Consider the following 56,824-nt stretch of genomic DNA (forward strand, 5'->3'; position numbering starts at 1 on the left):
GGGTAGTGGTTGAACTCGGTGGTGTTGGCCATCTGAGTACGCCAGAAGTTGGGATACGTGTAAATGATGGGCTGCCGCCCGGTAAGTGCCTGGACTGTATTCAAGTAGCGATGAGTCCAGTCGATGACCTGCCCGGCGGGCAGTCCCTTCGCGTCCTCGAGATCCAGAACGGGCGGGAGGTCACCAGGTCCGTTGATACCCAGGACGATCGCCGAATAGAAGGCGGCCTGGGCTTCGGGGGACTGGCGAACGTCTGCGTAGTGGTAGGCCCCGCGCGAGACGCCGGCAGCACGCATGACCAGGCAATCCTGGATGAAGTACGGATTGACGTAGTTGAGCGACTCGGTGGCCTTGACCATCGCGAACTCGTGCCCTGACGCCTTGACCTGGAACCAGTCGATTCCGGTTCCGTCCACGTGCTGCCACGAAGAGACGTCCGGGCCGCGGGGAGCGTCGGCAGCGGCGAGGCCAGGTGCCGTGATCGCGATGGCAGCTGCCATCGCGATCGGGGTGAGCTTGCCCAGTGTCCTGACGATCCGTCGCTCGACCATTTCCCGAGACTAAGGTCGACTAGTCCGTTTTGTCCCCTAATTCAGGGAATGTTCACTCAACCGAGCCAATCGAGAACAGCCGCAGCGGTCCACGACTGTTGCATACTGCCCAGCGGCTCACCGGTGAAAGGCTCGTAGTATTCGGCAAAACTGCCATCGCTGGCCTGCCGCAACCCCTCCGAACGTAAGACGTGCGATCTCTCGGCCCACCCCCGACGCGCGAACACCCACGAGAACAACCACGTGATCACCGGCCACACCGGGCCACGCCAATACTCCCGAGGACGGAAATCGCCGGAAACCGGAGACGTCGACGGTGGGACAGCAAACCGCATGTCCGGGTGACCACAGAATTTGGGCCCCTCGAAAGTGCGCAACAGAGCGCGCTCGGCATCGCGGCTCAGGCCGCCGCACAGCAACGGCGCAAACATCGCGATGGTCTCGGTATGAACCCATCGCCCGGTGCGAAGATCGAAATCCTTTGCTGCACCTGATCGTTCATCGGTGGTGGCAATCACGCCCTGCCGGAATCGATCTGCCCAACCGCGCAGATCACGGACGTCGGAGTTCGGCCGCGAATGCTCCTCACCGATAGTTGCCAAGACGTCGCATGCCATCGAGAAAACCGCACTGACAAACACGTCCTCGACGGCAAAACTCATGGCAGTGGCGAGTTGAGAATCCTCGTACCGCACGGCCTTCATCTCTTCGAGAAGCCAAAGGTAGCGGTCGTATTCGTTATCCGTGGGCCGCTGAGACAGGTCCGTCACCACAGCGAGATCAGCACGCTGATACGCAGGAACTTGTCCCGCAACAACATTCGCGTACGCCAGATCCCACCGCGGAGAGTTGTCCATCCCAGATTCCCACCCGTGATAGAGCGCGATACGGCCGTTGCCGTCGAGATCGCGGGCCTCCGCCAACCACCGGTGCCACCGAACCAGATCGCTCCAGCGCCGGTCGAGGAACTCTTCCGCGACCGCACGCGTCGTACGTCCGTGCCGACGCGAATGATCGAGAATCCGCTGCACCGCGATCGCGTGAACGGGGGGTTGGGTGATTCCCGATGTAGCGGTACCCAAAGGAGCATGCGCTGCCAACGCATTGACATCCCACCGCGTCGGGCCGGGGAAGTAGCCGTCGACACCGTTCGCGAACACGATGTGCGGAATCATTCCGTTCTTCCACTGAGCCGAGAGCAAGGTATCGAGCTCTACTACCGCCCGTTCGACGCTGAGCGGCGCCAGACCTACCGCCACGAACGCGGCGTCCCAGCTCCACATGTGGGGATACAGCTTCGGGGCAGCGCTGGTCATCGTGCCCAGGTCGTTTCCGCGCAGCAAGTAGGCAGCTCGGGCGGCGAGCTGAGTCGGGGTAAATCCGCGGTCGGCCATAGATGTCTATTTTGCGACGCGTCGAGCCTTTGCGCTCACCGAGCACGAATCCGGCGCTGCAGCCGCAATAATGAAGGAAGTCCGTCAGGTGATCTCGGAGTGGAGGCCTAGTGCGCGAGAAGATCAAAGCACTGCTGTTCGACGTCCAGGGCACAGCGACCGATTTTCACAGCACACTGTGCCGAGAGGCCCGTCGAATCACCGACGCCGACGTGGACTGGCCAAGATTCGTCAATCTCTGGCGCGCTGAGTACTTCGCGAACACCTCCGAGGCCGACGACTCCACAGGCGAATGGGTGACAGTACATTCGGTGTACCGCGAGGCTCTGCGCAAGCTGTTGGCCCGCGAGAGCATCGAACTTTCCTATGCCGAACAGGAAGAACTCACCACCGCCTGGAAATTCCTGGACCCGTGGCCCGACACTGTCGCCGGCCTGACAACCCTGCGCCAGCAGTACACAATCGCTGCCTTGTCCAACGCCGACGTGAATGCCGAGGTCAGCATCTCCCGGCACGGAAATCTGCCATGGCATGCCGTCTTCACTGCCGAAATGGCCGGCGTCTTCAAACCGGATCCGAAGATCTACCACCTGGCTGCTCGATATCTCGGGTACGACCCGGCCGAGATCATGATGGTTGCCAGTCACAAATATGACATCCGGGCGGCCAAAGCTCTCGGATTCCGCACAGCCTTCATAGCTCGACCACTCGAATTCGGAGCCAGGGGCAATCCCGATGTGTCCTTCTCCGACGAGTTCGACATCAACGCCGAGGACTTTCTCGATCTGGCAGCGCAATTGGTCCACTGATCCCGTGCCTGCGCGTCGTTGCTGGTATTCCTACGTGAAGGAATATCGAAACGGACAGGCGGTTTGGAATTCATGGGCACCAAGGAAGACAGCGCTACCCACGAACGCATGGCCCTGCGGTACTCGCTCGTGGTCGCAACGGCGTTGGCTGTGCTCGCCGCATTCTGGGGCTGGATCTCGCAGTCCCAGGTGATCCTGCTCGACGGTGTGTACGCCCTCATCGGAATGGTGTTGACGGCGATCTCACTGCGGGTCTCGCGGATAGCCGACTCGGGCCCCACCGCACGCTTCCCGTTCGGAAAGGAGGCATTGATCCCGGTCGTCATCGCTGTCCAGGGCATGGCACTACTGGCGACGCTCGCCTACGCCGCAGTCGAGGCAGTTCGTGTCATCCTCGCGGGCGGAGCCGACGTCACCGCGGGGTCTCTGGTGGCATACGGCGCTGTCAGCGCAGTGGTGTCGATCATCATCTGGCGCTACGTCGGACAAGTCGACCGCACATCTGATCTGCTCGTCGCCGAAGCCAGGCAATGGGGAGCGTCGACTGCCTTCAGCGCGCTGGTCGCAGTCGGTGCTGTCGTCGCAATGATCCTGGGCCGCACCGATTTCTCCGACGCCGACCGATATGTCGACTCCGTCTTGGTCCTCCTCGGCTGCGCGATGCTGGTCCCGCAACCGTACGCACTTCTGCGAACCGCACTGATCGAACTCCTCGAAGGTGCTCCCGGCGAAAACGTTCAGGCCCGCGTGCACGATGCCATCGCCGTCGTCCGCGACGAATTCGGCTTGGACGAACCGACTCTCACCATGAGCAAGGTGGGTCGCAAGCTGTATGTCGAAGCGACGTTCATGGTCGCGCCACACAGCTGGGACATCGACGGTGAAGACGCAGTACGACGCTCGTTCGCCACCAGCCTCGCCGATCTCCCCTACGAACCGTGGCTGAACATCGAACTGACTACAGATCCGGCGCTGATGCTCTAGCGACGGAATCTGCTCTCGAACAACAGAATCACGACGGCCGGGCCCACCTCACCTTCCCGAAAACGCCCTTGACTCGAAAGTATGTTCGAGTATGATGGAAGGTAGAACGGGGGGTTCTCATGACGATCAACATCACCGAAGATGCCGTCACCGACGTGGTCAACAACTCCGCCGTGGGTGTGCGCGGACGATTGTGGCGGCTTCACCCCAGCGACGTCCGCGAGATCGCCATCACCGCGTCAGCGGAAATCCTTCGACTGGAAGCCATTCGAGTGGCCGCCGTCGACACCCTGACGTTGAACCCGGACGAACAAGTACTCTGCTACCGCGGCACCGGACAATGGCTCGCGAACCACACCATGCTGCAGATCTCCACCGGCAGAAGAATCGCAGCCCTGGGCAAAGCGCTACGGTCGTTTCCCGAGATCGAAGACCAATTCGATGCCGGTGACCTCACTTTCGAGCACGCAGCACTGATCGTGGCGTTCTGCGAATCCCCACCCAAGGCAATGCCCGACGCCGCACTACCGTACTGCCGCGACACACTCCTCGCCGCAGCATCCGGAACCGAAGCAACCACCGTCAAACTGCGCTACGCCATCAGCGTCCTCGAGCACATGTTCGAATCCGACGACCCACCACCAAGCGAAGACACCGACCGCAACGAACTGCGCATCTCCCCCACCCTCAACGGAAGAGTCGCCGTCCGAGGCGATTTCGACGGAGTGACCGGCGAAATGCTTCTCTCCGCCCTCTCCAACCTCTCCATGCCCACCCCCGCCGAAGACGGCACACCCGACAAACGACCCGCCGCCACACGCAACGCAGACGCCATGGCAGAACTCATCCGGCGCTACCTCGACAACGCTGCCACCGGCATCGACGGCGGCCAACGCCCACACCTGAACGTGCACATCAACGCCAAAGACCTGGCCTACCACCGTGAATGCGCCACAACGAGTGATGGCTCAACACCTGCCCCGTCCGAGGACGACGATCCCGGTATGCTCGATCTCGACTTTCACGATCTCGACTTTCACGATCTCGACTTTCACGATCTCGACTTTCACGATCTCGATGTCGGCCACATGCCCTGGATGGGACCACTGAGCGTCGGCCGCACCCGCATGATCGCCTGCGACTGCATGCTCTCCAGCGTCCTCCTCGACGGAAACGGCGCCCCACTCGACGTCACCCCACTCAAAAGGCTTGTCACCGCAGCACAACGCACCGCCCTGATCGCCCGCGACAAAGGCTGCGCCTTCCCCGGCTGCGACTGCGTCCCCGCCTGGACCGACGCACACCACATCAAACACTGGGCCAAAGGAGGACCAACCGTCATGGACAACCTGGTCCTGCTCTGCCGAACCCACCACACCCTGATGCACCGAAAACCCGAATTCACCGGACAATGGGAAATCCGAATGGGCACCGATCACCTGCCCTGGTTCATCCCACCGCCAGGCATCGACCCCGACCAGAAACCCCGCCGCTCCACCACACGACTCTGAACCCGGAGGTCACCGAGCAAACGCCTCGGTGACCCATTCCGGCGTGCTTCGATAGCCGGAAAGGGCGGCACGGCGACATCCATCCAACTCCACGCTCACAGGAGTACCACCCGAACCGTCAACCCGTAGGAGGGTTGATGATGCTGTCGCTGTCGCGATCTGATCACAAGGCGGAGCTATAGGAGCATCGGCTATGGCGGCAACCACGTCTCGACTCTCCGCTTCGGACAGGCGAATAACGTCCACGTCTGTCTGAGATTCATGCCGGCACACGGATAGTCCTGCAGCATCAGCGACAGGCGTAGCCAGCTCATTGTCGAGCGGGTCATAGACTTCGCCTCTCTCGAACTGCTCGCGCGCCTTGTCGACTTCTCTGGCATCTGTCCGGTCGAATTGAAGGGCAGACGAGCGATCGCAATTCGCCATCGTCGGAGAAAGACTCAACGAAGTTCGGACACGTTCGACTTCATGCAGAGATCGAAGCGAATCGAGAGGCCCGACTTGAAAGCCGCACGGACTCGACGGCCAGGCCGGAAACATCACTTGTCCGGCACTATTGACCATCCACAGTTTGACGGGAATCAGTTCGCTTGTGACACAACTCGCAACGACATTGTCGGGAAAGCGTTTGGAGTCGACACGATATGCATCCTTGACGGCGGCTACGTCACCTTCGAGTCGAACCATGTCGACGGTTAGCGCTCCGGAGGCGTCTTCGCCGACTTCGCAACGAAATACTGCCACTGGATCGAAATCAGATGGAGGATACCCTATTTCGTGTTTCGGACGCGAATACAGATCGACACCGAACAGGCCCCATGCGACTTCAATTCCGAGACAGTCGGCAGTCTCGAACACCCGAGCCTCAGGAGGTGTGAAGTACACCGAATCTCGCCAGAAGGGAGCCGAACAAGCGGTGGCCAGGCAAAGCGACGCCACCAACAGCAGCGCGCGTGCCGAGACCGTCAATTGCCCGCCCACTCCAGAAGATCTTCGGCGGTCCACGTATTGATCACCCGATCCGCTTCGACGCCGCACTTTTCGGCCCGGTCACAGCCGTAGCCCTGCCAAGCCAACTGACCGGGGGCATGGGCGTCAGTGTCGATGGAGAAAAGACAATCGAGATCGCGGGCCAACTCGATCAAACGCGAAGGCGGGTCACGACGCTCCGGTCGGGAATTGATCTCAACGGCTGTGCCTGATTCGCGGCAGGCCTCGAACACTTTCTCCGCGTCGAACTGCGACTCGGGCCGGGTTCCGCGAGCACCCTCGACAAGACGCCCGGTGCAGTGTCCGAGAATATCGACACGCGGATTTTGCACTGCAGCAAGCATTCTGCGGGTCATCGCCTCACGCTCGGACCGCAGCTTGGAGTGGACGCTCGCCACCACGATGTCGAGTTCGTCGAGCAGATCGGGATCCTGGTCGAGTGAACCGTCCTCGAGGATGTCCACCTCGATTCCCGTGAGGATGCGGAAGGGAGCCAGTTCGGCATTCAACCCGGCTATCACGTCGAGTTGAGACCGTAGGCGCTCCGCGGACAGCCCGTTGGCAACTGTGAGGCGAGGCGAATGGTCGGTGAGGGCGCAGTAGTCATGGCCGAGTGCTGCTGCGCGTCGCATCATCTCTTCGATGGGGCTTCCACCATCGGACCAGTCGGAGTGGGTGTGGAGGTCGCCGCGGAGGGCTTGTCGCAATGGGCTGTCGCCGATGGGCTCAGCCTGCCCCCGCAGTTCCTCGAGATACTCGGGGATGCCGTCGTACGACTGAGCGATAATCGTGGCAGTCTTCGGCCCGATGCCGGTGAGGGCCTTCCAACTGTCGGCTTTCCGGCGAGACTCCTTCTGCTCGTCGGACAATCCTGAAAAGACCTCCGCAGCTCGGCGATAGGCCTTGACGCGGTGCGTTTCAGCGCGTGATCGTTCGAGCCAGTAGGCGATCTCCCGAAGCGCTTCATCCGGTTCCATGAGACCACTGTTCCGTCAGCAGCGGCTCGCGGCAACCCTTGATCCCCTTACGCTGTGAATATGGACGACCCGAGAGCACGATTTGAAGCCGCGCGGGTGGCTCACCTGGCAACGGCAGATGCGGCCGGCGTTCCGCACATCGTGCCGCTGGTATTCGTCTTGGTCGGCGCCACCGTCTATTCCTGTGTCGACCACAAACCGAAAACCACGACCGCTCTTCGCAGGCTCCGGGACATCACCGAGACGGGGCGCGCAAGCCTGCTGGTCGATCATTACGACGACGACTGGTCCGCGCTCTGGTGGGTCCGCGTCGACGGACATGCGGAGGTTCTCGACCCCGGCACCAAGGAGTCCGAGAGCGCGATCGATGCTTTGGCCGCAAAGTATCCGCAGTACGTAGATCACCGACCGCACGGACAGGTCATAGCTGTCCGCGATGTGGAGTGGTCGTCATGGTCCGCAGCAGCCTAAGGTTCTGTCCTAGTGTTCAAGGAGCGAAAGTGATTGCAACACTCTCAATTCGGACAAATTGGCGGGGGATCGATGAAACGACGGCAGTTACTTCAGCGCGCAGCCACAGGTCTGGCGCTGGTAGCGGGACCTCAGGTGATCGACATGGGTAGCAGTTCCGGAAGCAGTCAAGACGCAACAAGCCCGTTGAACGAACAGTTGTCGGTTGTTTCGCTCTCACACGTGAACGACCCGGCGACGACACCGGTTTTTCCAGGCGACCCCGAGTTCACTCTCGACACAGCGGCCACCATCGCAGACGACGGCTACTACCTCCAGTACGTCAAGGAAGGTGAGCACACGGGCACGCATTGGGGCGCACCCGCACACTTCCAGGAAGGCGGCCTCACAGCCGACCAACTCGATCCGGCGGACCTCTTCCTCCCCGCAGTGAAGATCGACATCCGGGACAAGGCTGCCGCCGATTCGGACTATGCGCTCACGGTCGCGGACCTGCAGGAATGGGAAACGCGCAACGGCAAGATCCCCGATGGAGCGGCCGTAGTTCTCTGGACCGGATGGGAATCGCGCTGGGGTAGCGAAGAATATGCCAACTCCGATGCCGAGGGCGTCACCCACCAGCCCGGCTTCTCGGTGGACGCGGCGCGGTGGCTGATAGACACCGGCCGTTTGGGCACCCGCGGAGCATTGGGAACCGACACGTTCGGTCCCGACCTCGGAAACGACGAAACCTACCCCGTCTCGACAATCCTGTACGACAAGCATCGAATCAGCCTGGAGAACTTGAACAATCTTGCCGCCCTGCCAACCACCGGGGCTAGCATCCTTGTCGGTGGTGCGATCAACAAAGCCGGATCGGGTTCACCGGCAACGATTTTTGCACTACTACGGCGATAACCATTTGCGGCGGTCGCCGTAGACAACGACAGCGCCCTTCCCACTTCACTTCGCCTCGTACATCGCCGCATCGGCCTGGCGAAGAAGAGTGTGCGCGCTGAGCGGTTCGTCCCCGAACTCGAACTGCGCGGACTCGAAATGCGCGACACCAACGCTCGCACCCACCGACACCGATGTGTCTGCCGTCTGATCGGACCTGAGCGCGTCGACGATCCGGCGAGCCACGACGACGGCGTCGTCGATCGTGCCCTGCAGGAGCACTGTGAACTCGTCGCCACCGAATCGGGCGACAAACGCACCCTCGGGAACCGCTTCGCGCAGACGTGCTGTGAGAGCAACCAGTAACCGGTCGCCGGCCGGGTGCCCGTATCGATCGTTGATCTGTTTGAAGTCGTCCAGATCGACAAGCATCAGCACCCAATCGGAGTTCGTCTGGCGATAGTCATCGATGGCGCTCGAAAAGTGTTCGTCGAACGCGGCCCGGTTTGCAAGCTCGGTGAGTGGGTCGTGATGTGCTCGGTACCTCAGCTCGTCCTGGGCAGCGGAGATCTGTTGGAGGAGCGCGTCGTTCTCGAGGAGCGTGAGTATTTGGCGCACCAGCGCGAGAACCAACACGCCGACGCCGAGTATCACGACCACGGCATCGAGGTTGCCGACAATCAGCGCCTGAACAGTCACGATCGTCGCGATCACCGCGATCAACAGATACGGCAGCAGCAACTGAGTCCGATCGCTTTGCCACTGCTGTGGCGCGTTGCGGTTCCGAGGCTCGGTTCGCTTCGTCAGCGCCGCCAAGGCGATCAACGGCGGCCCCGCGATGAACCCGGCATCGGCGATGGTCGGCATACTCTCGGCGCCGATCGCCACCAAGTACGCGTACAGGCTGTCCGAAAGGGAGAGCATCACCAACCCGCACCCGAGGAACGTCAGCGGTTCACGGATCTCGGCAACGGCCTTCGGTCCGATGACCATCAGCAAGACCATGGCGATCAGAACGAAGTCGGTGATCGGATACATCACCGCGACAAGAAACCCGAGAGATCCCGTCGGACCGGTATGAACGACGGCGCCCAAGGCGGTCGTCCACGTGAGGATGAACAATCCACCGACAACGACAAGACCGTCGAGCGTCAGCACGAGCCAGAGATGGATCGGACCGATCGCCTCACGCCGGGGCGACTGACGCACCAACGACAGAAGCGCCGGCACGACGAACACCGGGAACATGAAGAAACCGATATCCGCGATCGACGGCGACGGAAGTGGAACGTGGAGAACCGAGCGGTAGAACGCCCAGAAGAACATCCCGAGAGTCCAGCCGGCCATACCCAGAGCCATCAGAGTTCGCCAACGACGCTCGACGCCGTGATAGCGCCGCGATGTCCACCAACAGACCGCAGTTGCGGTGGCTCCGCCGACGAGCTGGGCGATATCGTCCACCAGAACCGAAGTTCGTGGGCTGAGCAGCCCGGATCCGGCGAGAGCGATGACCGCGACAACGACGCCGAGAACCAGCCACGTGCGTCGCGCTCGGAACTGCGTCATCGAAGAACCCATCGGTGTTCAAGGCGTCACCACCGATCGTCTTGCAGCCGGCATCGTTGCGGCCGGAATGTTCGTGGTGACGAATGCCCGTACGAACCTACCCGATTTGGTAGCGGATTGTTAACTGGACGAACGATCAGGAAGGCTCGTACGCCGCGGCGCTGTATTCCGCTCGGGTCCTACGCCGCTGCGAGGTCCATTTCGCGATCACCCCTTGCGACGGGCTGAACAGGTACACCAGGGCGAATACGATGCCCTGCGTCATCACAACCATGCCCCCGGAAGCCGTGTCGAGGTAGTAGCTGACGTAGATACCCGTAATCGCGCAGATCGCGGAAACGACGGGAGCTATCACCAGCATCCGCGAAAACTTGTCGGTGAGGAGGTAGGCCGTCGCGCCGGGGATGATCAGCATCGCCACCACCAGCACGACGCCGACGGCTTGCAACGCCACAACGGACGTGAGTGCGAGGACGCCGAGTAGCAGCGCACCCAGGCGCTTGGGCGAAAGACCTATCGCGTTCGCATGGATCGGGTCGAAGGCGAACAACGTCAGATCACGACGCTTGATCAACAGAATGCTCAACGCCAACGCGCCGAGTATCGCGACCTGCAGAAGATCGGACGAGCTCACCCCCAGCAGGTTGCCGAAAATGATGTGGTTGAGATCGGTCTGGCTGGGGGTCACCGAGATGAGAACCAAACCGAACGCAAAGAGAGTCGTGAAGACGATACCGATCGCGGCGTCTTCCTTGACGCGACTGGTGTTACGGATCAGTCCGATCAGCGCTACGGCGATCAACCCGAAGATCAAGGCCCCGATGGCAAATGGTGCGCCGACGACGTAAGCGAGGACAACACCCGGCAGCACGGCGTGCGAGACGGCGTCGCCCATCAACGACCACCCGATGAGCACCAACCAACAACTGAGCACCGCGCAGACAACCGCTGCCACAACCGCAACGGCCAACGCTCGCACCATGAATCCGTACTGGAGAGGATCAAGTAGCAGTTCTACGAGGTTCATCGATCAGGTCCTGTCCATCACGTCGAGACCGAAAGCCAGGGCGAGGTTTTCCGGTTGCAGCACGGTGTCCGGGTCGGAATGCACCAGGACCTTGCGCATGAGCAGTACCGCCTCGTCGCAGAGTTTCGGCACAGCGTGGAGATCGTGGGTCGAGACCAAGATCGACCGGCCGTCGGAAGCCAACTCTCGTAGCAGCGTAGAAATCGTTGCCTCGGAACGCTTGTCGACGCCCGCAAACGGCTCGTCCAGCAACAGTATCGACGCGTCCTGCGCGATGCCGCGTGCGACGAACGCGCGCTTCTTCTGACCACCCGAGAGCTGACCGATCTGACGATCCGCAAATTCGGTGAGTTCCACCCGCTCGAGGGCCTCTGCCACCGCCTCGCGATCTGCACGCCGCGGACGTCGCAAGAATCCGAGGTGGCCGTACCTGCCCATCATCACGACGTCACGGACGCTGATCGGGAAGGTCCAGTCGACGTCTTCACTCTGCGGCACGTATCCGACGCGGCCGCTCTTGCGCGCAGTGGCTGCGTCGAGACCGGCGATTCTGACAGAACCGTTGTCCGGCTTGATCATCCCCATGATCACTTTGAACAGAGTCGACTTTCCTGAACCGTTCATACCGATCAGTCCGCAGACGCTACCCGAGTTCAACGTCAGATCGACGTGGTCCAGTGCGTGGACCTCGCCGTAGTGAACACTGACGTCTTCGACGCGAATGGCTTCGTTCATGATTTACCGCCGGTCAGACCGCCGAGGATGACGTCGGTGTCGTGGCGAATCATGTCCAGGTAGGTGGGCACGGGACCGTCGGCTTCGGACAGCGAATCGACGTACAGCGTTCCGCCGAACTTCGCACCGGTCGCCCCGACAACCTGCTGCATGGGGGCATCCGAGACCGTCGACTCACAGAAGACGGCGGGAACGGAATTGGCTCGGACGAAGTCGATCGCGGCGATAATCTGCTGCGGCGTCGCCTGCTGCTCGGCATTGACCGGCCAGATATACGCCTCGCTGAGTCCCGCGTCCCTGGCCAGATAGGAGAACGCACCCTCGCAACTGACAAGTGCGCGCTGACCTGCGGGCAATGCCGCCAGGCCGCTGACCAGGCCATCCTGCACTGCTTGCAGTTCCGCTTTGTACTTCGCGCCGTTCTCCGCAAATGCCGAGGCGTTGTCCGGGTCGAGGTCGCTGAAAGCAGTCACCATGTTGTCGACGTAGATCTGTGTATTCAGCGGAGACATCCATGCATGCGGATTGGGCTTGCCCGCATACGCGTCGCCGGCGATCGGAATGCCTTCGACGCCGTCGCTGACCACGACGTGTGGCACGTCCAGTCCGTTGACGAATTTCGCGAACCACGCCTCGAGGTTCATGCCGTTGTCGAGGATCAGATCGGCTTCGCTCGCCCGCCGAATGTCTCCGGGCGTCGGCTCGTAGCCGTGAATTTCGGCCCCCGCCTTGGTGATCGACTCGACGCGAAGATGATCGCCGGCAACGTTCTGGGCGATGTCCGACAGCACGGTGAACGTGGTGAGCACCACCGGGCGGTCGTCGTCGGAGCCAGAACTCACCGCAGAACAGCTGGACAGAAGCAGGGCGGCGAGGGCGGCAATTCCCAGGCGGCGGAAGTTCTTCGCGTCGCGTGTCGTCATGGTCGAACTCTAATATGTGGGTAAACAAATACACAAGTTCGTATGGCCGAACAATCCTCACTCGATAGGCTCGCACCATGCGTCCTACTGCTTTGATCACCGGTTCCAGTCGCGGCCTCGGAGCTGCCATCGCACGCGAACTGGCGCCGACACACGACCTGCTGCTCGGTGCACGATCCGCACAGGCCCTCGAGCCGATCTGCGCCGAACTGCCCGGATCGACGCCCCTACCCCTCGACCTCACGGACTACGACGCCGTCGCCGCCGCCGCCTCGTCCATCACGACGCTCGACGTGCTGGTACACAACGCCGGCGTGGCCGACATCGGAACCATCGAGGAATCCTCGGTCGATCAGTGGCGACGCACCCTCGAGGCAAACGTCATCGCCGTCGCCGAACTCACGCGGGTTCTCCTGCCCGCGCTTCGTGCGGCTGGAGGTCACGTCGTGCTGATCAATTCGGGTGCCGGACTGCGCGCCAACGCCGGTTGGGGCTCGTATGCGGCCAGCAAGTTCGCCCTGCGCGCTTTCGGAGATGCGTTGCGCCTGGAAGAGCCGGCACTTCGGGTCACCTCCATTCACCCCGGACGGATCGACACCGACATGCAGCGCGACATCGTCGCGGGTGAGGGCGACGAGTACGACCCGGAGCGCTTCCTGAAAGCCTCCACTGTGGCGCGTGCCGTACTCACTGCCGTCGAAACACCGTCCGACGCACACCCCACGGAGATCGTGCTTCGACCTACCGGCCGGTAAATCCCCAGTTCGGCGGTAACGGAATGGTGACGATGGCAATCCGGATATCGCTTTTCCGGGCACTGGCCCGATACTGACATCAGTTGTCGGACAAAGAGACTGGACTTGTCTCAGGAGTTCATCGAGAGGTGGTGTGCGATGCATGATCATACGGATACATGGGGGATCCCCAGCCAGACTTTCCTTCAGTGGTACCTGGTGGCGGCTGCCGTCGCGATCGGACTCTCGCTGTACAGCCGAATGACTGCGCGCCGGTCACCGGTGGTCGTCGACGCTGTCCGTCGGCCGCTCACTCCTCCCGAGATCGGTGCCTTGACCAGTGACTACCAAGCGGTGCTGGCGTCGATGGCTATTCTGCGCAGCGCCGAGCTGATCAGCACCGAAGGCAAGACCAAGCTGGCACTCACTGCGGAGGACAAGAATCGTCTCGACTGGTTCACCCGTACGGTGCACAAGCGGCTCGGCAACGGAAAGGTCCCGCTGCGGCAGGTGCGTCTGATGGGACGGCTGAACGTCGCACTCGCACAACTACGTACGACGTTGATCGACGAGGGATATTTGCAACGCCAGCAGGACGGTCTGACCGCTGCCCTTCGGACCGTTCCGATCGTGGCGGTCATTGCTCTCGGCGTAGTCCGTCTCGTCGCCGGAATCGCCGGCGGTAAGCCGGTCGGGTTCCTGCTCCTCGCCATCATCGTTCTCGCTCTGATGATTCCACTTCTTCGCATCAAGCGTCGTCGGACAGCTTTGGGAGACAGCGAGCTTCGACGCCTCAAGCACGAAAACTCGTACCTCTCACCGAAACTGCGGCCCGCGTACACGAGCTACGGTCCCTCGCTCGCCGGGCTGTCGGCGGCGCTCTTCGGTGCGGGCGCTCTGGTTCTGATCGATCCGGCGCTGGCGGGAGCGGTAGCTGCGGGCGCCGCGTACAGCCCGGGTGGCGGAAGTTCGAGCTACTACAGTTGTGGCTCCTCATCCGGCTCGGACGGCGGTGGCGGCAGTGGGAGCAGTTGCGGCGGCGGGGGGTGTGGGGGATGAGCACGCATGCAGCCGACACGTGGGGGATCCCCAGCGAGGATTTCCTCTACGGCTACATAGCCGTTTCGGCCACGCTCATGGTTCTCACTCTGGGGTGGCGTCTGATGATCCGGGCACGCCGGCACGGGTACTCAACCGAGCACGGGTATTCCGCCGAGCAACTGACGCCTCCGGAAGTCGGAATGCTCACCGGCGAGTCACGCGCCATCGCAGCATCATTGGCAATCCTGCGTCGCGCTGACCTGATCACCACCGACGGCGCTGTCCTGCGCCCGTTGGGCCCTGGCGACGAGACCCTGGACTGGTACACCCTCACCGTGTACCAGCGCCTGGCCCAGCAGGCTCTACCCCATCGTCGGCGCCAACTCGCCGAGCGTATGACGGTGGAAACAGCTCGCCTACGAAACTCTTTGGCGGACCGGGGATACCTGACCTCCGACAGCACCAGGCGTTCAATCTTTCTCTCCACAGTTCCGCTGAAGATCCTGGTGGCCGTGGGTATCGTCCGCATTGCTTTCGGACTGCACAACGACAAGCCCGTCGAGTTTCTGATTCTCGCCGTACTCGTCACCGGGTTCAGCATCCCGCTGCTCGGGCTCAACTTCGATCGAACCACCTCTGGCAAGGCGGCACGTTCGGAATTGACCACGGCACACGCCTACCTGTCCCCGCGCAACAAGCCTGCCTTCTCCGCCTACGGACCGCGTTTGGCGGGAATGTCCGCTGCTCTCTTCGCCGGTTCGGCGATGCTGATGATCAATCCCGCCTTGGCCTCCGCCGCCGGAATCGGTGCCGACGGCAGCGGAAGTAGCGGGGGTTCGGACGGTGGCGGTTCAGACGGGGGAGGCGGCAGCTGCAGCGGGGGTGGCGGATGTGGCGGCGGCGGTGGATGCGGGGGATAGCCGCGCCCGGGCGAGCATAAGCGCTGCGGCCTCGGTAGTGATGCCACGTTCCTCGCTCAACGAGTACACCTCGTCCAAGGTTCGACCGATCCCGCGGGTTCGTTCGACGACGTCGTCTTCGTTCCACCCCAAGACTTCTCGCCCCACGAGGTGAAAGGCTCCGCCTGCGTTCGCGACGAAATCAGGGGCACAGAGAACCCCGCGGTCTCGCAGAACCTCACCGGCAGCGGCATCGGTCAAGATGTTGTTTGCTGCGCCCGCCACGGCCATAGTCGGAATCGACGCAGCCGCTGCGGAATCAATGATGCCTCCCATCGCGCAGGGGGCAAAGAGGTCACACGGTGTTCGGAGGACCTCGCCGGCAGGAACGACCGTGTGCCCCGCGAGAGAAGCCGCCTCGAGGCGCTGCGGGTCCGTATCGGCAACCAGCAGACGTGCGCCAACCTGCGCTGCGAGACGGACGACGTCGCCGCCGACGGCGCCGAGCCCCTGTACCAGTACCGTTCGGCCGTCGAGTGTTCCGAGTCCTCGGCGACGCGCCGTGGCCTTCATCGCTTCGAACACACCCAGAGCGGTGGCGTGCGCGCTGGAACCGGCGCCACCGTTGCCGACCGAACGCCCGAAGACGTATTTGGTGGTGCGGCTGAGCTGATCCATGTCGGAAGAGTTGGTGTTGACGTCAGGACCAGTCCAGTAGTTTCCTTCGAGCTTGTCGATGTTCTCGGCGTGGATGTCGAGGATACGGGTCCAGGTTGCGGCGTCGATCTGATTGCGCGGTGCAGGTAGCGCTATTACCGACTTCCCGCCACCCATCGGCAGATCGGAGACCGCCATCTTCAAAGTCATTGCGCCGGCCAGCTTCCCGGCGTCCGCCAATGCGTGACCGATGGAGGGATAGTGAGCGGCCCGCGTGCCACCCGACGCCGGTCCCAGACGGGTGGAGTCGATTCGAATCACGAAAGTCGTGCCGGTCTCCCGATCATGGCGTGTGACGGTCAGTTCACCGTCCCAGCGCAGTTCGTCGTCGATACTCATTGAATCTCCTTTTCTGTCTCCGGGTCAGTTGTGGGCGTGCAGTGGTGTTCCCGCGAGTGCGAGCATGGCCTCGCCCAACGCTTCGTTCTGACTGGGGTGCGCGTGGATGAAACGCCCCACTTCATCGGGAAGTGCTTCCCAGGCAACGGCCAACTGCGCCTCACCGATCAGTTCGCCGACGCGGTCTCCCACCAGGTGAACTCCGACAACAGGGCCTTTCGTTCCGCTTCGAATCACTTTGATTCCGCCGGTAGTTCGCAGGATCTGACTCTTGCCGTTACCTGCCAGGTCGTAGATGACGGTGGAGACGTCGGCGTACTGCGTGCGCGCCGCCTCTTCGTCGAGTCCGATCGATGCAACTTCGGGATGTGAGTACGTCACGCGAGGAATCAGGTGTTCGGCGACCGGTATCGGATCCTTGCCGGCAATCTGTTCGGCCACAAAGATTCCTTGTTGGAAACCTCGGTGCGCCAACGCAAGACCGGGCACGATGTCGCCGACCGCGTACACACCGTCCACGGACGTACGGAGGCGTTCGTCGGTGACGACAAATCCCTTGTCGAGGCTGATTCCGTTTTCTTCGAAACCGTCACCGTCCGTGCGAGGTCCGCGGCCGACGGCGACCAACAGTAGGTCGGTGTCGAGTTTCGTTCCGTCGCTTAGTTCGATGCGGACGGAATCGGCTGCTTCTTTCGCGAAATCGACCTTTGTGTCTGTCTTACAGACGATTCCACGTTTCCGGTATGCCCGCTCCAGCTGCTTCGACGACCACGGATCCTCGGCGGCGATCAGTCGGGGGAGTGCCTCGACGATCGTTACTTCGGCGCCGAACGAGCGCCAGAGGCTTGCGAACTCGACGCCGATGACACCGCCACCGAGTACCGTTGCGCTGGTGGGCACCCGGTCGAGTTCGAGTGCCTGGTCGCTGGTGACGATCCGTCGGCCGAGTTCGATGCCGGGGAGTTCCCGCGGATACGAGCCGGTGGCCAGAACGAGTGATGTTCCGGTGTAGCGGGTTCCGTCGACGTCGATGCTTCGCCCACCGACATACGTCCCGTATCCGTTGACGATGGTGATCTTGTGTTGCGCCAACAAGCCTTGCAGACCGCTGTACAGCCGCTCGACTGTCCCGTTCTTGTAGTCGTGCACCTGCGCGACGTCGATGCCGGCAAAAGATGCCCGGACACCGAATTGCTCACTGGTGCGTGCCGAATCGGCCACCTCGGCGGAATGCAGCAGTGCCTTGGTCGGGATGCATCCGCGGTGCAGGCACGTTCCGCCGACCTTGTCCGCTTCGATCAGCGTGACCGACAATCCGAGTTGAGCGGCGCGGATGGCGCAGGCATAGCCGCCCGATCCTCCACCGAGGATCACGACGTCGCTGTGGGGTTCTGCAGTTGTCATCAGAGCCTTCCCAGGACGCGGATCGGGTTCTCGATGTAGTCACCGAACAGCCTGAGGAATCCGCCGGCCTCGCCCCCGTCACAGACGCGGTGGTCGAAGCTCAACGAGATCTGAGTGACCTTACGAACGGTCAACTCGCCGTTCACGACCCACGGCTTGTCGATGATGCGTCCGATCCCCAGAATTGCCGCCTCGGGGTGATTGATGATCGGAGTCGATCCGTCGACCCCGAATACCCCGTAGTTGTTGAGCGTGAACGTGCCGCCGGTCAGGCGGGCGGGTTCGAGCTTGCCGTCGCGGGCAAGGTCGGTGGTCACCCGAAGTGCCTGTGCGAGTTCGGCAGTGCTCAGCGAATCGGCATTACGAATGACCGGTACCATCAATCCCTTCGGTGTCTGCGCGGCGATCCCCAGGTGGGTGCGGGCGTGTCGAACGATCTCGCCTCGAGCAGTATCGACCGACGAGTTCAGTTCGGGGTACTGCGCCAACGCCGCGATGGTCAGCCGAGCCAGGAGCGCCATCAGGCTGATCTTGTCGGAATCGGGCAGTGACTTGTTGATCACGGCACGCGCCGCCAACAGTTCGGTGGCGTCGACGTCAACCCAGGTTGTTGCGTCCGGGATCTCACGGCGGCTGGTGGACAGCTTGTCGGCCACCACCTTGCGTAGTCCCTTGATCGGGATGCGTTGGTCGCTCACGTGCGACGTTTCCGTCTCCGGGCCGGTGTTCGACCCGGCCTCGACGTCAGCACGCGTTATCACCCCGCCGGCACCCGACCCGGAGAGCAAGGACAGGTCGATATCGTTGTCAAAGGCCAGTTTACGAACGATTGGTGAGATCACGCGTACCGACGGAGCCGCTCTGCGGCGGCGCAGAGGTGCATCCTCGCTGGTGCCGTAGCCGATCAGGACGTTGCCCGAACCGGCGCGTTCCTCTTCGCGGTAGCGCTCGTGGTTGGCCGAAACGACCGCGTCGACACTCTCGCCACCACTCACAGTGATCAGCGGTGTGCCCACCTTCAGGGTGTCTCCGTCTTTGCCGTGTAGTTCGATCACGGTCCCGGCGAACGGGATGGGCACATCCACAGCAGCTTTCGCAGTTTCCACCTCGACGACGATCTGATCGATGGTGACCACGTCGCCTACCTTGACGTGCCACTCCGCGATGTCGGCCTCCGCCAGTCCTTCGCCGAGGTCGGGGAGCATGAAAACCTGATTGCTCATGCCGTCACCGCCCAACGGGTGTCCGGGGCGTCGTTCCACTGCAGACGGTCGACGGCGTCCAGGACCCGGTCGATGCTGGGCAGGTGGTGACGCTCGAGCTTGGGAGCGGGGTAGGGGATGTCGAAGCCGTTGACCCGGAGCACCGGGGCATGGAGATGGTGGAAACACCGTTCCTGCACGCGGGCAGCAATTTCTGCACCCACACCGGCAAAACCCTGCGCTTCCTGGATAACGATGCAGCGTCCGGTCTTTCGCACCGATGCGGTGACCGTCTCGTCGTCGAACGGCACTATCGAGCGGATGTCGATCACCTCGATGTCCCGGCCCTCGGCTGCAGCGGCCTCGGCGGACCTCAGTGCAACATCCACGGACGGACCGTAGGCGATGAGCGTCGCGTCACGACCGGGGCGACGGACGACGGCGCGACCGATCGGCTCACGTGCGGTCAGTTCGACATCTGCTCGCGCGAAGTACAGCTTCTTGGGCTCGAGGAAGATCACGGGGTCGGGGTCCTCGATTGCCGAACGTAGCAGCGAGTACGCATCTTCCACCGTGGACGGCGCCACAACCTTCAGTCCGGGTGTGTGCGCGTAGTAGCCCTCACTGGAATCACAATGATGCTCCACCCCGCCAATACCGCCGGCAAAAGGAACACGAATGACTATCGGAATCGACAGCGCACCCTTGGTGCGGTTGCGGATCTTCGCCACATGGGAGGCGATCTGCTCGAACGCCGGATAGGCAAACGCGTCGAACTGCATTTCCACGACCGGACGAAAACCGGCCATGGCCATGCCGATTGCGAATCCGATGATGCCGGACTCGGCGAGGGGAGTGTCGAAGCATCGGTCGTCGCCGAAGTCGCGGGTGAGGCCGTCGGTGACGCGGAAAACGCCGCCCAGGGTGCCGACGTCCTCACCGAAGACGACAACGTTGTCGTCCGCAGCCAGAGAGTCGCGTAGCGCGGTGTTGAGGGCCTGAGCCATCGTGAGCATGGGCATGGTCAGTGTCCCCCTGTGTCAGCGGCTTCGGCGGCAAGTTCGGTTTCGAGTTGGGCTTGTTGCTCACGCAATTGCGGTGTCTGCTCGGCGAAGACGTACCGGAACAGATCGAGCGGATCGTGCGGGCGGTCGACGTTCATGCCGGCGCGTAGTGTGGCGGCCTCTGCTTCTGCCTCTGCGGTCAGTGATTCCACGAACGCGTCGTCGATCAGATCGTTTGCGCGCAGATACTTTTCGAGACGCGGCAACGGATCTCGCCCGAGCCAGGCTTCCACCTCGGCGCTGTCGCGGTAGCGGGTGGCGTCGTCGGCATTGGTATGTGCGTCGATGCGATAAGTGTGTGCCTCGACGATCACCGGTCCGTTTCCGCTGCGGACGAAGCGTGCCGCCTCGTCCATGACGGCCAGCATCGCAACGGGATCGTTGCCGTCGACCTGCTCGCTGCCGATCCCGTAGCCGACGCCCTTATGCGCCAACGTCGGTGCTGCACTTTGACGTGACAACGGCACGCTGATCGCAAATCCGTTGTTCTGCACCAGAAAGATCACCGGCGCTTTGAAGACGGCGGCGAAGTTCAGCGCTTCGTGGAAATCACCCTCACTGGTGGCCCCGTCACCACAGAGCGCCAAGGCGACGGTGTTCAAGCCCCGTCGAGACTCCCCGTAGGCCACCCCCGCTGCATGCAGCAATTGCGTTGCCAGCGGGGTGCACTGCGGCGCACTGCGCAGTGCGACCGGGTCGTATCCGCAGTGCCAGTCGCCGGCGAGCATGCTCAGAATCTGCACCGGATCGACACCCCGGGCGGCCAACGCCATCGAATCCCGGTAGGTGGGGAAGAGCCAGTCACTCGGCTCCAGACTCATCGCTGCCGCGATCTGACATGCCTCCTGCCCTCGCGAGGACGGATACACGGCCAGGCGCCCCTGTTTGGTCAGCGCCGTCGCCTGCTGGTCGAAACGCCTGCCCAGGAACATCTTTCGATACATCGCGATCAGGCGATCGTCGCTCGGTTTTGCGTAGCGGGCCTCGCTGCGCGTCAGTTCTCCGGCAGGGTCGAGGTACTGCACCGCAGAATCGGCCGGCAGGAACTTCTGATACCGCAGTTCCCCCAAGGGTTCGACAAGTGTCACTTCTACCTCCAGAAGACGTTGTGTCCATCAGTATTCGCACTTCGGCGACGTAATGGCAGCAAGCGTCGAGGATTCAAGACAAACGGCCTATCATGAGGATTCGGGCAGCAATATGTCCATCAACCGACTCGACTACCGAACCAGGAATGGACAGATGGCCACCGAACCGCACGCTCTCGATGCGATCGACCGTCGCATCATCGCCGAGCTGGTCGCAGACAGTCGCATCTCCATGCGTGCACTGGCCGAGAAGGCGCACATATCCCGCGCTCACGCCTACGTCCGCATCGAAAGGCTCGAGGACGCCGGAATCATCACCGGATTCACGACGCGGATCGCCCACGAGAAGGCCGGACTCGGCTCCTCGGCATACGTTGCACTCTCGATCAGGCAGCACTCGTGGCGAGGTCTGGCGGCGTCCTTGAAGGCCCTGCCGTTTGTCGAGCACTTCTCCCTCCTCGGCGGCGACTTCGACGTTCTGGTGCTGGTCCGTGCCCCGGACAACCAGGAACTACGCCACACCGTTCTCGAAGAACTCCAGGGACTCGACGGGGTTCTCTCGACCAAAACGTGGCTGATCTTCGAAGAAGGCAACGGTCCGGGACCCAACTGGTTGCCCGGCTGATCCGTCTATAGTCGCCGTTAGCAGTTGCACACGGGAGGTGACTCGAATGACCCTGCACGGCCTGGGAATCGGTTGGCGCCCCGAGGTCTCCGGAATCATCGCGCAACTCGACGGCCTGGCATTCTGCGAAGTCATTGCCGAATCCGTCGGAAACGAGATACCGCCGCACCTCGGCTCGCTCGGAGTTCCGGTGATCCCGCACGGAATCTCGCTCTCACTTGGCGGGGCCGAGGCGGTAGATCAGGCACGGATCGATCACCTTGCGCGTGCATCCCAGCTACTGGGCGCCCCCTTGGCGAGCGAGCACATCGCATTCGTGCGTGCAGGCGGCATCGAGGCCGGCCACCTGCTCCCACTTCCGCGCACCTACGAAGCCGTCGACGCCCTGGTACGCAACATCACCCGGACTCAGGACGGTCTACCGGTGCCGTTCGCCGTCGAAAACGTTGCCGCCCTGTTCGACTGGCCGGACGACGAGTTGACCGAAGGGGAGTTTCTCGCGGAGATCGTCGAGCGCACCGGAGCCCTGCTGGTTCTCGACATCGCGAACGTCTATGCCAATGCCCTCAACCGCGGGCGTGATCCCTGGGCCGAGCTGAGCCGGCTACCACTCGAGCGAATCGCATACTGCCACATCGCCGGTGGCAGCATCAGCGACGGCAAATACCACGACACGCACACCGATCCGGTACCCGAAGCCGTGCTGGAACTCCTTGCGCAGTTCACCGCCGCCGGTCACCATCCTGCCATCATGCTCGAGCGCGACGGAAACTATCCGCCGGCACTGGAATTGCTCGACGAGCTCGATGCCATCGCCGACGCAGCTGGTCTGGATCGCATCACCGCGGGCACCGATTGGTCACGCACATGAGCACGCTCGGTGAGCGTCAAGAGGCGCTGATTCGCGCACTGGTGGCGGGTGGCGAACTGCCCGAAGGCTTCGACAAAGACGAAGCCGCCGTTGTCTCGGCGGCGCTGCTCCGAAAGCGCGCAGGAGAAGTGGCGCACCACCTTCCGGTCGTGCGCCACACTCTCGGCGATCGTTATCTTCAGTTGTTCACAGCGTGGGCGGACGGACGACCGAAGTCGTCTTCGCATGCGGATGCCCAGGCCTTTGTCGCCCATCTCCAGGACATCGGCGAACTGCCTCGCCCACCCTGGTATCAGAGGTTTCGAAAGGTCTCACGCAAGTGAGACAACAGCTTCGCTGGTGTACATGAGGAACGTCATCGATTCCTGGAAGTACAGCTCGACGGAGTTCGCATCGTGCGAGAGATAGCCGATGGACAGGTCCTGGCCGAGGTGCAATTCGTAGTCACCGCCACGCGTCGACAGCAGGAAAGCGCCGTCGATGGCCGGGGCCCAGATGATCTCGCCGTCGAGGACGCGTCGCAGGTGCTCGCGGATGGGGTAGCCGTGATCGGAGGTCTCGTTGATCGCGGTGAACGCATCTGCATTCAGGAGCAGTGAGTACGGTCCGTTGACACCGGCCAAGCGCAGCGACGTGATCGCCTGGCTGATGGCTTCCGGGTAGTCCTTGGCGTCGATGGGTAGCTTCAGTTCCGGGTTGGAACCGCTGGCCCGCACGCCGGTGATGCTGGCTGCGGGGTATCCCTCGAAGATGGCGCGGTCCTCGGCGAACGCGATCTGCTTGGCCGCGTCCTTGACGGGCTGCCAGTCGGAGTCCTTGGCGCCGCGTTCGACGTCGTCGATGGCCTGACGGCTGACGGTGAAAGGGACCCGCAGTTCGATGATCGGCTGGGACTGACGAGCATGTGCGATGACGCCGTCGGCCAAGGGATTGATCGGCACCTGATGCCCGAGTGGGATGGCCGCGAGATCGTCACCCGACGGTCCCTCCACATCCACGACACGACGACCGGCGACGTGACGCTTGAAGGTACGGCTCGCCTCTTCTTCGATCTCGGCCCAGGCTGCTGCCGAAATGGGTGCTAGGTCGCGGTGCAGGTTTGTCATTGCTGGGCACTCCTTTTGAGGCTGCCGATTCCGAGAGAACCGTCAGAGATGGGCGCTGTGAACGTCGCTTCGGGAACGAGCCTGGTCGGCAAGTCCGGGGGATCGTCGAGAAAGTCCGCCGTCGGAACGAAGAAATTGATTCCGGTGACGGCGGTGGAGAAATCGAGAATGCGGTCGTAATTGCCGACGGGATTCCCGATGAACATGTTGGTGAGCATCTGCTCGGTGACCGTAGGCGACGCCGAGTAACCGATGAAATAGGTACCCATCTCAGCGGAACCGACGTGGCCGAACGGCATGTTGTCCCGCAGAATCTGGATCTGCTCACCGGATTCGTCCTCGATGACGGTGAGTGCGGTGTGGGAGTTGGCCGGCTTGGTGTCGTCGTCCATCTCGAGATCTTCGAGCTTGGAGCGTCCGATGACGTTCTCCTGCTCCTCGACGGGCAGGGAGTTCCACTCCGACATGTCGTGGAGGTACTTCTGGACGATGACGTAACTGCTGCCTGCGAAATCCGGATCCTCGTCACCGACGGTGACCGCGACGTAAGCGGCCTGCCCGGACGGGTTCTCGGTACCGTCGACAAAACCCATGAGGTCGCGTTGCTCGAAATACTTGAACCCGTGGACCTCGTCGATCACCGACGCGGCCCCGGCCAACCTGTTGGTCACGACCGTGGCGAACTCGAAGCACAGGTCCATCTGACGGGCCCGGATGTGAAACAACAGATCGCCCGGCGTGCGCGGGGCGTGGTGTTTGTCACCGGTCAACTCGACGAACGGATGCAATTCCGCCGGCCGTGGACCGTCGAAAAGTCGGTCCCACGCATCCGAACCGATGCCTACGACGGCAGCCAAGCCACCGGCGGGAACCCGGAATCCGATCGAGCGTTGCAGCCCGGAAATATCCGCCAGAACGTCGTGAACTGCCTGCTCACCACCCTCGCCGATGGTGAAAACCAGGAAGATCGCAGCTTCCGTGAGCGGGGTCAGCAACGGCTGCGGTATCGCGGGAAGGGCCACTTCGGCCTCGTCGATCTCACTCGTTTCCGCCATGCAGACCAGTATGGACGATTCCGGCAGTCCCGGCATCAGTAGTGGGTAAGTCGCGTCAGGGTGTCGCGTCAGGGGGTTGCGGCCTGGGCGCCCGCGTCGAAGCCGGCCGGAATCTCGAAGATCTTTCCGTCGAACCCGGCGCGGTAGAGATGCCCGGCCGCGAAACCGGAATTGCCACGCCCGTAGGTCAACACACTCGACGCTTGCAGTCCGCTGGTGAGCGAGCAGTACTGGCCGGGTCCGTCGATCCGCCACACCTCACCACTGATGTCCGTGGGAACAATTGCGCGATCTCGCGAGTCCAAGGTCAAACCATCTGGGGCAGAGAAGGTTTCGAAACCACCGAGATCGACCAACGACTCCGAATATCCCGGATTGTCCACGGAGATGCGGCTGACACCCGGGTTTGCGAACGTGCGCGAAACGTAGAGCCAGCGATTATCGGCGCTCAGGGCAGCGCCGTTTGCACTCGGGAAGGTTGCCCACGCCGGGTCGACGGAACCATTCGGGCTGACCTTTCCGATCAGCGAACCGAAATCGTTGGTGGCGTAGATCGTCCCGTCGTGCGCGACGGCAAGGCCGTTTGCAGCGCTCAGACCACCGGCTATCGGCGTCACGGCGCCCGAGTTCACGTCGACCCGCGCGACCGACGCAGCCCGCCTCAGATCGCCGATCAGAACACTTGCGTTTGCTCCGGTACCCACCAGCAGTGAACCGTCCGGGCTCCACGCGAGTGCGCCCGCACCGCCGGGAACCGTCGCGATCGGAACTGCGGCCTGACCAGGCCCGTCGACGCGGAAGATCCGCCCACTCACCAGGTCGGTCGTATACAGGCGCCCTTGCCCGTCCACCGTGACACCCTCGAGGGCCGCACCCGGAATCTGGGCGCTGAGTATGGCGGGTGACGATCCAGGGCAAGGCGGAGCGGCGGCGGCACCGGACACGCCCAGAGCCAGAAGCGAACCGGCAACAAGAGCACCGGTGATACCTACCCGAATACCGCGATCGAAGATCCTGGTGCGCATCTGCGCAACGCTAGACCTTCGGCCCGATTTCGCCTAGAGCGACCGAAGGAAAGAGATCAAAAGTTCATTGACCTCGGCAGCGTGTTCTTGTTGTACGAAGTGCCCCGCACCGCCGAGGAGATGTACACCCCGCAGGTCGGGGACGGTGTCCTTCATTCGGTCCAATGCCTTGGGACCGCTCATCGCGATGACCGGGTCTTCCGCGCCCGCAACGAAGAGCGTCGGGACCTCGATGTGCGCTCCGTCCAGATCCGCGCTGCGTTCCCAATTGGCGTCATACGCTCGGTACCAGTTCAAGCCACCGGTGAAACCTGTTGCAGTAAAGGCCTTTACATAGGCATCCAAATCATCCTCGGTGAACCACGACCACGGCAACGCCGGCGCCTCGGGAAGTACGTCGAGATAGCCGTTTCCTTCGGAGGGGTTCTTCCACACATCGAGGTACCGGTAGGCCCCGGACAAGGCGTGGAAGAGCCGCTGAAGGAATTCACGTGGACGGGCGTCGAGTTCGCGCTCCGCGACACCCGGTTCCTGAAAATAGTGAATGTGCAGAAAGTGCTTTCGCGCCAAGGCGGCGTAGATCGTCGAGGGCTTGGCCGGGAATCTGTCCGGCGCATAGGGAACCGCCAAGGAGACCAGTCCCGCAACGCGATCGGGGTGACGAAGCGTTGTCGTCCACGCGACCGGAGCGCCGAAATCGTGTCCGACGAACACCGCTTTGTCGATTCCGAGAGCGTCGAGTAGGTCGATCAGCCGGTTCGCGACGGCGTCGTTGGTGTAGTCCTCGATCGCGTCGGGGCGGGTAGTGCCGCCGTAACCGGGCATGTCGAGTGCAATCGACCGAAAACCCGCTTCCGCCAACGCTGCCGACTGATGGCGATAGCTGTATCCGAGGCCGGGAAAGCCGTGGCACATGACCACAGCTGTCCCGGAACCGGAATCGTCGATCTGCCAACGGAATCCGTCGACGTCGATCGTCTTGACCGTCATGTCAGGCGGTGATCATGTCTTCCTGGTTCCAGAATGCGCGCATCGACAGGATCTTTCCGTCGTCGTCGAAGGTCATGACGTCGATGGGTGCGATGGTCAGGGTCTGCTCGCCGAGCTTGGTGATCAGCGAGAAGTGGAATGCCGCTTCGTTTCCGGCGATGCGGAGGGTCTGAAGGTGAGCTTCCTGGTCGAAATTCTCGATCACGGAGTAGAACTCGAGAATGGACTCGCGGGTGGTGCGCACGTCGGTACCAACCGGGTCTTCGACCGTTGCACCCTCTGCGTACAGGGCCACAACCTGGGCAGCAGTGCCCGTCGCAACGGTCTCGATGTAGGCGTCGACGGTCTTGCGGATTACCTCTGCGGACGGTGCCATGGTCTACCCCTCGTAGTTAGAACAGGTTCTAATTCTGAGGATAACCTACGACTCTGTTCCACGGGTCAGCTTTCGAGCACCTTGCGCAGGCGAGCCTTCTTCCGGTTCTCCCGCACGATCCAGACGACATCGGTGTCGTCCGACGCCCCCAGGGAGACGAATGCCGGCAGGGCATTCTCCGGATCCGCCGCAACCGCGACACTCCAGCAGTATCCAAGCGCCTGCCGGAGAGTCCGTGTGTCGGCCTCGCGACGAGAATCAGCTGGTTGCGAGACGATCCACTCGGTAGCGTCTCGGCACACCTGAACGGCCAGCGCAGCGTTGGTCTTGTCCTTCAGCAACCGTGGCTCGCAGATCCCCGCAGCCGCTGCGCGCAGCGTCAATGGATGAGCGGAGCGTGACCACTGCTCGATGATCGCCCGCAATAATTGCGGATCCGTGTCGCCTATCGCCTGAACGGCCATCGCGGCAGCTTCACGTGCACGCCACGACGCACTGGTGGTTGCCTCCGTCAGACTGTTCAGAACAGCCTTGTCGCGTGAACGAACAAGGATGAATCCGAGCCCGACGATCCCACAGCAGCGGATGTATTCGTCCTCGGACTCCGCCGCCAGCAGGATGTCGTCGTCATCGGCGCCGCGCGCGAACTCGAGCATGAGCCCAAGGTTCGCGCGCGGGCCGGGCAATCCTGAACGCTCCGTCAGGTAACTCCACAGTTCATCGCCGTCCAGATCCGCGAACGTCATGGGAGTCCTGCTTTCTCGAGTGCGGGTGCACCCATCATTTCACCGAAAGCCCTCTCACGACGGGAGTTCGAAGCTCACTTGCTTCCGTCGTCGCGCATAGAGGAATCCACCGACAAACGCGAGCACCAGCACCCCGGTCATCACCACGGCCAGAATGTTGCCGCCCAGTAGGAGCGGAAGGTTTCCGGCAATAGCGATCGCGAATCCGATCAGCCCGACAAGGCCCAAGCTCGGGGCAAGTTTGGTGTGCCAGAATCGCTGATCGACCTTCGTACGATGAAAGAAGACGAGCACCGCAAGGCACGTGAGCAACATGAGAGCCACGATCCCCACCGTTGCAACGCCGGCGAACCACGCGAAGATCTGTGTCACCGGATCCAGACCGATGACGATGCAAGCTCCGAGAAGTACCAAAGCACAGCAGGATTGCACCACTGACGCGATGTGCGGCGAACCATGCACGCGGTGCGTCCGCCCACCTGCGCCCGGCAGAACGCCGGTGTTCGACAGAACGAAGATGTATCTGGCCAAGACATTGTGGAGAGACAGAACTGCGGCAAAGAGACTGGACACCAACAGAATTTGAATCAGGTGGGCTGTCACCGTTCCGGCAAAGTCGGTGGCAGTGGTGATCAGCATGCCGTCGGGGTCAGTACCCGCAATGTCCACTGCACCCTTGTCGCCCCAGGCTGTCACAACCGCCCAACTGGAGAGAGCGTAGAAGCCGCCGATGAGGATCAAGGCGGCGTATGTCGCTCGCGGGATAGTCCGCGCGGGATCCTTCGCTTCGTCACGGAAGATCGCCGTCGACTCGAACCCGATGTAACCGGCAAGCGCGAATACCAATGCGACGCCGGGGGATCCGGAGAATATTTCCGACGGAGAGAACATTGCTGTCGACGGGCCTTCCGGACCACCGTCGGCGATGATGAAAGCGTCGAGTACGACTACGATCCCGACCTCTGCGATCAACAGGATGCCGAGCACCTTGCCCGACAATTCGATATGACGAAATCCGAGGACGGCTACCAGAGCCAACGAGGCGAGCGAGAAGATCCACCACGGCACCTCCGGACCACCGTAGGAGGTGATCAACGAACTCATTGCCGGGCCGAGGTAGCCGTATACGGCCAATTGCACTGTGCTGTAACTGACGAGGGCCAACATCGCACTGCCGACGCCGGCACCACGGCCGAGACCATGTCCGATGTAGAGATAGAACGCTCCGGTTCCCGGGATGTAACGCGACATCGCGGTGAACCCGACGGCGAAGAGCAGAAGTACACCGGTTGTCACGGCGAAGGTCATGGGGAAGCCCGCACCGTTGCCACCGGAAATACCCAGCGGCACAAGACCACTGATCACAGTCAGGGGAGCAGCTGCGGCAACGACCATGAGGACTATCGAGCCGGTACCCAGCGAGCCTCGAAGAGTTCGGTCATCGCCGGATGCATCACGTGAAGCATTGACGGAAGTATGGGTCATACGGGCGATGTTAGAACCATTGAAGTCGATTCGGGACCCAATTCACAAAACTTTTACTTGCGAAAAACGGGACGAACCGTCCGTTCGTCGCGCTCCCGTCAGCCTTCTTCCTGCAGCGCCAAGCGTTTGAGCTCGTCTTTTGCGTGCAGAATGTGACGTTCCATTGCCTCCGCCGCGCGAGCGCTGTCGCCCCGCTTGATCGCCTCGAAGATTTCCTTGTGCTCCACCCTCGAAGCCTCGACCTGGTCTTCGAACACGAGATGATCGACGGGGACGAACATTTCGCCGCGAGCCTCGACCACAGCGGCCTCCAACCTGCTGTTTCCCGCCGCTCTGGCGATACCGCCGTGGAACCTGGCGTCACAAGCCCGGAACGATCCCCGACTTCCGGAAACCCCCAATTGCTCAATGGATTCGAGCAACTCGAGAAGATGACGATCGGTTCGCCGGACCGCCGCGAGGCTTGCCGTGCGCATTTCCAATCCGATACGGAGGTCGACGATCTCGTCTATGTCTGCTTCTCGCGCTTTCAACTGGCCAACCCAGTCTTCATAAGGCCTGGTCAACTCCGAAACGAACGATCCGCCCGTGGCTCCTCGCCGCACCTCGATGTATCCCATCGCCTGAAGGATTCGGACCGCTTCTCGCACACTGACTCGACCGACTTCGAGTTGCTGAGACAGTTCACGCTCGGATGGCAGGCGATCACCGGGGCTGAGCGCGCCGCTGTGAATGAGCAGTCGCAAGCGTCGAGCGATATCCTCCCCCAACGTCGGTGCACTGACCATGAATTCGATGGCCGGCAGCTTGTCGATCTGCACGTCTCGTACCCCCTACTCGGTGCCTGGACCGACACTTACGCTTCGTCTTGACCTACGAAATCGAACGCTCCCATTCGCAACTGTCCTTGAATAGATACAGCAGCGCGCGGCACTTCGAACCCGTTACCCCGACTTTACAAGCCAAACTCTAGCGAAAAGCCATTCAATGGTTCTATGCTCGCTCCTATGACCCAATTTACGATGACGGCGGAGGCACTCCCCGCCATGCCCCTGATCGGAGTCACCGGCCGCGTCGACCGCGGCGGGCCGTCACTACCCAACGTCGTCGGCGACGCGTTGATGGAAATGTTCTTCACCGATTTTCCCTCGAAAATCCGCGCTGCCGGTGGTCAACCGATCCTGCTGAGCATCCACAGTGATCCGCGCCGAATCGTCGAGCATCTCGATGCCCTCGTCCTCAGCGGTGGTTCCGACGTGGACCCCAGGCGATACGGCCGCACCCCCGGACCAAACTCCTCGATGATCGACCCCGCTCGGGACGAATTCGAGTTCGCCCTGGTCGATGCAGCCTGGGAAATCGGACTGCCGATCCTGGGAGTGTGCCGAGGACACCAGGTCGTCAACGTCGCCCGCGGGGGCACTCTGATTGCCGACCTTCCGACCGACGCCGGTGAGGCACACAGCTTCTTCGGTTATCCGCGTTCGTACCGACCGCAACAGGTCGCTCTGGAATCCGGTTCCGTCCCACACAGTCTGTTCGGCAACAGCATTCACGTGAACAGCCTTCACCACCAAGCCGTGGACACCCCGGGGAGCGGGCTTCGGATCGTCGGACGCGCGCTCGACGGCGTCGCCGAAGCCATCCAGGCCGCCGATCGCCCCGTGGTGGGCGTGCAGTGGCACCCCGAATTCTTCGTCGAAATCGACCCGCTCTTCTCGTGGCTCGTCGACGCTGCAACCTCCCGTCGGACCAATTCTTCTCACCAGATCGATCATCACAGAATGGAAGACAACAATGTCACGTACGCATGAGAACAAGGTTGCCCTGATCACCGGTGCAGGCTCCGGAATCGGCCGCGGCATCGCGCTGCGCCTCGCCTCCGACGGTGCCCGCGTCGCGGTCGTGGACCTTCACATCGAAAGTGCAAAGGAGACCGTCGCACTTATCGAATCGCAGTACGGCACACCCGCGCTCGCCCTTGAGGCCGATGTGCGCGACCGCGCCGCCGTGAGCGCCGCTTTCGAAGCCACCGTCGCCGAATGGGGACGCTTCGACTACCTCGTCAACAACGCCGGCCTGATCACGATGAGTTCTCTCGAGAACCTCACCGACGAAGAGTGGGACCTCGTCCTCGACGTCAATCTCAAAGGCATGTTCATCGTCACGCAGATCGCCACCCCGTACTTCCGCGACGGCAACAGCGGCGCTGTGGTGAACTTGTCGACGGTGGAAGCGGACGTGGTCGTGTCCTCCCAGGGCTTCGCACAGGTCCACTACAACGCGTCGAAGGGTGGAGTGAAGATGCTGACGAAGGCTCTGGCCGTCGAACTCTCGCGGTACAACGTACGAGTCAACGCGATCGCCCCCGGGCCGGTCCCCACCGCCTTCCTGCCTGGCATCGACGTCTCCTCCGGCGAAGTTCTCGACTTCATGAAGTCCAGACTCCTGGTGCCGCGCGTCGGCCGCCCCGAGGACATGGGTGCTGCAGTCTCCTTCCTGCTCTCCGACGACGCCTCCTACATCAGTGGAGTCCAGCTGCCCGTCGACGGCGGATGGCTTGCCCGATGAAAGGCCGGCTCACCACGGCCGAGCTCGCCGAGTCCGACATCGACACCGTCCTCATCGCCGGTATCGACCTCTACGGACGGTTGATCGGCAAACGAGTCCCGACGCGAATTTTCCTCGCGAACATCGACGAGGGCCTGCATGTGTGCACCTGTGTGTATGCCTGGGATGCCAGCCAACGCATGGACAAACTCGTTGTCGACTACGCCGGCGGACACACCGGCTGGCATGACTTCCGCCTGCAACCTGACCTGGGAACACTGCGACGCGCGTCGTGGCTCGAGTCCACTGCCATCGTCATCGCTGACTCGGTCGACGAACATACCGGCGAGATGGTCCCGATCGCACCGCGCACGATCCTGCGCAAACAGATCGACAAGCTCGAAGCTGACGGCCACACCGTCTACGCGGCAACGGAACTCGAGTTCCACCTCTACCGAGGTACCCCCGACGCATTGCGGCGCAGCGGCTATCGGGATCTCGAACCCACCACCCTGGTGCCCTCGGATTACACCATCACCGCCGGCAACGCGATGGAACCTTTCTTCCGCAAGGTACGAACCGCGTTGGAGGAGAGCGCGATTCCCGTGGAGGTCTCTCAGGTCGAATACGGCCTGGGCCAGTGGGAGATCAACCTCGAATACGGAACCGCCCTCGAGATGGCCGACCGCCATGTGCTATTCAAGCAGGTCGTCCACGACGTCGCTGCGGCAGAAGGGCTCACTGCTACCTTCATGGCACGTCCGAGCACCGACGGCATGGGCTCGTCGTGTCATATTCACGCGTCCATGCGGAGCGACGACACCTTCCCATTCCACGACGAAAGCGCAGAAAACACCGCGAGCGCCGAACTGCTGCACGCCGTCGGCGGAGTTCTCGAGCACTGCCCGGAACTCATGCTGTTCTACACGCCGACCATCAACTCGATGCGCCGCACCAGAGCCAGCCACGATTTCTCGGGGAACGGCTTGACCTGGGGTTTCGACAACAGGACCACCACCTGCCGACTCATCACCGGTGCACCGTCCGCCAACCGTCTCGAAATGAGACTGCCAGGGGCGGACGCAAATCCGTATCTCGCACTCGCCGCCGTTCTGGCGTCGATGAACGACGGTCTGACACGAAAGCTCGATCCCGGCGCACCGGTACGACGCGACGGGTACAGCGACACAGACACACTCGAGAAGGTGAAGCAACAACCGCTGCCCGGCACACTCGACGAAGCGGCGCGTGCGCTCGAGGCCAGTGAGTTCGCACTCGCGGCGTTCGGCGCCGACGTCGTATCGCACTATGCGGCAGTCGCCAAGGACGAATGGGATTCCTTCATGTCCGCGGTCACCGACTGGGAACGCGAACGCTACCTCGACAACATCTGACCTACAAACGATTTCGCCACGAAGGACAGTCATGACCACTTCATGCTCACTCGTGCCCCAGAACAACACGATCGACGGAAACGTCGAAACACCGGCTATCGAACTCGGCGAATTTCTCACCGATCCCGACACCGGAGAGAAACTGCAAGCCCAACTCTCGTCCTCCACCGAACAGGTGGAGAGGGCAATCACCGCCGCGACAGAACTTCACCGATCGGGTGTCTGGACCCGTCGATCGGTCGCCGACCGGGTGCGCCTACTCGAGAGAACGGCTGAACTTGTCGAAGAACGGACTGCGGCGATCGCCCGTGAGGACTCCAAGAACAACGGCCTTCCGCTTTCGATCAGCACACTTTTCGCCGGCGGACTTCCCGATCTGTTCCGCAGTGCTGCAACGCATCTGAAGAACTCCTCCGGGTTCGAGCAGCTGGCGTCAGGTGCACATTTACATCGGCTGGCGTGGGGCCCGACCGCTGTGATCGCACCGTGGAACGCACCGAGCTTCATCACCGCCAAGAAGACCGCATTCGCTTTGGCCGCAGGTGCTCCGGTCATCGCCAAGCCCTCCAACTGGGCACCGTCGGGTCCCAACGTGCTTGCCGAGGCGATCTCACGTGCCATCGCCGAAGTCGACGCGCCGAAAGCTCTGTTTCAACTCGTTCACGGAGGCGGGGACGTCGGGCATCTACTGGCCTCCGATCGACGAATCCGAGCACTGGCGTTCACCGGCGGCCGAGCAGCCGGTAGTTCCATCGCCGCTGCAGCTTCTACCGATTTCAAGGCTCTTCAACTCGAGCTCGGCAGCAACAACCCCGTGATCATCCGCGCCGACGCCGACATCGATCTGACTGCCGCCGCACTCGTCGACGGGTTCACCAAACTTAACGGGCAATGGTGTGAGAGTCCGGGAAGCGTCTTCGTGCCGCCGCACCTTCACGACCGGCTTGTCGACGCAATACTCGACCGCACGGCCGAAATCGCACTCGGCCGAACCGATGACGCCAACACCACGATGGGTCCGCAGGCGAACGAGCCTCAACTCCAACGGATGCGGGATACCGTCGAGTTCCTCCGTGGCGTGGGCGGCACGGCCGTCTCGAGCACCCCCGTGCCTGACGATTCCGGATGGTTCTTCCCACCGACAGTGGTGCACGGAATCTCGTCGGAGCAGACCAAATCGGAGACCTTCGGGCCGATCCTGACGGTGCACCGAGCATCAACCGACGAGGAAGCTCTGCTCGAGGCCAACGCTCTCGATACCGGCCTGGCCGGATACGTGTTCGGCGCCGACGTCGACGCCGCTCGTGAACTTGCGACCCGAATCGATTGCGGTGAGAACAAGATCAACAGCACCAGCCTCCTGGACCTCGACGACCACTCGACCCAGAGTTTCTGGGGCGGAAGCGGTATCGGCGCACACGGCGACAACGAGCTTCTCGACTTCTTCCGGGGATCGAGAATCATCGGGGTCGATGCGCCCGGACTTCCTCTCTAGGCGGAGGAGGTCGAGGAAATGGGTGAAGCGGCTCGGGTGGGCACCGATACGAGTCGGGTGGGCACCATGGTCGTCGAATGCCACGATACCGCGGCAGTTCTCGCACGTATTTCGTCGCTGGGGTGGAAGCTCGGCGTCGAGGTTGTCAGCCTGTCGACGTGGGTGTCCGTGACATCGCCGGGAGTCACCGGAATGTCGATCGCGTACCGTTGCCCGGCAACGATCTCCGACGCCATGTTGATCAAGCGTCTCAACAAGATCATCGGGATAGTTCGTATCAAGACGGACCACGGCCCGTTCGTTCCGGTGACACCACAGATCGGCCTACACGTCACCGCAACGTTCCAACGCGTCGATCCAGTGGCGCTGGTGGCGTACCGGCACGGCGCAACTGTGTGCAGTCAAGCGAACAATGTTCTGTCGGTACAACTCACCACCACCCGATCGATCGCGGACACATTCGTCTCTGATCTGGCACAGGTCGCAGAGCGTCCGCTGCGGGGTGAGATCTCGCTGCAGGAGATTCATCTTGCATGACGTCGAAGTGCCACCACGGCGATGTGCGGCTACGGACGTTGGCCAGTAGCCGCACATCATCGTGAGATCAGTGAGCAGGGAGGAGGGACGTCTCCTGCTGCACACCGTCTTCTTCGCCGATCTGGACGATGTTTCGAGGCAGGAACACGGCTGCGATCGCGCCGAGAACTGCTGCAGCAGCACCGATCAGGAACGCGATACGCATGCCCTCGTCGGTGTAGAACACAGCGCCCTCCATCGCCATCGCGATGTGCGAGTTCAAGACCGTGAAGGCGATGACGGGAAGCACTGCGGGGAAGATGCTCTGAAAGACCGCAACCATGCTCGCCGTGGTTGCCTGCAACTGCGGCGGCACTGCCTCGATGAGCAGGTTCGGGATGGAGGCGTAGCCCATACCCATACCGACACCGAAGATTCCGGCAAAGATGATGAGCAGAGGCTTGTTGTCGTGAATGGTGGCCGTCAACGTGAATCCGACTGCCATGAGTATCATTCCGATGATCATCAGCAGACGGGGCCGGATGTTGCGCCCCACGAGGAAGCCCACGATCAAACCACCGACCACCACCATGCCGCCAAGGGGCGCCTGGAAGATCGCGAATCCCTCTGCCGTCACGCCGAATCCGTATCCCAGGCCGAGAACTGCTGGGGTCATCACCATCATCGGCAGCAAGATCGTGAAGACTCCCGACGCGCCGTAGCAGAACCCGGCACCGACGGCGGTGAGCATCACCGAACGCTTGCCGAAGTAGCGCAGGTCGATCAAGGGCTCGCGGATGGCTCGGGCAGAGGCAACCCAAGCCACCAACAGTGCGACGCCGCCGATCAGGTAGGCCAGTGTCGAACCGTTCTTCCAGCCCCAGGTCGGTCCGAAGCTGACGCCGATCAGAATTCCGGCGATGCCCGACCCGAGCAGTACCGCACCGATCAGGTCCAGCGAAGAGCGAAGTCGGACAGTCGATTCCGCCGTCGAAGCGAAGATCATGCCGCCGAGGAGAACCAGCCCGACGACAAAGAACCAGAAGATGCTCCGGAACCCGTGGTTGTCGATCAACCAACCGGTGAGGAACGGCGCCGGGATCGCAATCAAACCCATACCGGAAGTCGCGATACTGACGGCCAAGGCAACAGTTTTCGGCGGAAAAACATCTCGAATGAGGGAGTAACTCAGGAACAGGCAGGGAACCAGCAGACCCGTCAGCGACCGGCCCAGAATCAGGATCGCGTAGCTCGGCGCTATCGCCGAAATGAAGGATCCGACCGCCGCGCCGGCGACAGCCAAGAGCAGGACTTTTCGTTTGCCGTACATGTCGGCGAGCTTGCCGAGCAGAGGAGACGCGACCGCCCCCAGCAGCAAGAACGACGTGAGCAGCCAAGCTCCCTGCGTCGTTTGATAGTGCACCGAGATCGCAGGGAGAGCAGTGGAGATCATCATGTAGCTCACTGCGAGCATCTCGAGAAGTAGAACAATCGACGCCAGGGAGAACACCAGTCGCGGAGTCCACCGCTCCGGTATCGATGTCGGTTCGGGCAAACTGGGAGACGAACCGTCGCTGTGGACATGAGACGCCATGGCTGGAAGATCCTTTCGGGAACACCTACGAATTCGATTGACCCTCTGTCGAATACCGTCGACGGGGGCCTAGCCGGGAAGTGCAATGGAACGACAGCTACCGCTCTCGGCAACGTGTTACGTGCATCACAGCCCTCACATCGAACACGCGCTACCAAATGTTCCGTGGAGCGGGACATTCAGGACAACGACTGATTGGCGTCACAAACTCCAACCTGGCCTTGGATTATGAGCAACGGCAACGATTTTCGGTTCGAACTTGAACGTGGAGCCATTCCCATCTTCGAAATACCGACCACCCCGTACTTGACGATCCCGCCTTTGAGGTTCCCCCCTCGGTGTCAACGTCGGGAATCATCCCCCAGAAACGACTGTGCGCCGTTTCGGTAGCGGTAACTACCAAAACGGCGCACAGGGGCCGAAGGCCCTACAGAACTATGTTCACCATCTTGCCCGGCACAACGATCACCTTGCGGGGTGCGTTGCCCTCGAGCAGAGCGACGATCTTCTCGTCGGCCAGCGCAATCTCTTCGACAGCCTTGCGATCGGCATCCGCCGGGACGCTGATGCGGCTACGAACCTTGCCGTTGACCTGGATCGGGTACTCGACGGTATCCTCGACGAGCCACTTCTCCTCGACTGCCGGGAAGGGTCCGTGCGCAAGGGATTCCGTGTGACCCAGACGCGACCACAGCTCTTCCGCGAGGTGCGGCGCCAGGGGAGCGAGCATCAGCACCAGCGGCTCGACAGCAGCACGCGGCGCACCGCCCGGGAACGCCTTGGTGAGGTGGTTGTTGTACTCGATCAGCTTCGCAGCGGCCGTGTTGTCGCGCAGCGCGGTGTAATCCTCGATGACACCGGAAATCGCCTTGTTGAGCGCACGCAGCGTCTCCTCACCGGGCGCTTCGTCGGTGACACGGGGCTTGCCGGTCTCCTCGTCGATGACGACGCGCCACACTCGCTGCAGGAATCGAGCAGCACCGACGACGTCCTTGGTCGCCCACGGACGCGAGGTGTCCAGCGGGCCCATCGACATCTCGTACACACGCAAGGTGTCTGCACCGAACTCGGCGCAGATCTCGTCCGGCGCAACGGCATTCTTGAGGCTCTTGCCCATCTTGCCGTACTCGCGGTTGACCTCGGCGCCCTCGAAGAAGAACTTGCCGTCACGCTCGACGACCTCATCTGCCGGCACGTAGACGCCGCGGGCATCGGTGTACGCGAATGCCTGGATGTAGCCCTGGTTGTAGAGGCGACGGTACGGCTCGCTCGAGGACACGTAGCCCAGGTCGAACAGAACCTTGTGCCAGAAGCGCGAGTACAGCAGGTGCAGCACTGCGTGCTCGACGCCGCCGACGTACAGGTCGACTCCACCGGGATCGTTGGGGCCGTGCAGTTCCGGACGCGGGCCCGTCCAGTACGCCTCGTTCTGCGGGTCGCAGAAGGCGTCCTGGTTGGTGGGGTCGATGTAGCGCAGCTGGTACCACGAGCTACCTGCCCACTGCGGCATGACGTTGGTGTCGCGGTGGTAGGTCTGCAGACCGTCACCGAGATCGAGCTCGACGTTGACCCAGTCGGTCGCCTTGTTCAGCGGGGGAGAGGGCTCGGAGTTGGCATCGTCTGGATCGAAGGACACGGGTGCGTAGTCCTCGACCTCCGGAAGCACCACGGGCAGAGCCGAATCCGGCAGGGCGTGTGCGTTGCCGTCCGCGTCGTAGACAATCGGGAAAGGCTCGCCCCAGTAACGCTGACGCGCGAAGAGCCAGTCGCGCAGCTTGTACTGGATGGTGCCCTTGCCCTGCCCGCTCTCCTCGAGGCGGCTGATGACGGTCGCCTTGGCCTCGGCTACGTCCAAACCGTCGAGGTAGTCGGAGTTCACCAGCGGGCCGTCACCGGAGTACGCAGCCTCCGAAACATCGCCACCGGCAATAACTTCGAGAATTTCCAGTCCGAACGCGTTCGCGAACTCCCAGTCACGGTGATCGTGTCCTGGAACTGCCATGATCGCGCCGGTGCCGTAGCCCGTCAGCACGTAGTCGGCGATGAAGATCGGAACCTTGTGTCCGTTGACCGGATTGACCGCGTAGGAACCGAGGAAGACGCCCGTCTTCTCCTTGTTTTCCTGACGCTCCAGGTCGGTCTTGGCGGCAATCGACTTACGGTATGCAGCAACAGCTTCCGCCGGCGTCGTGGCACCGCCAGTCCAGCGTGCGTCGACACCTTCGGGCCACTCGTCCGCGACGAGCTTGTCCACCAAGTCATGCTCAGGAGCCAGCGTCACATAGGTGGCGCCGAACAGCGTGTCGGGGCGCGTCGTGAACACATCGACGCCGTACTGGCCTGCGGCAAAGGTAACTTCGGCGCCATAGGAGCGTCCGATCCAGTTGCGCTGCATCGCCTTGACCTTGTCCGGCCAATCCAGGTACTCGAGATCGTCGACCAGGCGATCGGAGTACGCGGTGATGCGCATCATCCACTGCTGGAGGTGCTTACGGAACACGGGGAAGTTTCCGCGGTCACTACGACCGTCGGCGGTGACTTCCTCGTTGGCCAGCACGGTACCCAAACCGGGGCACCAGTTGACCATCGAATCCGACTGGTAGACGAGGCGGTACGAGTCGACGACCTTTGCCTTCTCGGCGACTGTCAGCGACGCCCACTCGCGTCCGTCTTCCAGAGCACGCTCACCGGAATCGAACTCGGCTTCCAGCTCGGAGATACGACGGGCCTTGCCGGCTTCCTTGTCGTACCAGGCGCCATGGATCTGCAGGAAGATCCACTGCGTCCAGTGGTAGAAGTCGACATCCGTCGTCGCGAGACTACGACGCTCGTCGTGGCCCAGACCCAGGCGTCGCAGCTGGCGCTTCATGTTGGCGATGTTGGACTCGGTGGTGGTCCGTGGGTGGGTACCCGTCTGCACGGCGTACTGCTCGGCCGGGAGACCGAAGGCGTCGTAACCGAGGGTGTGCAGGACATTGCGGCCCTGCATGCGATGGAAGCGCGCGAAGACGTCCGTAGCGATGTATCCGAGCGGGTGACCGACATGCAGGCCCGAACCCGAGGGGTACGGGAACATGTCCTGCACGAAGAGCTTGTCGGCGGGAACACCGTCGGGCGAGGAGAGCGGACCGACCGGATTGGGCGCGTTGAACGTGCCTTCCTCACTCCAGCGGTCCTGCCAGTGCTGCTCGATCTGGCCGGCGAGCTCCGCGGTGTAGCGGTGCTGCGGAGTTGCGTCGGCTGGTGAATCGGGGGACTGCGGAGACTCGGTCACTGTGGTCGCTATCTACTTGGCTGACGGAAATACCGATAACCAGGGTAGAGCCTGCACGACCCGGGCATACCATCAACTCCACTCGCGCCTATCCTGTATGGGTGATCGTTGTCGCTGTGGTGCTATTCGTGCTCGCTGTCGCCGTCGGTGGAGTTGGTGTCGCCGGACTGATCGGCAAACTCCCGCGCAACCGCTGGGCCGGTGTCCGCACCGAGGATTCCCTGCGGAGCGAGGAGTCGTTCGCCCTCGCCAACAAGGTGGCCGGTCCGACCATGCTCGCGGCCGCCGGAATGTTCGTCATCGGCGGAGTCGCTGCGTTGACCATCGGCGGAGTCTTCGGCATTGCCGTCGCGATCATCGCCGTCGTCGTCGCCGTCCTCACTGCCGGTTTCGGTGGAGGCATCGGCACCCGCGCAGCCGCCGCGCTCCCGCAGCAGAGCGGATGCGGTAACGACTGCAACTGCGGCGGGCACTCCGAGCCTGCCGCCGACGAGCCGGTGGCGGAGACCCCCGAGGCCAAGGCGAACGCTGCCGCTTGCGGCACCGCTTCCTGCGGTGCCTGCGCGCTCAAGGATGCTTGCCAGCCGGCTCATTGATTCACGTGAAACATCGCGTGGTCGACCCGGCCGGGGTCGTATTCGGGCTAGTCGTTCCGCTGTTGTGTGCGGTCTTCGGCTTCGTCCTGACAAAAATTTGGGAGCCCCGCCTCCCGGAACAGATCGCGACTCACTGGACCACCACCTCGCCGGACGGATTCTCCACCCCGTCGGCCAACGCCTGGACCATTGCACTTCTGACGCTGCTCTTCGGTGGCGGCCTGAGTGCGATTGCTGCTCTTGCTCCCGCGATGCTGATGATGCGCCGATTCATGTTGGTTGTCGGGCTGAGCGTGGTCGGGCTCATCACGACAGTGAACTTCGCTTTGCTCTACACCCAACTCGATGTCACCGATCCATCCACGACGTCACTCCCGCTGTGGTCTATCGGTGTCGGCTTTGCAGTCGGCGGGGTGCTGGGGTGGATCGGCGCCTCGTTCCTGCGTGACTACCGCGTCCGCACTCTTGCCACGATCGAACCCTCGGCCGGGTTGCCGCGAAGCCGCTGCGCTCTCCCCATCTCCGACGACGTCGGATTCAGCACCAAGGGGTCGGTGATCCTCACTGCGATCACTCTGGCGCCCGGAGTCATCATGGCGTTGGCGATGCGGTCACTCTGGCCGTTGTTCATCTTCGGGGCACTCGGACTGCTCGTCGTCAGCCTGGTTCGCTTCCGGGTGATCGTCGACGAACGGGAGATCCGGGTGATCAACATGGGGATGGCTGCGATGACCTACGACATAGACGAAGTTGTCGGAGCTGACATCGCGGAGATCAAACCGTTCGCGGACTTCGGCGGCTGGGGACTCAAGACCAAGGGTCGTCGCAACTACGGCGTCGTCACCCGCACCGGACCAGCGGTGGTCATAACGTTCGCTTGTGGCGACCGACTCACGATCACGACACCCGAAGCCAAAGACATCGCGGGGTCACTCAATCGATTGGCCGACGCCCGGACTCGCTAACCGCCGAGCCTGAACCGATCGCTTCCTGAGTCTTCTCGAGATACCCACACGCCGCAGCCCTGGCTTTGGTGACATCGCGTTCGGCGATGGCTTCGGCAACTCCCTGATGATGCGAAGACGTCAGCGACGGCGGATGCACCCCTTCGGTCACCTCGTAGGTGGCTCGAACTGTTTCGAGGATTCCGGCAAACAGATCTTTCAGCACGGGATTGTGGGCGGCATCGACAACGGCAATGTGAAACGCGAGATCGACGTCGACGAAGTTCTCCGCTGGGACATCACGCTTGGCGGCCAGTTCACGAAGTATCCGAACGTCGTCGTCGCTGCGACGCTCACACGCCAACCGGACCGCTTCCATCTCGAGCGCACGACGCACTTCGAAGACGTATTTCATCTCGTCGACGGACGCGTGTTTGCCGAGCAGTCCGCCGATGTCGGTCCGAGCGCGCACGAAGGTCCCTGATCCGCGACGGATCTCGAGAACTCCCGTCGAGGTCAATGTCTTGATCGCTTCGCGCACGGTGTTCCGGCCGACGCCGAGAACACTCATCAGCTCCGGCTCGGTCGGAACACGATTGCCCACTGTCCAGACGCCGTCGGAGATCTGCGTGCGCATCCAGTCGAGGGATTGCTCGTACGCGGACTCTTTGCGAACAACGGTCATCAGCTCATCCTCACAGCATTAGCGGCGATCATTCCACTCACCTACGATACGTAGGACGACCCATGTATTTTCGCACTCTGTCTTCAGGAGGGGCTTCCCACGTCCGCCACAGCTGTCGCCACCGAAGAACGCACACGCCGCACCAATCGACACTTCTACGGCGTGGGCTACGTCCTCACCGTGATCCTCTTGGGCGCGAACATGCCCACCTCCGTCTACGGGCTGTACCGGACCGAGTTCGGATTCACGCCCACCATCCAGACGCTGATCTACGGCGTCTACGTCGCCGGCCTCGTTCCGGCATTGCTGTTCTTCGGACCGCTGTCCGACGCCCTCGGCCGACGCACCGTGCTCCTTACTGCACTCGCTCTGAGCGTCGTCGGCACGCTCGTTCTGGCATTTGCCGACGCGACGGTGTGGTTGTTCGTCGGCCGGATTGCCCAGGGAATCGCGGTGGGCGCGGCCAGTGCGGCGGGCAGCGCCGCATTGGTGGAGCAGGAACCGAAGTTCGATCACCGACGAGCAGCGCTCGTATCGACGGTGACGGGCGCGTTGGGCGGTGCGCTCGGACCACTCGTGTCCGGTGCAATCGCCCAGTACCTTCCACAACCGCTGCGGTTGCCGTATCTGATCTTCCTCGTCGCGTTCATCCCGGCACTGATCGTGTTGCTGCTACTTCCGCGGATCGGGGACGTCACACGCCCGAAGCGGTTCTTCCAAATGCCACATGTTCCCGCCACTATTCGCGAGACTTTCTGGCTCAGCTCGCTCGCCGTCGCGCTGTCGTGGGGCGCGGTCGGGCTCTTCCAGTCGGTGGTCCCGTCGTGGATGACCAGCCTGCTGAACATCGACAACCTTCTACTCGGCGGCGGGGCAGCTGCACTGGTGATGATCTGCTCGGTGGTCGCGCAACTCGGCGGAAGCCGCATGGACCCGCGCACGTCCGTCACCGTCGGTCTGGGAATCCTCGCTCTGGGAATGATCGGCCTCCTCGTGGTCGACCTCGTCCCGAGCCTGGCACTGCTGGGCGCCATCACCGTCGTGGTCGGCGCCGGGCACGGTCTGGCGTTTGCCGGCGGCATGAAGCGCGTCAACGCCGCCGCCCGGACCCACGCCCGCGAGAGCCACGGCGGAGTTCTGGCCGCGTTCTTCACCGTCAGCTACGCGGGACTGGCGATCCCGTCGATCATCGCGGGTATCGCCATCACCCTCCAGGGAATGCAGACGGCCATCATCGAGCTGTCGATCGTCGGGACGCTGCTGTGCCTGGCCGTGATGGGCTTCAACCTTCGTGGGGCTCGAGAGCCCGTCGACGCACGCCGTTATCCTTAGCCAGGTGAAGTTTCTCAGTAGGTTCTACATCGACGGGTTCATCCTCGGCATCATCATCGCCGGCGTGCTCGGAAGTGTGTTCCCGGTATCGGGTACCGCGGAGAGCATTCTGAACTGGGCCACCAAGATCGCCATCGGCTTCTTGTTCCTGCTCTACGGCGCACGGCTCTCGCCGCAGGAAGCCTGGAAGGGCGTCAAGCACTGGCGACTGCACACCGTCGTCCTCGCCGCGACGTTCGTGCTGTTCCCACTGATCGGCCTAGCACTGCGATTCCTGTCACCGACGCTGATCAGCGACGAGCTCTACACCGGCATCCTCTACATGTGCCTGGTTCCGTCGACGGTTCAGTCTTCGATCGCGTTCACCTCGATCGCCAAGGGGAACGTCGCGGGCGCGATCGTCAGTGCGTCGTTCTCCAACCTGATCGGCGTCTTCGTCACACCGCTGCTGGTGGTTCTGCTGATGAACACCACCGGCCAGGCGACGGTCGACTTCTCGTCGATCCTCGACATCGTCGTGCAGTTGCTGATCCCGTTCATCGTCGGTCAGCTGATCCGCCCGCTGGTGATCGGATGGCTGCAGAAGTACGCCGAACCCACCAAGTACGTCGATCGCGGATCGATCCTCCTCGTTGTCTTCGCCGCCTTCAGCGAAAGCATGAAAGAGGGGATCTGGAGCACCATCACGATCTGGCAGATCGTGATCCTCACAATCGTGTGCTGCCTGATTCTCGCGCTGGTTCTCGGCGTGACCACTCTCGCGGGGCGCAAGCTCGGGTTCGATCTTCCCGATCAGATCGTCATCATCTTCTGCGGGTCGAAGAAGTCCTTGGCAACGGGCCTACCGATGGCGGCTGTACTGTTCGCGGGCCAGCCCGTCGGCCTGATCGTGTTGCCGCTGATGATCTTCCATCAGATCCAACTGATCGTCTGTGCTGCGATGGCGCAACGCTTCGCGAATCGGGATCCGGTCAGCGTCAGCTAGCGAGCAACTCGCCTCGGGTCGCGTCGACGCAGCCGCAACCGCCCTGCAGTTCAGCACAATCGATGGACAGCGCATGGCGGACCGATGCCAGGTCGAGGCAGTTCGCGCCGGTGCATTCGAGTGATCCGTCGGCATGCCGCAGCAAAGAATCGTGGCAGTGATCGACATCCGAAACACAATCCGCGCACTGGATCTGACGCTCAGCGAGCATTACTGCCACCTCTCTCGAAAACGATGACACAGGAATATCATCGACCTCCGACAAGTCAGTTTCGTTCCACCTCGATGGGGTGGCTGGCCAGCATCGCCACGGGTAGCGGCTGGCGTCGTAGCACCCGTGCCCAGACATCGACTCGGGGCGGCGTCAGCACATCCGACGGCAGCGAGCTGATCACCATCCAGTCTTCACGCTCGAGCTCCGAATCCAGCTGGCCCAGAGTCCAACCCGAGTACCCGGCAAAAATTCGGATCCCTTCGACCAGAGGAGCAATGACCTCCGGGTCCGAGTCCAGATCCACCATGACTACCTTGCCGTCCACCCGCCGCAGACCGGCGACGCCGTCGATCCGCGCACCGTTGCGAGCGATGCCCAGGCAAAGCGCCGAGTCACGCTTGACTGGTCCACCGATGTACAGGGCCGAAGGATGCGCGGTCAGCGGTGACCACTGCGGCAACACGTTCTGCACGGCCGTCTCACTCGGCCGATTGACGACGACGCCCAGGCTCCCGGCGTCGTTGTGCTCGATCATGTAGATGACGGTGCGGCGAAATGCGGGTTCCGTGAGATCGGTCGACGACACCAACAAACTGCCCGGACGAACCTCCGGTTCTATCCAGGCCATTCGATCCTCGGGTTCTTCTGCGTGCGCCACAAGGACATCATCTCACCGACAACTGCGCGCGGAGGAACGAGACACAAGCGTGTTCAGGTCAGACCCGCCACATCGGCAAGTAGTGCCAAATGCCGCTCGAAAATCTCGCTCGCGTCGGTGAACGTATCGCTTCCGTACTGCCCGAACACCTCGAAGTTCACCGAACCGAACAGCGATACCCAGACGAGAGTTGCGCGCACCGCGGCATCCGGCGGCAGGTCCGTACCCAGTTCATTCCGCACTCCCTCGAGGTCCGCTGCCAACGTGTCACTCAGGCCCGGACCCTCTCGCACCGTCAGTGAACCCGCGCGATGGGCGGCGTCGATGATCCCGATCAGCGCGGTCACGACGAGGGTGCCGGGGCCGGTGGTCTGCTCGCCCGGAGCGTCGTAGCCGGGGACGGGGCTGCCGAACAACAGACCGTAGCGGGCCGGCTCCCGGATCGCCCAGCTCCGAACGGCGCGCCCGAGAGCAATGAACTGTCCGCGAAAATCCTCTGCTGCAACGGCATTCACGGCGGCGTCCACTTCCGCGCCCAGTTCCGTGTACCCGTCGACCACCAGCAAGGTCAGCAGTTCGTCCCGACTGGCGACATAGCGGTATACCGCTGAGGACACGACTCCCAGGTCACGCGCGACGGCCCGCAGAGACAAAGCGGCAGCGCCGACGGCAGCAAGATGCTCGCGTCCGATACGGGTGATGTCCTGCAGCGTCTGTTCGCGCGCCCGCTCACGGGGAGTTCCAACCATGAGTCCATCTTGCCCCATTCCCGAGAGCAATATCAACAAAAGAGAGCACTGCTCTTGACATCGCTCGGGTGCAGGTGCATTCTTGAAAACGAGAGCAGTGCTCTCAGTTCACTCGAAACAAGAAGGAGCACACCATGTCGAACCTCGAAATCGTCACCGGAGCAGGACCCGTCGGATCCGCCGTCGCACTACAGCTCGCCGAGCAGGGAATCAACGTCCGGCTCCTGACCAGGTCCGGCAGCGGGCCCGAGCACCCGCTGATCGACCGCCGACGCGTCGACGTCTCGGATTCCGAGGCCCTTCGCTCGGTCAGCGAGGGCGCCACGGCCATCTACCACTGCATCCACGCTGCTTACAACGCAGCCGATTGGGAGCGGGAACTCCCGGCGGCCGAGAAGGTTGTGCTCGACGCGGCCGCATCCATCGGTGCCGTCGTGGTCTTCCCCGAAAGCCTCTACGCCTACAACTCCGACACCCTGATGACCGAATCCGATCCACGCAACGCCACCGGTGGCAAGCGCGGCGTGCGCACCGCGCTGCTGCGTGCTCGCGAGGCCTCTGCAACACCCACCGTCAGCGTCGTGGCCTCGGACTTCTTCGGTCCCCGCGTCCGCACCGCCCACGCGGGCGAGCGCATGGTTCCGAAAGTCATGGCAGGTAAGAAGATTCGTGTCATCGGTTCCGCAGATCAGCCGCACTCCTTCACCTACATCCCCGATCTCGCAGCAGCGATGATCGCGGCGGCACACAACCCCGAACTTTGGAACTCCGTCCTCCACGCACCCACCGGCCCCGCGCTCACTCAGCGCAAGATCGCCGAGGCCTTCGCCCGCGCCGCCGGGGCATCCCCCGCCAAGGTGGGTGTACTCCCCGCCTGGGTGCTCGACGCCGCCGGCAAGATCAACACCGACAGCCGCGAACTCGCTGAGATGAACTACCAGTTCACCAAGCCGTTCGTCATGGACTCGAGTGCCAGCGAAGTGCTGCTCGGACTCTCGCCGACGCCGCTCGATCAGGCCGCCGAAGCGACCGTCGCGTGGTGGCGCGAGGAACAGGCTCGCACCGCTGCCGCGTGAAGTGGCTGCACACGCTACGCAGGTGCGTACCGCCAGGAAAGTCCGCCGTCACCGAGTCCCGCTACCCAGCCACCACCGAAAGGCCGACCCGTTTCCAGGGAATCTACGAGATCGGCGAGCATCGCGCTGATCGAAGTCCACTGAGGTCCGGCGGCGTCCGCGTTCTCACGGGCATACTCGGTCACACAGCCTGACAGCTCCCCTTGCCTTGTGTCGCAGAATAATTCGTATCCGTCGCGGCAGGCGAAGGTCGTGTAGTCCGGAAGAAACTTTCCGATCGGGGTTCCTGCCGGTTGAGCACGGTCCGACAATGAGGGAACACTCTCCGGGACATCTCGCAGCTCGTACGCTGCCGGGGCTCTGCGGTGATTGGCCAACAGCTCGTCCAGATTGAGCATGTCGTGTTGGGGAAGGAACTGCATCCAGGCGCCGGGGGCGAAGCCGTTCTGGACCGAGTAGAGGTCTTTCAATTCGGTTGGCCATGCGATTCCGCTCAGTGCCTCGACCCGGTCGATTTCCGATTGCGCGGCTCCGGGCGCGAACGCATCCAGTGCTTGCGGAAATCCGTTTTCGGAGAACCAGGCGGCGATCCGTTCCCATTGCCGGCGCACTGATGTTGGTTCGGTCACGCTGTGAGCGTGGATACCCTCAGTCGCTTTCTTTTGCACGCCTCCTGGCCGTGGGGGGATCGTGAGGTGCCTGTCATCGCTGTAGACGTCCCGTACTTCGACCTTGTCGCCTGACTTGAAGAGATGAATCGGCTCGAATTCCGCGACGGGCCAGATCTGGATGAAAGCTTCAGGGTCGGCTTGATCAAAGTCCCTGCCGCGCACCGAGGCTCGGATGCGGTAGAGGCCAATCGGTAGGCGCTCGAGGAATCCGAACTCGTGGACCCGTTCGCCTGTCAATCGAAGTGGTGGTAGACCAGCGACAACGCTCTCGAGCGTGCCTTCTTCGATGGTCTCCCAATCATCGAGAGCGGGAATTCCCGGGTCCACATCCAGCGTGTCGACGGTGATCCGGACCGGGCCGGCGGTCGAACTCAACGCCAAGCGAGCGACAACGGGACTCAACCCGATGACCTTGCCGTAAGTGTGGACATACGGTTCACGAGGTCGCGGACCGAGAACCAGAACCGGAACTTCGAAATCGACTTTCGCCGTGGTAGCCATGTCGTCATTCTCCAGCAGTCAGCCTTGACGCAAGAACGGAACGGGTGTTCACTTCTTCACATGGCCTATCGCCGCACTCCGGCAGTACAGGAAAGATTGGACGCCCAACGCGCCCGACTGCTCGAGGCCGCCACGACGGCAGTGGCAACTCACGGCTATGCGGGATGTTCCATCGCCGCGGTGGCCAAGAACGCCGGCGTCGGCACCGGGACGCTGTATCGACATTTCGACGGCAAGGGCGAATTGTTCGCCGAAGTGTTCCAATCAGTCTGCAGCCGTGAGGTATCCGCAGCTCGGGACGCCGGAGACAGCGCCCGACATCTGGAAGGCAACCACCGCTCCGCTGTATCAGCGTCAGTTCGGACCTTCGCCGAACGTGCCATGCGCGCACCGGTTCTCGCCTATGCACTGCTGGTGGAACCGGTAGATCCTCTCGTCGACGAACAGCGGTTGATGTTTCGCGAATCGTTCCGCGATTGCATCGCCACCGCAATTCGCTCAGCAGTCGAATCCGGTGAGATACCGCCACAGGACGCCACTCTGACGGCAGCGTGCATCGTCGGGGCAATCGGCGAGGCCCTGATCCTTCCACTGCGCGGCGGCACCACCGATCCCGCTGCGATCGACGCCATTCTCGCCTTCACCCTTCGATCGTTAGGGAGCTTCGATGACACCCACGCATGAAGTCACCAATCAGGTTCCGCCCCTGATCGATTACGACGCAGCCGAATACGCGCCGATCCTCGAGGCACTACACCGCGAAGGAGCATCGGACGCACTCGAGGGGGTTCATCGCGTCGGGATCCGCGCCGGAAGCGCGCAGGCCCAGGAGTGGGGCGATCTGGCCGAGGAGCACCCACCCGTCCTGAGAACCCACGATCGCTACGGCAACCGTATCGACGAGGTCCGTTACGACCCCGCCTATCACCAACTCATGAGCACCGCAGTGGAATTGGGACTGCACGGCGCTCCGTGGGTTGACCCGAATCCACACGCACACCTCGTCCGCGCCGCGAAGATGGCCGTGTGGGGTCAAACCGACGCCGGTCACGGCTGTCCCATCTCCATGACGTACGCCGTGATCCCCGCGCTGCGGCACAACGCGGATCTGGCCGCGCAGTACGAACCCCTCCTGACCACGCGGCACTACGATTCGGCGCTGAAAGCTCCCCTCACCAAACCCGGATTGATCGCCGGTATGTCGATGACGGAAAAACAGGGCGGTTCGGATGTTCGTGCCGGAACCACAAGGGCAGTGCCACAATCCGACGGCAGCTACCTGCTGACGGGCCACAAGTGGTTCACCTCCGCGCCGATGTCGGACGTGTTCCTCGTCCTCGCCCAGGCACCTGGTGGCCTGTCGTGCTTCTTCCTGCCTCGGGTCCTGCCGGACGGCTCGCTCAACAACATGTACCTGCAGCGTCTGAAGGACAAGTTGGGCAATCATTCCAACGCGAGCAGTGAGGTCGAGTACCTCGACGCTCTCGCATGGATGGTCGGCGAGGAAGGCCGGGGCGTGCGCACCATCATCGAGATGGTCAACATGACCCGGTTGGACTGCACGATCGGCACGGCCACCGGCATGCGCGTCGGCACCATGCAGGCAGTTCACCACGCGACGCATCGAAGTGCTTTCGGCGCCAACCTGATCGACCAACCCTTGATGCGAAACGTTCTGGCAGATCTGGCGGTGGAATCGGAAGCGTCGACCACCGTCGCGATGTGGCTGGCCGCTCTGACCGACCGCGCAACCGCAGGCGATGCCCACGCCAGCGCACTACGACGCATTTCGTTGGCCGTGAGTAAGTACTTCGTCTGCAAGCGCGGACCGATCCACGCTGCCGAGGCACTCGAGTGTCTGGGCGGAAACGGATACGTGGAGGAATCCCGGATGCCGCGCCTCTATCGCGAGGCTCCGCTGCTTTCGGTGTGGGAGGGTTCCGGCAACGTCGCGGCGCTCGACACACTGCGGGCGATGGCCAAGCAACCCGAAACACTGCAGGTGTTCTTCGACGAGCTGAAACGAGCCAGTGGAGTGGACGGCCACTTCGATCAGGCCGTGCGGGATCTCCAGGTGGCATTCGGCGATTTCGACGACATCGAATACCGGGCACGAAAGATCGTCGGCGACATGGCGCTCGCTCTGCAGGCCTCGCTGTTGCTCCGCTACGGGCACCCCGCGGTGGCCGACGCGTTCTGCGCGAGTCGGCTCGGAAACAGCTGGGGGAGTGTGTTCGGAACGCTGCCGAGGGGCGTCGACGTCGCGCCGATCCTCGAGCGGGCCACCGTCAAGATCGGCGCCTGACCCACCCACTACAGTTTCCGCTTATGAACCGAGCCTCGAACCGCCGCGAGGCCTGGCAGCGCGTACTGCACACCCTGCGTGAATCACCCGGCCTCGGAAGGCTGGCGCTCGTCCGCTTTTCCAGCCAGTTCGGCGACGGAATGTTCCAGGCCGCGCTCGGCGGCGCAATCCTCTTCAACCCGGAACGCGAAACCGATCCGGTGGCGATAGCGGCCGGCTTTGCCGTACTGCTCCTTCCTTATTCGGTGATCGGCCCCTTTGCCGGCGCTCTGCTGGATCGTTGGGACCGCCGCCTGGTGCTCCTGTGGGCGAGCGTGCTCCGCGGGCTCTTCATCCTGACCACTGCGGTGCTGTTGGTCGCCGGCGGCGGTGACACTCTGTTGTTGACCTGTGCGCTTGCTGCAATCGGAGTCAGTCGCTTCGTCGGGGCAGGCGTATCCGCAGCCCTGCCGAAGGTCGTCCGACAATCGTGGCTGGTGGCAACCAATTCCGTTCTCACAACAGCTGGTTCGGTGGTAGCCGCTCTTGGTGCTTCGGCAGCGGTGGCGATCATCGGCATGATCGGCGCGGGGGATCGAGCGTCAGGCGCCGCCGTGGCCATCGCAGCACTGGGATCGGTGATCGCGGCCCTCGCCGCGGCCAGGTTCACGGCCCGCTCACTTGGTCCGGTCGCCGACGAAGTGGTCCGCGCCAGTGCCGTCCGTTCGGTGACGGCCGGACTGCGCACCGGGGCAACCGCTGTCTGGGAGGCGCCCGGCGTCACCACGGCGATGATCGGAATCGGAGCGCACCGCATCTGCTTCGGCATCAACACCCTCATCATGGTGCTGGTCCTACGCGACACCTCGAACGGCTCCCAATTACCCGGAGGGATGGCCGGATTCGGCGTCGCCGTCGGCGCCACGGCAATCGGAATGCTGATCGCGGCATTGATCACACCGTTCCTCATCCCGCGGATCGGTCGCTCACGGACGATCACCTACGCCCTGGTGTGCGCGGTTCTCGTCCAGCTCGTCTTCGTGACCACGCTGACTCAGGGGTCGCTGCTGATCGCCGCTTTCCTGCTCGGCATCGCCGGCCAGTCCGTGAAACTCAGCGGCGACGCGGCCATGCAGATCGACATCGACGACGACCGTCGTGGTCAGGTATTCGCCCTGCAGGACACCGTGTTCAACGTCGCGTTCATCGGTGCGATCGCGGCAGCGTCGACGGTGATCGCACCCGACGGCAAGAGCGTCGGCCTGGCCGTTGCGGGTGCGGGTGTCTATGCCGCCGGATTGTCAGCGGTGCTGATCAACCGCAAGAAACGAGAAACTAGCCCTGCTGGGTAGCCCACCACTTCAGCAGTTCGGCCTCGGCCTCGTCACGCTCGAGCGGGCCGCGATCCAGACGTAATTCCTTGAGGAACGTCCATGCCTTGCCCACCTGCGGGCCGGCCGGGATGTTCAGCAGCTCCATGATGGCGTTGCCGTCGAGGTCCGGACGCACCCGAGCGAGGTCTTCCTGCTCCGCGATGCGCGCGATCCGCTCTTCGATGTCGTCGTACGTGGCCTGCAGCTGCGCGGCGCGACGCTTGTTGCGTGTGGTGCAGTCGGCCCGCACGAGCTTGTGCAAGCGGGGGAGCAGCTCGCCCGCGTCGGTGACGTACCGCCGCACCGCCGAGTCGGTCCACTGTCCCTTGCCGTAGCCGTGAAAACGCAAGTGCAGGAACACGAGCTGCGAGACGTCGTCGACCATCTGCTTCGAGAACTTCAGTGCCCGCATGCGCTTGCGCACCAGCTTGGCGCCAACCACCTCGTGGTGGTGGAAGCTGACCCCACCGCCAGGCTCGTTACGCTTGGTATCCGGCTTTCCGATGTCGTGAAGCAGTGCTGCCCAACGCAATACGAGGTCCGGATCGCCTTCTTCGAGATCGATCGCCTGCTGGAGCACCGTGAGGGAGTGCTGGTAGACGTCCTTGTGCTGGTGATGCTCGTCGATCTCGAGCTTCATCTGCGGAACCTCGGGCAGCACGTATGCAGCCAGTCCGGAGTCGACCATCATGTTGATGCCGTCCACCGGGTACATGCCCAGAATCAGTTTGTTCAGCTCCACCTGCACACGCTCGGCGGTGATTCGCTCGATCTGCGACGCCATCTCCTTGATGGCCTCGAAAACACGATTGTTCAACGTGAAACCAAGCTGCGAGACGAACCGGGCAGCACGCAGCATCCGCAGCGGATCGTCGTTGAACGAGTTTTCCGGCGCCGACGGCGTATCTAGCTCTCCGGCCAACAGCGCGTCCATGCCGTTCAGCGGATCGACAAAAGTGTAGGAACCGTCCGCGCCGATCTTCATCGCCATCGCGTTGACGGTGAAATCGCGGCGCACCAGATCGTCGGCCAACGTCGTGCCGTACTCGACTATCGGATTACGAGAGACGCGATCGTAAGCGTCGGCCCGGAAGGTCGTGATCTCGATCTCCTGACCGTGCTTGATGGCGCTGATGGTCCCGAACTCGATGCCCGTGTCCCACTGCTTGTCCACCCAGCCCTTGAGCAGAGCCTGAACCTTCTCCGGCCTGGCGTCCGTCGTGAAGTCCAGATCGCCACTGAAGCGGCCGAGGATCGCGTCGCGAACACTGCCACCCACCAGGAACAGCTCGTGACCGGCCGCAGCAAAACGCTCACCGAGCGGGTTCAACACGTCGGACAACGTGCCGAGCGTTGCAGTGGCGTCGGCAAGCAGTCGTAGGCGGCGATCAGCGTCGGAGGTAGGGACAGTCACGTGAAAGGAGCTTACTTAAGGTGCGCAAATAGCAGAACGCGCATACGAACGCGATAGACCGCTTTGCGCGGGTTACCGGGCAACGCTGCAACGCCAACTAGTATCGATGAGGTGTCTGGTGCCGAACGAACAAACAGGAGTCGCCGCAACCCGCGGCGTCGACCTGCCGTCGGCAACCCCGATAAACCTTTGATGCGAACCGTCCGTGAAACTTCTGCGGGCGGCTTGGTCGTCGACGGCTGGGGCGGACCTCCCGAACGCCTCTGCGCTGCACTGATCGGCCGAACCGACCGCCGCGGACGCCTGCTCTGGTCGCTACCCAAGGGCCATATCGAGCAGGGTGAGACCGCCGAGCAGACCGCGATGCGTGAGGTCGAAGAAGAAACCGGTATCCAGGGAACCGTCCTGGCACCGCTGGGCAGCATCGACTACTGGTTCGTGACCGAAGGTCGACGCGTCCACAAGACCGTGCACCACTATCTCCTCCGCTTTCTCGGCGGTGAACTCTCCGACGAGGACATCGAGGTCACCGAAGTCGCCTGGGTGCCGCTGACGGAATTGCACTCGCGCCTCGCATACGCCGACGAGCGCAAACTCGCAGAACTCGCGTCCCAGATGATCGCCGAGATGCCGCGAACGGAAATACGGCAAGAACAGCGCCCGAAGGAACCGGACGCCGGATGAGAATGGCTCTGCGGCGGGCCGGTGTGGCCGCTTTGGTGATGGCCGCTGTCGGTTTCGGGCCTGCAACGACGGCCGTCGCAGGTGCAGCGCCGTCCAGCCAGCCCAGTGAGCGCGCCCCGGCGCGAAACACCAACGATGCCAAATTTCTGCAGCTGACAATCGACTCCACCGCACCGACCACGGTGACGACCACCAGCGACCGCAACGTCGTGGTCAAGGGCACGGTGAAGAACGTCGGTGATCGTCCCGTCGAGGACGTCGGCGTGAGGTTGCAACGTGCTCCCGCGATCGACTCCAGTTCGGACGTGCGCGCCGCACTCGACTTCGACCAGGCCGTTTTCGACACGGTCGGCGAATTCGACACCGTTGCCACCACCCTCGACACCGGCCAGTCCAAGCAGTTCACGCTCACCTTGCCGTTGCGGAGCACTACCGGGTTGTCTCTCGACATCACCGAACCGGGCGTCTACCCGATGCTCGTCAACGTGAACGGCACCCCGGAGTACGGCGGTGCCGCCCGACTCGACGACGCACGCTTCCTGCTCCCCGTCCTCGGTGTGCCGGCCGCAGCCGAATCGAACGCCACAGCCGGAACCCCCAGTTCGTCCGCCACGGCGGTCGTTCCCCCCGACACGTCCGCCCCGATCGGCGTCACGCTCATGTGGCCGCTGGCCGACGCGCCACGACTCGTCGGCGGAATCCCCGGCGCGGTCAACGAGCCCGTACGCCTGATCGACGACGAACTTGCCACCGAACTTTCCGACGGCGGCCGTCTGGACGCGTTGGTCGATGCGGTGGAGAACGCCACCAAGCCCGAGAGCGACACCGATCGCCGCGTCACGGATGCGCTCTGCCTGGCAATCGACCCCGACCTTCTGATCACCGTCGAGAACATGACTCGCGGATACCTCGTGGCCGACAACTCGTCCGACCCCACCGGGCCGTCGCACGAAGGCCGCGGCAGCGACGCCGCCAACCAGTGGCTCGGCCGGGTGAAGACCCTCGCGTCCTCGATGTGCACGACGGCGGTTCCGTTCGCCCAGGCCGATCTCGCCGCGGTCACCTCGGTGGCCAATCCGGAGTTGACGGCTACCGCGCTCACACGGCCGGCGGACATCGTCGACAACATCCTCGGCGTGACCTCACTGCGAGATTTCGTCTGGCCGGATTCGGGTGTCCTCGACTCGGCCACCGCAGAGGTGCTGAGCGTGAATCCCACCACAGCGATGGTGGCTGACACCTCCGTCGACTCGGCAGCCCCGCAACTGTCGTCGCGGATAACCGGCTCACTCGACGCGCTTGCCTTCGACACCTCGGCGGCAGCAGCGTTGTCCGCCACCGGCTCGGAACCGCAGGTCCCGTCGTACATCCCCGACGACACCGCGCCGACCATCGACATCGAATCGCGCAGCGCCCGGCGTCAGGACGCGCTGGGGGCGATGGCCTGGGCCGCGCTGACGCCGACGTCGCTGCCGCGCAATCAGATCTTCGCGCCGCCGCAACTGTGGACCGCCGACAGCAACGACGCCACGGCGGTGCTCTCGATGCTCGCGACCCTCATCCGGTCCGGGCTCGCCTCACCTCAGGCCCTGCCGGCACTGCTCGGCAGGCAACCGGGCGCGACGGACGCCGCCACTCTCGACTACCCGGACCGGGCTACCCAGGACGGTCCGCAAACGTCCGTCGTCGAGACCGCAACCACCCAACTTCCGCGTATCGACGGGCTCGAAGCTTCGCTCGTGGACGATCCGGCGGCTTCGCTCACCCCCCGGGGATTCACGGCGCCGCTCCGCGAAGATCTACTCCGTTCGATGACCTTGGCCGATCGCCGCAACGTCGACTCCGCTTCGGTCAATCGGGCGGAGCGGGCCGCGACCATCCGCGCCGACAACGTCACCGAAGCCGTCGACGGGATGTACCGGGCCGTCAGTGTGGTGTCTCCGGGCGGCGTCTACACCCTCGCGTCGGGGCAGAGTCCGCTCCTGCTGGTGGCGCGCAACGAACTGCCCATCGCCATCAACGTCGACCTGCGTGTGGAAGCCCCACCCGAGATGCAGATCAGTGACATCGGTCCCAAACAGCTTCCGCCGCGAGGTAGCCGACAGTTGACTGTGCCCGCGGAAATGAACGATTCTCGCAAGCTGGAAGTCAACTTCTCGCTGACCACGACAGATGGCCGCCAATTGGGTACGCCGACCAGCGTGACCGTACGGTCGAATGCGTACGGTCGTCCCCTGGCCGCCGTGACGGCGAC

Annotated in this window: 55 protein-coding genes (2 of these 55 only partly in view); 26 read left to right on the plus strand and 29 right to left on the minus strand. The window is 62.7% G+C overall.

Going from position 1 to position 56,824, the window contains the following annotated elements:
* Together ACBG85_RS28625 and ACBG85_RS28630 are read right to left on the minus strand one after the other, a co-directional pair.
* A protein-coding gene (locus tag ACBG85_RS28625; protein WP_370334015.1) for a glycoside hydrolase family 25 protein crosses the window boundary here: on the minus strand, positions 1 to 500 show its 5' portion. The gene continues 196 nt to the left of window position 1, outside the view; 500 of the gene's 696 nt are visible here — the first part of the coding sequence; its start codon is at positions 498 to 500; its stop codon lies off the left edge, out of view.
* A 107-nt stretch (positions 501 to 607) separates the two neighbouring features.
* Complete coding sequence (locus tag ACBG85_RS28630; protein ID WP_372025678.1) at positions 608 to 1,945, minus strand: amylo-alpha-1,6-glucosidase; 1,338 nt, start codon at positions 1,943 to 1,945, stop codon at positions 608 to 610.
* Positions 1,946 to 2,055: 110 nt separating this feature from the next.
* Between ACBG85_RS28630 and ACBG85_RS28635 the strand changes: the two genes are divergently transcribed.
* The 3 genes from ACBG85_RS28635 to ACBG85_RS28645 all read left to right on the plus strand — a co-directional run bounded on the left by ACBG85_RS28635 (position 2,056) and on the right by ACBG85_RS28645 (position 5,249).
* Positions 2,056 to 2,754: a haloacid dehalogenase type II gene (locus ACBG85_RS28635; RefSeq protein ID WP_372025680.1), complete on the plus strand. Its 699-nt coding sequence runs from the start codon at positions 2,056 to 2,058 to the stop codon at positions 2,752 to 2,754.
* A 72-nt stretch (positions 2,755 to 2,826) separates the two neighbouring features.
* Positions 2,827 to 3,738, plus strand: a complete 912-nt coding sequence (locus ACBG85_RS28640) for a cation transporter (protein ID WP_372025682.1) — start codon at positions 2,827 to 2,829, stop codon at positions 3,736 to 3,738.
* 119 nt (positions 3,739 to 3,857) lie between these two features.
* Entirely contained in the window at positions 3,858 to 5,249 is a 1,392-nt protein-coding gene (locus ACBG85_RS28645) for a DUF222 domain-containing protein (protein ID WP_372025683.1), read from the plus strand.
* 9 nt (positions 5,250 to 5,258) lie between these two features.
* Here the strand turns inward: ACBG85_RS28645 and ACBG85_RS28650 are convergent, their stop codons facing one another.
* Entirely contained in the window at positions 5,259 to 6,230 is a 972-nt protein-coding gene (locus tag ACBG85_RS28650) for a hypothetical protein (protein ID WP_372025685.1), read from the minus strand.
* Complete coding sequence (locus tag ACBG85_RS28655; RefSeq protein ID WP_058227445.1) at positions 6,215 to 7,216, minus strand: PHP domain-containing protein; 1,002 nt, start codon at positions 7,214 to 7,216, stop codon at positions 6,215 to 6,217. Before ACBG85_RS28655 ends, ACBG85_RS28650 begins: the two co-directional genes overlap by 16 nt.
* A 60-nt stretch (positions 7,217 to 7,276) precedes the next feature.
* Between ACBG85_RS28655 and ACBG85_RS28660 the strand changes: the two genes are divergently transcribed.
* Positions 7,277 to 7,687 (plus strand): TIGR03668 family PPOX class F420-dependent oxidoreductase, encoded by a 411-nt coding sequence (locus ACBG85_RS28660; protein WP_372025687.1) that lies wholly within the window; start codon positions 7,277 to 7,279, stop codon positions 7,685 to 7,687.
* A 144-nt stretch (positions 7,688 to 7,831) separates the two neighbouring features.
* Positions 7,832 to 8,584 carry a cyclase family protein gene (locus ACBG85_RS28665; protein ID WP_007729041.1) on the plus strand — a complete coding sequence of 251 codons (753 nt, stop codon included), beginning with the start codon at positions 7,832 to 7,834 and terminating at the stop codon, positions 8,582 to 8,584.
* Positions 8,585 to 8,629: 45 nt separating this feature from the next.
* On the opposite strand, the gene ACBG85_RS28670 is transcribed toward ACBG85_RS28665, so the two are convergent.
* The 4 genes from ACBG85_RS28670 to ACBG85_RS28685 form a co-directional block, all read right to left on the minus strand.
* Positions 8,630 to 10,129, minus strand: a complete 1,500-nt coding sequence (locus ACBG85_RS28670) for a diguanylate cyclase domain-containing protein (RefSeq protein WP_372025689.1) — start codon at positions 10,127 to 10,129, stop codon at positions 8,630 to 8,632.
* A 136-nt stretch (positions 10,130 to 10,265) separates the two neighbouring features.
* The gene (locus tag ACBG85_RS28675) at positions 10,266 to 11,156 is read right to left on the minus strand and encodes a metal ABC transporter permease (RefSeq protein ID WP_372025691.1); all 891 of its coding nucleotides are present in this window, start codon (positions 11,154 to 11,156) and stop codon (positions 10,266 to 10,268) included.
* A 3-nt stretch (positions 11,157 to 11,159) separates the two neighbouring features.
* Positions 11,160 to 11,891 (minus strand): metal ABC transporter ATP-binding protein, encoded by a 732-nt coding sequence (locus ACBG85_RS28680; protein ID WP_372025693.1) that lies wholly within the window; start codon positions 11,889 to 11,891, stop codon positions 11,160 to 11,162.
* Entirely contained in the window at positions 11,888 to 12,814 is a 927-nt protein-coding gene (locus ACBG85_RS28685; RefSeq protein WP_047272640.1) for a metal ABC transporter substrate-binding protein, read from the minus strand. The genes ACBG85_RS28680 and ACBG85_RS28685 overlap by 4 nt, the downstream gene beginning before the upstream one ends.
* Before the next feature lie 77 nt (positions 12,815 to 12,891).
* On the opposite strand from ACBG85_RS28685, the gene ACBG85_RS28690 reads away from it, so the two are divergent.
* From ACBG85_RS28690 to ACBG85_RS28700, 3 genes are all read left to right on the plus strand, one after another.
* Complete coding sequence (locus ACBG85_RS28690) at positions 12,892 to 13,569, plus strand: SDR family oxidoreductase (protein WP_007729052.1); 678 nt, start codon at positions 12,892 to 12,894, stop codon at positions 13,567 to 13,569.
* Positions 13,570 to 13,707: 138 nt separating this feature from the next.
* Positions 13,708 to 14,607 carry a TIGR04222 domain-containing membrane protein gene (locus tag ACBG85_RS28695; RefSeq protein ID WP_372025695.1) on the plus strand — a complete coding sequence of 300 codons (900 nt, stop codon included), beginning with the start codon at positions 13,708 to 13,710 and terminating at the stop codon, positions 14,605 to 14,607.
* Positions 14,604 to 15,509 (plus strand): TIGR04222 domain-containing membrane protein, encoded by a 906-nt coding sequence (locus tag ACBG85_RS28700; RefSeq protein ID WP_372025697.1) that lies wholly within the window; start codon positions 14,604 to 14,606, stop codon positions 15,507 to 15,509. Before ACBG85_RS28695 ends, ACBG85_RS28700 begins: the two co-directional genes overlap by 4 nt.
* On the opposite strand, the gene ACBG85_RS28705 is transcribed toward ACBG85_RS28700, so the two are convergent.
* From ACBG85_RS28705 to pdhA, 5 genes are read right to left on the minus strand one after another with little or no spacing between them, the layout of a single operon-like run.
* Positions 15,441 to 16,544, minus strand: coding sequence for a Glu/Leu/Phe/Val dehydrogenase dimerization domain-containing protein (locus tag ACBG85_RS28705; protein WP_372025699.1), 1,104 nt, complete (start codon positions 16,542 to 16,544; stop codon positions 15,441 to 15,443). The two genes, ACBG85_RS28700 and ACBG85_RS28705, sit on opposite strands and share 69 nt — an antisense overlap.
* Before the next feature lie 24 nt (positions 16,545 to 16,568).
* Complete coding sequence (gene lpdA / locus ACBG85_RS28710) at positions 16,569 to 17,948, minus strand: dihydrolipoyl dehydrogenase (RefSeq protein ID WP_372025701.1); 1,380 nt, start codon at positions 17,946 to 17,948, stop codon at positions 16,569 to 16,571.
* Positions 17,948 to 19,171, minus strand: a complete 1,224-nt coding sequence (locus tag ACBG85_RS28715; RefSeq protein WP_372025703.1) for a dihydrolipoamide acetyltransferase family protein — start codon at positions 19,169 to 19,171, stop codon at positions 17,948 to 17,950. The genes lpdA and ACBG85_RS28715 overlap by 1 nt, the downstream gene beginning before the upstream one ends.
* Entirely contained in the window at positions 19,168 to 20,172 is a 1,005-nt protein-coding gene (locus ACBG85_RS28720; protein ID WP_151098518.1) for an alpha-ketoacid dehydrogenase subunit beta, read from the minus strand. The genes ACBG85_RS28715 and ACBG85_RS28720 overlap by 4 nt, the downstream gene beginning before the upstream one ends.
* Positions 20,173 to 20,174: 2 nt before the next feature.
* Positions 20,175 to 21,302 (minus strand): pyruvate dehydrogenase (acetyl-transferring) E1 component subunit alpha, encoded by a 1,128-nt coding sequence (gene pdhA, locus ACBG85_RS28725; protein ID WP_372025705.1) that lies wholly within the window; start codon positions 21,300 to 21,302, stop codon positions 20,175 to 20,177.
* 154 nt (positions 21,303 to 21,456) lie between these two features.
* On the opposite strand from pdhA, the gene ACBG85_RS28730 reads away from it, so the two are divergent.
* From ACBG85_RS28730 to ACBG85_RS28740, 3 genes are read left to right on the plus strand one after another with little or no spacing between them, the layout of a single operon-like run.
* Positions 21,457 to 21,927: an Lrp/AsnC family transcriptional regulator gene (locus ACBG85_RS28730; RefSeq protein ID WP_020971454.1), complete on the plus strand. Its 471-nt coding sequence runs from the start codon at positions 21,457 to 21,459 to the stop codon at positions 21,925 to 21,927.
* A gap of 46 nt (positions 21,928 to 21,973) precedes the next feature.
* Positions 21,974 to 22,798, plus strand: a complete 825-nt coding sequence (locus ACBG85_RS28735; RefSeq protein WP_007729070.1) for a DUF692 domain-containing protein — start codon at positions 21,974 to 21,976, stop codon at positions 22,796 to 22,798.
* On the plus strand, positions 22,795 to 23,121 hold the full coding sequence (locus ACBG85_RS28740) for a hypothetical protein (RefSeq protein WP_007729071.1): 327 nt from the start codon (positions 22,795 to 22,797) through the stop codon (positions 23,119 to 23,121). The genes ACBG85_RS28735 and ACBG85_RS28740 overlap by 4 nt, the downstream gene beginning before the upstream one ends.
* Here ACBG85_RS28740 and ACBG85_RS28745 read toward each other — a convergent pair.
* From ACBG85_RS28745 to ACBG85_RS28780, 8 genes are all read right to left on the minus strand, one after another.
* Positions 23,110 to 23,904 (minus strand): family 1 encapsulin nanocompartment shell protein, encoded by a 795-nt coding sequence (locus tag ACBG85_RS28745; protein WP_003942478.1) that lies wholly within the window; start codon positions 23,902 to 23,904, stop codon positions 23,110 to 23,112. The genes ACBG85_RS28740 and ACBG85_RS28745 overlap by 12 nt on opposite strands.
* Positions 23,901 to 24,959: a Dyp-type peroxidase gene (locus ACBG85_RS28750; RefSeq protein ID WP_372025707.1), complete on the minus strand. Its 1,059-nt coding sequence runs from the start codon at positions 24,957 to 24,959 to the stop codon at positions 23,901 to 23,903. Before ACBG85_RS28750 ends, ACBG85_RS28745 begins: the two co-directional genes overlap by 4 nt.
* A gap of 68 nt (positions 24,960 to 25,027) precedes the next feature.
* Positions 25,028 to 25,984 (minus strand): SMP-30/gluconolactonase/LRE family protein, encoded by a 957-nt coding sequence (locus tag ACBG85_RS28755; protein WP_372025708.1) that lies wholly within the window; start codon positions 25,982 to 25,984, stop codon positions 25,028 to 25,030.
* Positions 25,985 to 26,017: 33 nt separating this feature from the next.
* Positions 26,018 to 26,974, minus strand: a complete 957-nt coding sequence (locus ACBG85_RS28760; protein WP_372025709.1) for an alpha/beta fold hydrolase — start codon at positions 26,972 to 26,974, stop codon at positions 26,018 to 26,020.
* Position 26,975: 1 nt separating this feature from the next.
* The gene (locus tag ACBG85_RS28765; RefSeq protein WP_003942502.1) at positions 26,976 to 27,350 is read right to left on the minus strand and encodes a nuclear transport factor 2 family protein; all 375 of its coding nucleotides are present in this window, start codon (positions 27,348 to 27,350) and stop codon (positions 26,976 to 26,978) included.
* Positions 27,351 to 27,415: 65 nt separating this feature from the next.
* The gene (locus ACBG85_RS28770) at positions 27,416 to 28,096 is read right to left on the minus strand and encodes a hypothetical protein (protein WP_372025712.1); all 681 of its coding nucleotides are present in this window, start codon (positions 28,094 to 28,096) and stop codon (positions 27,416 to 27,418) included.
* A 54-nt stretch (positions 28,097 to 28,150) separates the two neighbouring features.
* Entirely contained in the window at positions 28,151 to 29,581 is a 1,431-nt protein-coding gene (locus ACBG85_RS28775; protein ID WP_050655905.1) for an APC family permease, read from the minus strand.
* A gap of 98 nt (positions 29,582 to 29,679) precedes the next feature.
* Complete coding sequence (locus ACBG85_RS28780; RefSeq protein ID WP_021332595.1) at positions 29,680 to 30,402, minus strand: FadR/GntR family transcriptional regulator; 723 nt, start codon at positions 30,400 to 30,402, stop codon at positions 29,680 to 29,682.
* Between the two features lie 186 nt (positions 30,403 to 30,588).
* Here ACBG85_RS28780 and ACBG85_RS28785 point away from each other — a divergent pair, with 186 nt between their 5' ends.
* From ACBG85_RS28785 to ACBG85_RS28805, 5 genes are read left to right on the plus strand one after another with little or no spacing between them, the layout of a single operon-like run.
* Positions 30,589 to 31,395 (plus strand): gamma-glutamyl-gamma-aminobutyrate hydrolase family protein, encoded by an 807-nt coding sequence (locus tag ACBG85_RS28785; protein ID WP_230691795.1) that lies wholly within the window; start codon positions 30,589 to 30,591, stop codon positions 31,393 to 31,395.
* Positions 31,379 to 32,152, plus strand: a complete 774-nt coding sequence (locus ACBG85_RS28790; protein WP_021332597.1) for an SDR family NAD(P)-dependent oxidoreductase — start codon at positions 31,379 to 31,381, stop codon at positions 32,150 to 32,152. Before ACBG85_RS28785 ends, ACBG85_RS28790 begins: the two co-directional genes overlap by 17 nt.
* A complete protein-coding gene (locus ACBG85_RS28795) occupies positions 32,149 to 33,525 on the plus strand; it encodes a glutamine synthetase family protein (protein WP_099696898.1) in 1,377 nt (458 codons plus the stop codon). Before ACBG85_RS28790 ends, ACBG85_RS28795 begins: the two co-directional genes overlap by 4 nt.
* A 31-nt stretch (positions 33,526 to 33,556) precedes the next feature.
* On the plus strand, positions 33,557 to 35,020 hold the full coding sequence (locus tag ACBG85_RS28800) for an aldehyde dehydrogenase family protein (protein WP_341513903.1): 1,464 nt from the start codon (positions 33,557 to 33,559) through the stop codon (positions 35,018 to 35,020).
* Positions 35,021 to 35,038: 18 nt separating this feature from the next.
* Entirely contained in the window at positions 35,039 to 35,557 is a 519-nt protein-coding gene (locus ACBG85_RS28805; protein WP_234551193.1) for a hypothetical protein, read from the plus strand.
* 67 nt (positions 35,558 to 35,624) lie between these two features.
* Here the strand turns inward: ACBG85_RS28805 and ACBG85_RS28810 are convergent, their stop codons facing one another.
* Both ACBG85_RS28810 and leuS read right to left on the minus strand, forming a co-directional pair.
* Positions 35,625 to 37,130, minus strand: coding sequence for an MFS transporter (locus ACBG85_RS28810; RefSeq protein ID WP_372025715.1), 1,506 nt, complete (start codon positions 37,128 to 37,130; stop codon positions 35,625 to 35,627).
* A 427-nt stretch (positions 37,131 to 37,557) separates the two neighbouring features.
* Positions 37,558 to 40,404 (minus strand): leucine--tRNA ligase, encoded by a 2,847-nt coding sequence (gene leuS / locus ACBG85_RS28815; RefSeq protein ID WP_372025717.1) that lies wholly within the window; start codon positions 40,402 to 40,404, stop codon positions 37,558 to 37,560.
* Positions 40,405 to 40,505: 101 nt separating this feature from the next.
* On the opposite strand from leuS, the gene ACBG85_RS28820 reads away from it, so the two are divergent.
* Together ACBG85_RS28820 and ACBG85_RS28825 are read left to right on the plus strand one after the other, a co-directional pair.
* Positions 40,506 to 41,000, plus strand: coding sequence for an SdpI family protein (locus ACBG85_RS28820; RefSeq protein WP_372025719.1), 495 nt, complete (start codon positions 40,506 to 40,508; stop codon positions 40,998 to 41,000).
* Between the two features lie 5 nt (positions 41,001 to 41,005).
* Positions 41,006 to 41,965, plus strand: a complete 960-nt coding sequence (locus ACBG85_RS28825) for a DUF1648 domain-containing protein (RefSeq protein WP_372025721.1) — start codon at positions 41,006 to 41,008, stop codon at positions 41,963 to 41,965.
* Here the strand turns inward: ACBG85_RS28825 and ACBG85_RS28830 are convergent.
* Positions 41,934 to 42,629: a FadR/GntR family transcriptional regulator gene (locus ACBG85_RS28830; protein WP_007729102.1), complete on the minus strand. Its 696-nt coding sequence runs from the start codon at positions 42,627 to 42,629 to the stop codon at positions 41,934 to 41,936. The two genes, ACBG85_RS28825 and ACBG85_RS28830, sit on opposite strands and share 32 nt — an antisense overlap.
* Before the next feature lie 162 nt (positions 42,630 to 42,791).
* On the opposite strand from ACBG85_RS28830, the gene ACBG85_RS28835 reads away from it, so the two are divergent.
* The gene (locus tag ACBG85_RS28835; RefSeq protein ID WP_192712804.1) at positions 42,792 to 43,961 is read left to right on the plus strand and encodes an MFS transporter; all 1,170 of its coding nucleotides are present in this window, start codon (positions 42,792 to 42,794) and stop codon (positions 43,959 to 43,961) included.
* 4 nt (positions 43,962 to 43,965) lie between these two features.
* Complete coding sequence (locus ACBG85_RS28840) at positions 43,966 to 44,946, plus strand: bile acid:sodium symporter family protein (protein WP_003942582.1); 981 nt, start codon at positions 43,966 to 43,968, stop codon at positions 44,944 to 44,946.
* Here the strand turns inward: ACBG85_RS28840 and ACBG85_RS28845 are convergent.
* From ACBG85_RS28845 to ACBG85_RS28855, 3 genes are read right to left on the minus strand one after another with little or no spacing between them, the layout of a single operon-like run.
* Positions 44,939 to 45,157, minus strand: coding sequence for a hypothetical protein (locus ACBG85_RS28845; protein WP_007729106.1), 219 nt, complete (start codon positions 45,155 to 45,157; stop codon positions 44,939 to 44,941). The genes ACBG85_RS28840 and ACBG85_RS28845 overlap by 8 nt on opposite strands.
* A gap of 55 nt (positions 45,158 to 45,212) precedes the next feature.
* Entirely contained in the window at positions 45,213 to 45,818 is a 606-nt protein-coding gene (locus ACBG85_RS28850; RefSeq protein WP_003942572.1) for a YqgE/AlgH family protein, read from the minus strand.
* 53 nt (positions 45,819 to 45,871) lie between these two features.
* Positions 45,872 to 46,567, minus strand: a complete 696-nt coding sequence (locus tag ACBG85_RS28855; RefSeq protein ID WP_372025724.1) for a TetR/AcrR family transcriptional regulator — start codon at positions 46,565 to 46,567, stop codon at positions 45,872 to 45,874.
* 134 nt (positions 46,568 to 46,701) lie between these two features.
* On the opposite strand from ACBG85_RS28855, the gene ACBG85_RS28860 reads away from it, so the two are divergent.
* Positions 46,702 to 47,643 (plus strand): NAD-dependent epimerase/dehydratase family protein, encoded by a 942-nt coding sequence (locus tag ACBG85_RS28860; RefSeq protein WP_372025726.1) that lies wholly within the window; start codon positions 46,702 to 46,704, stop codon positions 47,641 to 47,643.
* A gap of 14 nt (positions 47,644 to 47,657) precedes the next feature.
* On the opposite strand, the gene ACBG85_RS28865 is transcribed toward ACBG85_RS28860, so the two are convergent.
* Positions 47,658 to 48,815, minus strand: a complete 1,158-nt coding sequence (locus ACBG85_RS28865) for a hypothetical protein (RefSeq protein ID WP_234551185.1) — start codon at positions 48,813 to 48,815, stop codon at positions 47,658 to 47,660.
* Between the two features lie 60 nt (positions 48,816 to 48,875).
* Here ACBG85_RS28865 and ACBG85_RS28870 point away from each other — a divergent pair, with 60 nt between their 5' ends.
* Genes ACBG85_RS28870 through ACBG85_RS28880 form a run of 3 tightly spaced genes read left to right on the plus strand, consistent with a single transcriptional unit; the run spans position 48,876 to position 52,451 of the window.
* The gene (locus tag ACBG85_RS28870) at positions 48,876 to 49,499 is read left to right on the plus strand and encodes a TetR/AcrR family transcriptional regulator (RefSeq protein ID WP_372025728.1); all 624 of its coding nucleotides are present in this window, start codon (positions 48,876 to 48,878) and stop codon (positions 49,497 to 49,499) included.
* Positions 49,483 to 51,120 (plus strand): acyl-CoA dehydrogenase family protein, encoded by a 1,638-nt coding sequence (locus ACBG85_RS28875; protein ID WP_372025730.1) that lies wholly within the window; start codon positions 49,483 to 49,485, stop codon positions 51,118 to 51,120. The genes ACBG85_RS28870 and ACBG85_RS28875 overlap by 17 nt, the downstream gene beginning before the upstream one ends.
* Positions 51,121 to 51,143: 23 nt before the next feature.
* On the plus strand, positions 51,144 to 52,451 hold the full coding sequence (locus tag ACBG85_RS28880; protein ID WP_007729119.1) for an MFS transporter: 1,308 nt from the start codon (positions 51,144 to 51,146) through the stop codon (positions 52,449 to 52,451).
* Here the strand turns inward: ACBG85_RS28880 and ACBG85_RS28885 are convergent.
* Positions 52,435 to 53,886, minus strand: a complete 1,452-nt coding sequence (locus tag ACBG85_RS28885; protein WP_372025731.1) for a CCA tRNA nucleotidyltransferase — start codon at positions 53,884 to 53,886, stop codon at positions 52,435 to 52,437. The genes ACBG85_RS28880 and ACBG85_RS28885 overlap by 17 nt on opposite strands.
* Before the next feature lie 111 nt (positions 53,887 to 53,997).
* Between ACBG85_RS28885 and ACBG85_RS28890 the strand changes: the two genes are divergently transcribed.
* Positions 53,998 to 54,570 (plus strand): NUDIX hydrolase, encoded by a 573-nt coding sequence (locus ACBG85_RS28890; RefSeq protein WP_030537486.1) that lies wholly within the window; start codon positions 53,998 to 54,000, stop codon positions 54,568 to 54,570.
* On the plus strand, positions 54,567 to 56,824 hold the 5' portion of the coding sequence (locus tag ACBG85_RS28895) for a DUF6049 family protein (protein ID WP_372025733.1). 97 nt of this gene lie beyond the right edge of the window; the window shows 2,258 of its 2,355 coding nt (coding positions 1-2,258); it begins with the start codon at positions 54,567 to 54,569; its stop codon lies off the right edge, out of view. Before ACBG85_RS28890 ends, ACBG85_RS28895 begins: the two co-directional genes overlap by 4 nt.

The organism is Rhodococcus sp. NyZ502, from assembly GCF_041464245.1.
Lineage (GTDB): Bacteria > Actinomycetota > Actinomycetes > Mycobacteriales > Mycobacteriaceae > Rhodococcus_F > Rhodococcus_F qingshengii.

Coding starts and splice junctions, on each gene's coding strand:
- ACBG85_RS28630 (WP_372025678.1), bottom strand. CDS start 1,945: ATGGCCGACCGCGGATTTACCCCGACTCAGCTCGCCGCCCGAGCTGCC.
- ACBG85_RS28640 (WP_372025682.1), top strand. CDS start 2,827: ATGGGCACCAAGGAAGACAGCGCTACCCACGAACGCATGGCCCTGCGG.
- ACBG85_RS28645 (WP_372025683.1), top strand. CDS start 3,858: ATGACGATCAACATCACCGAAGATGCCGTCACCGACGTGGTCAACAAC.
- ACBG85_RS28655 (WP_058227445.1), bottom strand. CDS start 7,216: ATGGAACCGGATGAAGCGCTTCGGGAGATCGCCTACTGGCTCGAACGA.
- ACBG85_RS28660 (WP_372025687.1), top strand. CDS start 7,277: ATGGACGACCCGAGAGCACGATTTGAAGCCGCGCGGGTGGCTCACCTG.
- ACBG85_RS28665 (WP_007729041.1), top strand. CDS start 7,832: ATGGGTAGCAGTTCCGGAAGCAGTCAAGACGCAACAAGCCCGTTGAAC.
- ACBG85_RS28670 (WP_372025689.1), bottom strand. CDS start 10,129: ATGACGCAGTTCCGAGCGCGACGCACGTGGCTGGTTCTCGGCGTCGTT.
- ACBG85_RS28675 (WP_372025691.1), bottom strand. CDS start 11,156: ATGAACCTCGTAGAACTGCTACTTGATCCTCTCCAGTACGGATTCATG.
- ACBG85_RS28680 (WP_372025693.1), bottom strand. CDS start 11,891: ATGAACGAAGCCATTCGCGTCGAAGACGTCAGTGTTCACTACGGCGAG.
- ACBG85_RS28685 (WP_047272640.1), bottom strand. CDS start 12,814: ATGACGACACGCGACGCGAAGAACTTCCGCCGCCTGGGAATTGCCGCC.
- ACBG85_RS28690 (WP_007729052.1), top strand. CDS start 12,892: ATGCGTCCTACTGCTTTGATCACCGGTTCCAGTCGCGGCCTCGGAGCT.
- ACBG85_RS28695 (WP_372025695.1), top strand. CDS start 13,708: ATGCATGATCATACGGATACATGGGGGATCCCCAGCCAGACTTTCCTT.
- ACBG85_RS28700 (WP_372025697.1), top strand. CDS start 14,604: ATGAGCACGCATGCAGCCGACACGTGGGGGATCCCCAGCGAGGATTTC.
- ACBG85_RS28705 (WP_372025699.1), bottom strand. CDS start 16,544: ATGAGTATCGACGACGAACTGCGCTGGGACGGTGAACTGACCGTCACA.
- lpdA (WP_372025701.1), bottom strand. CDS start 17,948: ATGACAACTGCAGAACCCCACAGCGACGTCGTGATCCTCGGTGGAGGA.
- ACBG85_RS28715 (WP_372025703.1), bottom strand. CDS start 19,171: ATGAGCAATCAGGTTTTCATGCTCCCCGACCTCGGCGAAGGACTGGCG.
- ACBG85_RS28720 (WP_151098518.1), bottom strand. CDS start 20,172: ATGCCCATGCTCACGATGGCTCAGGCCCTCAACACCGCGCTACGCGAC.
- ACBG85_RS28730 (WP_020971454.1), top strand. CDS start 21,457: ATGGCCACCGAACCGCACGCTCTCGATGCGATCGACCGTCGCATCATC.
- ACBG85_RS28735 (WP_007729070.1), top strand. CDS start 21,974: ATGACCCTGCACGGCCTGGGAATCGGTTGGCGCCCCGAGGTCTCCGGA.
- ACBG85_RS28740 (WP_007729071.1), top strand. CDS start 22,795: ATGAGCACGCTCGGTGAGCGTCAAGAGGCGCTGATTCGCGCACTGGTG.
- ACBG85_RS28745 (WP_003942478.1), bottom strand. CDS start 23,904: ATGACAAACCTGCACCGCGACCTAGCACCCATTTCGGCAGCAGCCTGG.
- ACBG85_RS28750 (WP_372025707.1), bottom strand. CDS start 24,959: ATGGCGGAAACGAGTGAGATCGACGAGGCCGAAGTGGCCCTTCCCGCG.
- ACBG85_RS28755 (WP_372025708.1), bottom strand. CDS start 25,984: ATGCGCACCAGGATCTTCGATCGCGGTATTCGGGTAGGTATCACCGGT.
- ACBG85_RS28760 (WP_372025709.1), bottom strand. CDS start 26,974: ATGACGGTCAAGACGATCGACGTCGACGGATTCCGTTGGCAGATCGAC.
- ACBG85_RS28765 (WP_003942502.1), bottom strand. CDS start 27,350: ATGGCACCGTCCGCAGAGGTAATCCGCAAGACCGTCGACGCCTACATC.
- ACBG85_RS28770 (WP_372025712.1), bottom strand. CDS start 28,096: ATGACGTTCGCGGATCTGGACGGCGATGAACTGTGGAGTTACCTGACG.
- ACBG85_RS28775 (WP_050655905.1), bottom strand. CDS start 29,581: ATGACCCATACTTCCGTCAATGCTTCACGTGATGCATCCGGCGATGAC.
- ACBG85_RS28785 (WP_230691795.1), top strand. CDS start 30,589: ATGACCCAATTTACGATGACGGCGGAGGCACTCCCCGCCATGCCCCTG.
- ACBG85_RS28790 (WP_021332597.1), top strand. CDS start 31,379: ATGTCACGTACGCATGAGAACAAGGTTGCCCTGATCACCGGTGCAGGC.
- ACBG85_RS28795 (WP_099696898.1), top strand. CDS start 32,149: ATGAAAGGCCGGCTCACCACGGCCGAGCTCGCCGAGTCCGACATCGAC.
- ACBG85_RS28800 (WP_341513903.1), top strand. CDS start 33,557: ATGACCACTTCATGCTCACTCGTGCCCCAGAACAACACGATCGACGGA.
- ACBG85_RS28805 (WP_234551193.1), top strand. CDS start 35,039: ATGGGTGAAGCGGCTCGGGTGGGCACCGATACGAGTCGGGTGGGCACC.
- ACBG85_RS28810 (WP_372025715.1), bottom strand. CDS start 37,130: ATGGCGTCTCATGTCCACAGCGACGGTTCGTCTCCCAGTTTGCCCGAA.
- ACBG85_RS28830 (WP_007729102.1), bottom strand. CDS start 42,629: ATGACCGTTGTTCGCAAAGAGTCCGCGTACGAGCAATCCCTCGACTGG.
- ACBG85_RS28845 (WP_007729106.1), bottom strand. CDS start 45,157: ATGCTCGCTGAGCGTCAGATCCAGTGCGCGGATTGTGTTTCGGATGTC.
- ACBG85_RS28855 (WP_372025724.1), bottom strand. CDS start 46,567: ATGGTTGGAACTCCCCGTGAGCGGGCGCGCGAACAGACGCTGCAGGAC.
- ACBG85_RS28860 (WP_372025726.1), top strand. CDS start 46,702: ATGTCGAACCTCGAAATCGTCACCGGAGCAGGACCCGTCGGATCCGCC.
- ACBG85_RS28865 (WP_234551185.1), bottom strand. CDS start 48,815: ATGGCTACCACGGCGAAAGTCGATTTCGAAGTTCCGGTTCTGGTTCTC.
- ACBG85_RS28870 (WP_372025728.1), top strand. CDS start 48,876: ATGGCCTATCGCCGCACTCCGGCAGTACAGGAAAGATTGGACGCCCAA.
- ACBG85_RS28875 (WP_372025730.1), top strand. CDS start 49,483: ATGACACCCACGCATGAAGTCACCAATCAGGTTCCGCCCCTGATCGAT.
- ACBG85_RS28880 (WP_007729119.1), top strand. CDS start 51,144: ATGAACCGAGCCTCGAACCGCCGCGAGGCCTGGCAGCGCGTACTGCAC.